The 57221-nt window shown below is 66.7% G+C and carries 49 protein-coding genes and 2 tRNA genes (2 of these 51 running past the window's edge); 28 read left to right on the top strand and 23 right to left on the bottom strand.

Annotated features, from left to right (window positions below):
* A protein-coding gene (locus BM115_RS02635) for a hypothetical protein (protein WP_092290299.1) crosses the window boundary here: on the bottom strand, nt 1-73 show its start. It extends 200 nt beyond the left edge of the window; 73 of the gene's 273 nt are visible here — the first part of the coding sequence; its start codon is at nt 71-73; its stop codon lies beyond the left edge, outside the window.
* A 30-nt stretch (nt 74-103) separates the two neighbouring features.
* Nucleotides 104-382 (bottom strand): hypothetical protein, encoded by a 279-nt coding sequence (locus BM115_RS02630; protein WP_092290298.1) that lies wholly within the window; start codon nt 380-382, stop codon nt 104-106.
* A 370-nt stretch (nt 383-752) separates the two neighbouring features.
* On the opposite strand from BM115_RS02630, the gene BM115_RS02625 reads away from it, so the two are divergent.
* Complete coding sequence (locus BM115_RS02625; RefSeq protein WP_092290297.1) at nt 753-2918, top strand: serine/threonine protein kinase; 2166 nt, start codon at nt 753-755, stop codon at nt 2916-2918.
* 42 nt (nt 2919-2960) lie between these two features.
* Here BM115_RS02625 and BM115_RS02620 read toward each other — a convergent pair whose 3' ends face one another.
* Nucleotides 2961-4121, bottom strand: a complete 1161-nt coding sequence (locus BM115_RS02620) for a formylglycine-generating enzyme family protein (RefSeq protein WP_255370668.1) — start codon at nt 4119-4121, stop codon at nt 2961-2963.
* 376 nt (nt 4122-4497) lie between these two features.
* Here BM115_RS02620 and BM115_RS02615 point away from each other — a divergent pair, with 376 nt between their 5' ends.
* From BM115_RS02615 to BM115_RS02575, 9 genes are all read left to right on the top strand, one after another.
* The gene (locus BM115_RS02615) at nt 4498-4938 is read left to right on the top strand and encodes a DUF4399 domain-containing protein (protein ID WP_092290294.1); all 441 of its coding nucleotides are present in this window, start codon (nt 4498-4500) and stop codon (nt 4936-4938) included.
* 40 nt (nt 4939-4978) lie between these two features.
* Complete coding sequence (locus BM115_RS02610; RefSeq protein ID WP_255370667.1) at nt 4979-5497, top strand: DUF4399 domain-containing protein; 519 nt, start codon at nt 4979-4981, stop codon at nt 5495-5497.
* Nucleotides 5498-5800: 303 nt separating this feature from the next.
* Entirely contained in the window at nt 5801-6070 is a 270-nt protein-coding gene (locus BM115_RS02605) for a hypothetical protein (protein ID WP_092290290.1), read from the top strand.
* A 196-nt stretch (nt 6071-6266) separates the two neighbouring features.
* Entirely contained in the window at nt 6267-7739 is a 1473-nt protein-coding gene (locus BM115_RS02600; RefSeq protein WP_092290288.1) for an efflux transporter outer membrane subunit, read from the top strand.
* Nucleotides 7740-7937: 198 nt separating this feature from the next.
* Nucleotides 7938-10508 carry an FHA domain-containing protein gene (locus tag BM115_RS02595; RefSeq protein WP_092290286.1) on the top strand — a complete coding sequence of 857 codons (2571 nt, stop codon included), beginning with the start codon at nt 7938-7940 and terminating at the stop codon, nt 10506-10508.
* Nucleotides 10505-11887, top strand: coding sequence for a putative HlyD family type I secretion protein (locus BM115_RS02590; RefSeq protein WP_092290284.1), 1383 nt, complete (start codon nt 10505-10507; stop codon nt 11885-11887). The genes BM115_RS02595 and BM115_RS02590 overlap by 4 nt, the downstream gene beginning before the upstream one ends.
* Before the next feature lie 30 nt (nt 11888-11917).
* Nucleotides 11918-12670, top strand: coding sequence for a peptidylprolyl isomerase (locus BM115_RS02585; RefSeq protein WP_092290282.1), 753 nt, complete (start codon nt 11918-11920; stop codon nt 12668-12670).
* Entirely contained in the window at nt 12651-15776 is a 3126-nt protein-coding gene (locus BM115_RS02580; RefSeq protein ID WP_255370666.1) for a peptidase domain-containing ABC transporter, read from the top strand. Before BM115_RS02585 ends, BM115_RS02580 begins: the two co-directional genes overlap by 20 nt.
* A complete protein-coding gene (locus BM115_RS02575; RefSeq protein ID WP_092290278.1) occupies nt 15773-17089 on the top strand; it encodes a sigma-54 interaction domain-containing protein in 1317 nt (438 codons plus the stop codon). The genes BM115_RS02580 and BM115_RS02575 overlap by 4 nt, the downstream gene beginning before the upstream one ends.
* Before the next feature lie 15 nt (nt 17090-17104).
* Here the strand turns inward: BM115_RS02575 and BM115_RS02570 are convergent, their stop codons facing one another.
* The gene (locus BM115_RS02570) at nt 17105-17884 is read right to left on the bottom strand and encodes a PP2C family protein-serine/threonine phosphatase (RefSeq protein ID WP_092290276.1); all 780 of its coding nucleotides are present in this window, start codon (nt 17882-17884) and stop codon (nt 17105-17107) included.
* Between the two features lie 103 nt (nt 17885-17987).
* Nucleotides 17988-18278, bottom strand: a complete 291-nt coding sequence (locus tag BM115_RS02565) for a hypothetical protein (RefSeq protein WP_092290275.1) — start codon at nt 18276-18278, stop codon at nt 17988-17990.
* A gap of 409 nt (nt 18279-18687) precedes the next feature.
* Here BM115_RS02565 and BM115_RS02560 point away from each other — a divergent pair, with 409 nt between their 5' ends.
* The 4 genes from BM115_RS02560 to BM115_RS02545 all read left to right on the top strand — a co-directional run bounded on the left by BM115_RS02560 (nt 18688) and on the right by BM115_RS02545 (nt 20191).
* Nucleotides 18688-19155: a lecithin retinol acyltransferase family protein gene (locus BM115_RS02560; protein ID WP_092290273.1), complete on the top strand. Its 468-nt coding sequence runs from the start codon at nt 18688-18690 to the stop codon at nt 19153-19155.
* A 256-nt stretch (nt 19156-19411) separates the two neighbouring features.
* Nucleotides 19412-19486, top strand: a tRNA-Arg gene (locus BM115_RS02555).
* A gap of 118 nt (nt 19487-19604) precedes the next feature.
* Nucleotides 19605-19680, top strand: a tRNA-Met gene (locus tag BM115_RS02550).
* 190 nt (nt 19681-19870) lie between these two features.
* On the top strand, nt 19871-20191 hold the full coding sequence (locus BM115_RS02545; RefSeq protein ID WP_092290271.1) for a hypothetical protein: 321 nt from the start codon (nt 19871-19873) through the stop codon (nt 20189-20191).
* A 12-nt stretch (nt 20192-20203) separates the two neighbouring features.
* On the opposite strand, the gene BM115_RS02540 is transcribed toward BM115_RS02545, so the two are convergent.
* On the bottom strand, nt 20204-20536 hold the full coding sequence (locus BM115_RS02540; RefSeq protein WP_092290265.1) for a DMT family transporter: 333 nt from the start codon (nt 20534-20536) through the stop codon (nt 20204-20206).
* Between the two features lie 289 nt (nt 20537-20825).
* On the opposite strand from BM115_RS02540, the gene BM115_RS02535 reads away from it, so the two are divergent.
* Nucleotides 20826-21356: a hypothetical protein gene (locus tag BM115_RS02535; protein WP_092290263.1), complete on the top strand. Its 531-nt coding sequence runs from the start codon at nt 20826-20828 to the stop codon at nt 21354-21356.
* A gap of 6 nt (nt 21357-21362) precedes the next feature.
* Here BM115_RS02535 and BM115_RS02530 read toward each other — a convergent pair whose 3' ends face one another.
* Nucleotides 21363-22550, bottom strand: coding sequence for a benzoate/H(+) symporter BenE family transporter (locus tag BM115_RS02530; protein WP_092290861.1), 1188 nt, complete (start codon nt 22548-22550; stop codon nt 21363-21365).
* Nucleotides 22551-22656: 106 nt separating this feature from the next.
* On the bottom strand, nt 22657-23589 hold the full coding sequence (locus BM115_RS02525; protein ID WP_092290261.1) for an amino acid ABC transporter substrate-binding protein: 933 nt from the start codon (nt 23587-23589) through the stop codon (nt 22657-22659).
* A gap of 434 nt (nt 23590-24023) precedes the next feature.
* Here BM115_RS02525 and BM115_RS02520 point away from each other — a divergent pair, with 434 nt between their 5' ends.
* On the top strand, nt 24024-25952 hold the full coding sequence (locus tag BM115_RS02520; protein ID WP_092290259.1) for an ATP-binding cassette domain-containing protein: 1929 nt from the start codon (nt 24024-24026) through the stop codon (nt 25950-25952).
* Between the two features lie 9 nt (nt 25953-25961).
* Here the strand turns inward: BM115_RS02520 and BM115_RS27245 are convergent, their stop codons facing one another.
* Together BM115_RS27245 and BM115_RS02515 are read right to left on the bottom strand one after the other, a co-directional pair.
* On the bottom strand, nt 25962-26120 hold the full coding sequence (locus BM115_RS27245; RefSeq protein ID WP_177219834.1) for a hypothetical protein: 159 nt from the start codon (nt 26118-26120) through the stop codon (nt 25962-25964).
* Nucleotides 26121-26123: 3 nt separating this feature from the next.
* Complete coding sequence (locus BM115_RS02515; protein ID WP_092290257.1) at nt 26124-27335, bottom strand: MFS transporter; 1212 nt, start codon at nt 27333-27335, stop codon at nt 26124-26126.
* A gap of 213 nt (nt 27336-27548) precedes the next feature.
* On the opposite strand from BM115_RS02515, the gene BM115_RS02510 reads away from it, so the two are divergent.
* The 5 genes from BM115_RS02510 (at nt 27549) to BM115_RS02490 (ending at nt 34166) form a co-directional block, all read left to right on the top strand.
* A complete protein-coding gene (locus BM115_RS02510) occupies nt 27549-29540 on the top strand; it encodes a DNA topoisomerase IV subunit B (RefSeq protein ID WP_092290255.1) in 1992 nt (663 codons plus the stop codon).
* A gap of 43 nt (nt 29541-29583) precedes the next feature.
* The gene (locus tag BM115_RS02505; protein WP_092290253.1) at nt 29584-30393 is read left to right on the top strand and encodes a lytic transglycosylase domain-containing protein; all 810 of its coding nucleotides are present in this window, start codon (nt 29584-29586) and stop codon (nt 30391-30393) included.
* 145 nt (nt 30394-30538) lie between these two features.
* Nucleotides 30539-32875, top strand: coding sequence for a DNA topoisomerase IV subunit A (gene parC, locus BM115_RS02500; RefSeq protein WP_092290228.1), 2337 nt, complete (start codon nt 30539-30541; stop codon nt 32873-32875).
* Nucleotides 32876-33048: 173 nt separating this feature from the next.
* Nucleotides 33049-33639 (top strand): chromate transporter, encoded by a 591-nt coding sequence (locus BM115_RS02495; protein ID WP_092290221.1) that lies wholly within the window; start codon nt 33049-33051, stop codon nt 33637-33639.
* The gene (locus BM115_RS02490; RefSeq protein WP_092290219.1) at nt 33636-34166 is read left to right on the top strand and encodes a chromate transporter; all 531 of its coding nucleotides are present in this window, start codon (nt 33636-33638) and stop codon (nt 34164-34166) included. Before BM115_RS02495 ends, BM115_RS02490 begins: the two co-directional genes overlap by 4 nt.
* Nucleotides 34167-34187: 21 nt before the next feature.
* Here the strand turns inward: BM115_RS02490 and BM115_RS02485 are convergent, their stop codons facing one another.
* The gene (locus tag BM115_RS02485) at nt 34188-36020 is read right to left on the bottom strand and encodes an ABC transporter ATP-binding protein (RefSeq protein ID WP_092290217.1); all 1833 of its coding nucleotides are present in this window, start codon (nt 36018-36020) and stop codon (nt 34188-34190) included.
* Between the two features lie 147 nt (nt 36021-36167).
* On the opposite strand from BM115_RS02485, the gene BM115_RS02480 reads away from it, so the two are divergent.
* Together BM115_RS02480 and BM115_RS27020 are read left to right on the top strand one after the other, a co-directional pair.
* Nucleotides 36168-38846, top strand: coding sequence for a hypothetical protein (locus BM115_RS02480; protein ID WP_143093843.1), 2679 nt, complete (start codon nt 36168-36170; stop codon nt 38844-38846).
* Nucleotides 38847-38858: 12 nt separating this feature from the next.
* On the top strand, nt 38859-39599 hold the full coding sequence (locus BM115_RS27020) for a hypothetical protein (protein ID WP_143093842.1): 741 nt from the start codon (nt 38859-38861) through the stop codon (nt 39597-39599).
* Between the two features lie 168 nt (nt 39600-39767).
* Here the strand turns inward: BM115_RS27020 and BM115_RS02475 are convergent, their stop codons facing one another.
* The 8 genes from BM115_RS02475 to BM115_RS02440 form a co-directional block, all read right to left on the bottom strand.
* Nucleotides 39768-41444 (bottom strand): L-lactate permease, encoded by a 1677-nt coding sequence (locus BM115_RS02475; RefSeq protein ID WP_092290213.1) that lies wholly within the window; start codon nt 41442-41444, stop codon nt 39768-39770.
* Between the two features lie 353 nt (nt 41445-41797).
* Nucleotides 41798-42442, bottom strand: coding sequence for a glutathione S-transferase family protein (locus tag BM115_RS02470; RefSeq protein ID WP_092290859.1), 645 nt, complete (start codon nt 42440-42442; stop codon nt 41798-41800).
* Nucleotides 42443-42502: 60 nt separating this feature from the next.
* On the bottom strand, nt 42503-43690 hold the full coding sequence (locus BM115_RS02465; RefSeq protein WP_092290211.1) for an aminotransferase-like domain-containing protein: 1188 nt from the start codon (nt 43688-43690) through the stop codon (nt 42503-42505).
* 52 nt (nt 43691-43742) lie between these two features.
* Nucleotides 43743-44198, bottom strand: coding sequence for a RidA family protein (locus tag BM115_RS02460; RefSeq protein ID WP_092290209.1), 456 nt, complete (start codon nt 44196-44198; stop codon nt 43743-43745).
* A 12-nt stretch (nt 44199-44210) separates the two neighbouring features.
* Nucleotides 44211-45206: a DMT family transporter gene (locus BM115_RS02455; RefSeq protein ID WP_255370664.1), complete on the bottom strand. Its 996-nt coding sequence runs from the start codon at nt 45204-45206 to the stop codon at nt 44211-44213.
* 20 nt (nt 45207-45226) lie between these two features.
* A complete protein-coding gene (locus BM115_RS02450; RefSeq protein WP_092290199.1) occupies nt 45227-45859 on the bottom strand; it encodes a LysE family translocator in 633 nt (210 codons plus the stop codon).
* 10 nt (nt 45860-45869) lie between these two features.
* Entirely contained in the window at nt 45870-46595 is a 726-nt protein-coding gene (locus BM115_RS02445) for an alanyl-tRNA editing protein (protein WP_092290197.1), read from the bottom strand.
* A 32-nt stretch (nt 46596-46627) separates the two neighbouring features.
* A complete protein-coding gene (locus BM115_RS02440; protein ID WP_092290196.1) occupies nt 46628-47305 on the bottom strand; it encodes a VOC family protein in 678 nt (225 codons plus the stop codon).
* Nucleotides 47306-47494: 189 nt separating this feature from the next.
* Here BM115_RS02440 and BM115_RS02435 point away from each other — a divergent pair, with 189 nt between their 5' ends.
* The 3 genes from BM115_RS02435 (at nt 47495) to BM115_RS02425 (ending at nt 51556) form a co-directional block, all read left to right on the top strand.
* Nucleotides 47495-48979 carry an aminotransferase-like domain-containing protein gene (locus tag BM115_RS02435; protein WP_255370663.1) on the top strand — a complete coding sequence of 495 codons (1485 nt, stop codon included), beginning with the start codon at nt 47495-47497 and terminating at the stop codon, nt 48977-48979.
* A 109-nt stretch (nt 48980-49088) separates the two neighbouring features.
* Nucleotides 49089-50990, top strand: a complete 1902-nt coding sequence (htpG, locus tag BM115_RS02430) for a molecular chaperone HtpG (RefSeq protein WP_092290194.1) — start codon at nt 49089-49091, stop codon at nt 50988-50990.
* 62 nt (nt 50991-51052) lie between these two features.
* Entirely contained in the window at nt 51053-51556 is a 504-nt protein-coding gene (locus tag BM115_RS02425) for a DNA-deoxyinosine glycosylase (protein WP_092290193.1), read from the top strand.
* A gap of 54 nt (nt 51557-51610) precedes the next feature.
* On the opposite strand, the gene BM115_RS02420 is transcribed toward BM115_RS02425, so the two are convergent.
* Nucleotides 51611-52114, bottom strand: a complete 504-nt coding sequence (locus BM115_RS02420) for a hypothetical protein (RefSeq protein ID WP_092290192.1) — start codon at nt 52112-52114, stop codon at nt 51611-51613.
* A 159-nt stretch (nt 52115-52273) separates the two neighbouring features.
* On the opposite strand from BM115_RS02420, the gene BM115_RS02415 reads away from it, so the two are divergent.
* A complete protein-coding gene (locus BM115_RS02415; RefSeq protein ID WP_092290191.1) occupies nt 52274-53044 on the top strand; it encodes a tetratricopeptide repeat protein in 771 nt (256 codons plus the stop codon).
* A 42-nt stretch (nt 53045-53086) separates the two neighbouring features.
* A complete protein-coding gene (locus tag BM115_RS02410; protein WP_092290857.1) occupies nt 53087-53989 on the top strand; it encodes a class I SAM-dependent methyltransferase in 903 nt (300 codons plus the stop codon).
* Nucleotides 53990-54010: 21 nt separating this feature from the next.
* On the opposite strand, the gene BM115_RS02405 is transcribed toward BM115_RS02410, so the two are convergent.
* The 3 genes from BM115_RS02405 to BM115_RS27240 all read right to left on the bottom strand — a co-directional run.
* A complete protein-coding gene (locus tag BM115_RS02405) occupies nt 54011-55543 on the bottom strand; it encodes an ABC transporter substrate-binding protein (protein ID WP_255370685.1) in 1533 nt (510 codons plus the stop codon).
* 274 nt (nt 55544-55817) lie between these two features.
* A complete protein-coding gene (locus BM115_RS02400) occupies nt 55818-57020 on the bottom strand; it encodes a DUF2863 family protein (RefSeq protein WP_092290187.1) in 1203 nt (400 codons plus the stop codon).
* 79 nt (nt 57021-57099) lie between these two features.
* Nucleotides 57100-57221, bottom strand: partial view of a hypothetical protein gene (locus BM115_RS27240; protein WP_177219833.1) — the 3' portion only. Its footprint extends 37 nt past the window's final position; 122 of the gene's 159 nt are visible here — the last part of the coding sequence; its start codon lies off the right edge, out of view; the stop codon is at nt 57100-57102.

Genomic DNA, 57221 nt, shown 5'->3' with positions numbered 1-57221 from the left:
CACGGATGGCGCACAGGGACTTGCGGTCGAGTTCCTTGCTGGCGGCAAGGTCGCGCACGATGATCGAAGACATGATGGACTCCTTGATCCGGGACCGTTGGGCTCAGACCGGGCCGTACACGTTGTTGCTGGCCGTCTGCGAGGTCGTCACGGTGTTCTTCATGTGGTCCTGGAAGGCCGAGCCGTTGCCGAACGCGCTCGTCACGCTTTGCATTTGCTGGTTTTGCTGGTTGATCTCGGTGTGCTTGTCGATGGACAGCTTGAACGGGCTGTAGACCGAGGTGTAGGGGGCGAAGAGGCCGAGGCCGCCGGATACGGCGCTCATCTTCTTGGCGTCGAGGGTTGCGGTCGAGGACAGGTCTTGGATGGTCAGCGTGGTCATTTCAGTTCTCCTAGAGAGGAAGGGTGAAGCTTGGTGGTTGGTTGAGCATCGGGTTGGTGTCGCGCTCGGTTGTCATATCGCAGCAAGCGTGCCAGCGCAGGCCCGGCACATCGAAAAAAGTTGGAAAACCGCGTGGGATAAGGCGTTGCGGGGAGGTCGGGGCTGGCACGGTGCCGGCGCGCGGTGCCGCTGGCAGGGGAGAGTGGTGGATTGCCGCCAACAGATCGGCCGTGCCTGTCGGGGCGGGGCCAACGACCCGGGCAGTACCGGGTTTGCGGTTGGACAGAGTGCGCACTAGTATCCATCGTGGGCGATGGTTCGTGACGTAGCGGCATCGCCGGTCCGCAACCACTCGTCGGGATCGCATTTGATGTCTAGCCTGACCGACCTGATACGCAACTTCCAGCGCGGTGGCCTCTCGCGTGACGAGTTCCTTGCGTCAGTCGACCTGGCCCTCCAGGACGACCAGACACAGCCGACCCAGCTCGCCCGCGTGCTCAGTGAAGAACACACGCGCGCGCCGCTGCCGCCTGGCGTCTATGCCGAGGTGATGCGCCGCATCGAGTCGCGCGTGGCCACGCAGTTCGACCCGATCGGGGACGCCATGCGTGAGCCGCTGGGCGAGGAAACCCGCATGGCGCCCGATCCGCTGGACCGCAGCGCGCCGCCATCGCCATCGCCATCGCCATCGTCCTCGTCTTCGCCCACGTCGCCTTCCGCCTCCTCCCATCCCTCCGCGGGCCACAACGGCAACACCGGCAGCACGGGCAACACCGGTGGCTATGTCACCGCCGGGGCCAGCAAGGGCGTTGGCGATACCCTCAACGGCCGCTTCGTGCTCGAGGAATGCCTGGGCATCGGCGGCATGGGCACGGTCTACAAGGCGCTCGACCTGCGCAAGCTCGAGGCGTCCGACCGCAAGCCCTATATCGCCATCAAGGTGCTGAACCTCCAGTTCAGCGGGCACCCCAAGTCCCTGATGGCCTTGCAGCGGGAGGCGCGCAAGGCGCAGACGCTGGCGCACCGGAATATCGTCACCGTCTACGACTTCGACCGCGACGGCCCGACAGTCTTCCTGACCATGGAATATCTGTCCGGGAAGTCCCTCAACCGCGTGCTGCGCGCGCCGGATTTCGCCGGCCTGCCGTACGCCAAGGCGCTGCCGATCATCGTCGGCATGGGCCGGGCGCTGGCCTATGCACACGAGCGCGGCTTCGTGCATTGCGATTTCAAGCCGGCCAATGTGTTCCTGACCGATCGTGGCGAGGTCAAGGTGATCGACTTCGGCATCGCGCGCGGCTTCCAGCAGCCGACCGATGACGCGGACCAGACCGTGTTCGATCCCGGCTCGCTGGGCGGCATGACGCCGGCCTACGCCAGCCCGGAGATGTTCGAGCACCGCGAGCCCGATCCGCGTGACGATATCTACGCGCTGGGTTGCGTGACCTATGAGCTGCTGACCGGCAAGCATCCGTACGAGCGGATGTCGGCCAACCAGGCGCGCGCCTCGCACATGAAGCCGACGCCGCCGAAGGTGCTCAGCCGCAACCAGTGGAAGACGCTGCGCCAGGCGCTCTCGCTGGACCGGGCCACGCGCACGCCCACCGTGAAGCGCTTCCTGGAAGGGCTGGGCGCCGAGCCGGCGCGGCCGACGTCGAGCGTGCCGATGGCGATAGGCGGCGTGCTGGCGGGCGCCGCGTTCGTGGCGGGACTGGGCTACTACGTGTGGCGCATGGGGGCCCAGCCGAAGGAACCGACGGAAGCCACCCAGGCCAGCACGACCGAGCCGGCCGCTGTCGAGCCGCCGAAAACCGAGCCGCCGAAAACCGCTGCACCCCCGAAAGCTGCGGAGCAACCGCCAAAAGCCCCCGAACCCAAGCTCACGCTGCAGGCCGTCACCCCCGTGCTGGCAGCCGCGCCTTGCTCGCTGCTCACGGCTGCCGTCGATGGCGGCACGCTGCGTGTGGAGGGCTACGTCGCGGATACGGCCACGCGCAAGCTGCGCGACCAGTTGAACGCCATCCCCGGTGTGAAATCCCTGAAATTCGATGCCCAGCCGCTTGCCGCCGACAAGTGCGATGTGGTGCGCCTGGTGGCGCCGTACTGGTCCGGGCACAAGCCCGGCGGTGCTGTGGTGCGCACCCGGGGCAGCGACAAGCTGACCGAGGGCACGCCGCTGATCATGGACCTGAACACGCCGGGGCAGGAGACCTATGTCTACGTCGATTACTTCGTCGTCGATGGCAAGGTGGCTCACCTTGTGCCCAGCAAGCGTATTCCGGGGCACCAGGCGCCGGCCAGTTATAGCGCCACGATCGGGGAGGCGGGGGAGTGGGTGGTCTCGCGGCCATTCGGCACGGAACTGGTGGTGCTGCTGACCACCCCGGCGCCGCTGTTCGACTCGCGCCGGCCCGAGTTCGAGACCCGGCAGGAATACCTGCGGGCGCTCGACAAGCCGCTCGCGCAGATGGCCGGCAAGTACGGCCGGGACCGCATCAGCGCGGACCTCGTGCAGATTTCAACCAGCGCCCGCTAGCCCGCTAGCCCGCTAGCCCGCTAGCCCGCTACTTCAAGTCTGCTACTTCATGTCCCGCGCCACGCGGAAGCCGTTCTGCGACTGGCGCACGCTGGTGCTGTACTTGAAGCGCGTGGAAGACACCATATAGGTCGCCCCCTCCCGCCAGGAGCCACCGCGGATCACGCGCGCGGTGCAGGCCGCCTCGTCCCAGGCGCGGCCATCGACCGGTGCGTTCTTGTACGAACTGTGCCAGCAGTCGCCCACCCATTCCCAGACGCTGCCGTTCATGTCATGCAGGCCGTACGGATTGGCCGCGAACGAGCCGACGTTGGCCGGCGCGGCATCGCTCCACGGCTCGCCGCAGTCCTTGCAGTTGGCGTTGCCCTTGCGCATCTGGTCGCCCCACCAGTAGGCGGAGCTGGTGCCGCCGCGCGCTGCGTACTCCCATTCGGCTTCGGTGGGCAGGCGATAGGTCTTGCCGGTGGTCTTCGTGAGCCAGGCGAGGTACTGCTGGGTGTCATCCCAGCTGACGTCGCGCACCGGGGCGGCCTTCGCCTCGGCAGGATTGGTGGCGATGCGCGGGCAGCCGTTGGCATCGGCACAGGCATTCCATTGCTCGACGGTCACCTCGAACTTGCCGATGGCGAACGGCTGGCTGATGGTCACGCGGTGCGGCGGACGCTCGGCGGGGTCGCTGGTGCTGCTGCCCATCGTGAAGCCGCCCGGGCTGACGCTGACGAGTACCGGGCAGGCCGGGCAGTCACGGATCTCGCCGCCCTTGGCTTCGGCCGGCTTGGCCGGCGCGGTGGCGGGGGCGCCTTCCTTGCCTTCGTTCGCATAGGTCACGGTGCCCTGCGCGATGGGCCCGCCGCTGCGCGAGCGCGGCTGGTTGGCGGTGGGTGGCGTGGCGGGCGGTGTGGCGGGTGTGGCCGGGGCGCGTGCGGCAGGCGGCGGGGCGGGTGTCGGCGCCGGGGTGGGCGTCGGGGCCGGCTTGGCTTCCACCTTCGGCTCGGGCTTGGCGGGCTGGGCGGGAGACGTGGCCTTGATGCGCTCGATGCGAGACTTGGCGAGCGCCGCGAATCGCCCGTTCGGGTATTGCTTCAGATACGCCTCGTAGTCGCTCGCGTAGTTACTGTTCTTGATGGAGTCCCAGAACGACAGTTCGTACTGCTCGTCACTGTTCTTCGGCAAGATGCCGGCGCTGGCCGACGTGGCAAACATCGTACCCGCCACACCGAGGGCGCCACAGAACGCGCCGCCCCCGAGCAAAGCACTGCCAATCCATGACACGACAAGAGTTTTCCGCCACATATTCAGGCCCCGTGGGTGCTGCGCAGCGCGCGGTGTGGAGTTGCCGTGACGCAATCCGGCTCGTTTCAAGATAGCACAGCAGGTGTGGCGTGAAAGGTCGCCGCGCCGTGCCAGACCGCCCGGTTAGCTTCCGTTCGCTTTTTCCGATCTTCCGACCTACGCTTGAGGACACATCGCCGAGCGCACTGCCGCCACAACACTAATCAAGATCCGCTGCCCGCTCGCCTCGCCGGTGTCCCCGCGCGGGCACCGTGTGAAGCGGACAGATCTCCGGGAGGAGCCGCGTATGTCCAGACGATCCCCGCTCCGCGTGCTCGCGGCCGCCGTGCTTGCCACGGGACTGGCTGCCTACGCCACCCTTGCCACGCCGCTGACCCCCGCCCCGAAGAACGCCGAGACGTACATCATCTGGCCCGGCGACGGCGCCGTCATCGACGGCGGCAAGCTCTGGGTCCGCATGGGCCTGAAGGGTATGGGCGTCTGTCCGAAGGGTGTCGAGCGCCCCAACTGCGGTCACCATCACCTGCTGATCGACGCCGAATTGCCGCCGATGGACAAGGAAATTCCCAACGACCGCAACCACCTGCATTTCGGCGCGGGCGAGACCGACGCGCGCATCGAACTGCCGCCAGGCAAGCACACGCTGCAGCTATTGCTGGGCGACAGCAAGCACGTGCCGTTCGATCCGCCGATTTATTCGAAGAAGATCACGATCACCGTGCGGTGAGCGCACATTCGCGATGATCGCCGCGCAGGGGAGGGAAGCCATGACGAAGCCAGTCGCCGCAGTGATCGTTCTTGCCGCCGGCTGTCTGTGGGCAGGCAGTGCCATGGCCGCCGATGCCTCGGCGCCCGCCGGCTCGGCCGGCCATGCCGCGCATGGCGGCACGGCGGCATCGGCCGCGGGCGCCACCCCGGCCAGCGGCCCCACGCCGGCGCCGAAGAACGCCTATCTCTATATCGGCTATCCGAACAACAACCAGACCCTGCCAGCCGGAAAGCCGGTCAAGGTCTGGTTCGGGCTGCGCAACATGGGCGTGGCGCCCAAGGACGTCAAGTTCCCGAACACCGGCCACCACCATCTATTGATCGATGTGGACCTGCCGCCGATGGACAAGGAGATTCCGAACGACCGCAACCACCTGCACTTCGGCGCGGGCGAGACCGAGACCACGGTGGAGCTGGCGCCGGGCAAGCACACGCTGCAACTGCTGATGGGCGACGAGAAGCACATCCCGACCAGTCCGCCGGTGTACTCGAAGAAGATCACGATCTATGTGAAGTAGGCGGGCGGAACGCCTGCTCCACGGGGCGCGCAGCGATGCGCGCCTTTTTTTCGTCCGCGATGTTGGCGCCAGCCAGACAGTTGGCCCGCATCCGTTGTGCCGCCACCAACAGGCCGGGGCCCCGCCACCCCCCATGCCGTGTGACGCGCTCATCCGCAAAGCCTTGACCCGCCGGCGCTGGCGGGTTTTTTTCGGTCTTCTGGCACGGGCTGGCACGCTTGCTGCGATATGACAACCGAGCGCGACACCAACCCGATGCTCAACCCAACCAAGCCTTACCTCTTCCTCTCTAGGAGAATTGAAATGACCACGCTGACCATCCAAGACCTGTCCTCGACCGAAACCCTTGACGCCAAGAAGATGAGCGCCGTATCTGGCGGCCTCGGCCTCTTCGCCCCCTACACCTCGATCTATCACCCGGTGAAGATCGACTTCGACAAGACCACGACGATCAACCAGAGCAACCAGCAAATGCAGGAAGTCAACAACCTGTTCGGCAACGGCTCGGCCTTCCAGGAGCACCTGAAGAACACGGTGACGACCTCGCAGACCGCCTCGAACAACGTGTTCTGATTTATCGCCGGTTCAGATCGGCAGGGCACCGCGAACGACGGTGCCCCAAGCCGCACGGGGAGCATTGCGCCGGGGACCCCTCCGTCCCGGCGCCTTTTTTTTCGCCCCGCACACATGTCGAGGTTGGAGCTGGCTCCGCTTCGCACCACAATACAGTCGAGCGCCACGGCAGGCAGCACGAGTCCGACGGCGTTCCATGCAGGAAGTCATCGTGTTCGCTTTCGCCCCGGCCCCCGCACTGGCCAAACCTGTTGCCGCCGCGCTCTGCGCGCTGCTGATGGCGGGTTGCGCCGATTTTCGCCCCCCCGAGTACAAGCGCCCGGAAACGCCGGCCAAGGCGGACTGGTCGCGCACGGAGTCGATCACGGTATCGCCGGCCGAGACCATCGTGCCGAACTGGTGGCAAGGCTTCGGCGACCCCTATCTCGATGAACTGGTGGCCAAGGCGCTGGCCGGCAACTACGACATCCGCGTGCTGGCCGCACGTATCCGCGTGGCGAGCGCGCAGATTGGCGAAGCCCGTGCCGGCGCGCTGCCCGTGTTCGATATCGGCGCCGGCGCGAGTTTCGACAAGACCACCGGCCAGGCCATGACGCGCACCTTCAACCTGGGCGCCACGGTCAACTGGGACATCGATATCTGGGGCAAGGTGGAAAAGGGCGTGCAGGCCCAGACCGCCGAGTACCGCGCCTCCGAGGCGGACTGGCGCGCAGGCTACCTGGCGCTGGTGTCCGATGTGTCGATCACGTACTTCACGCTGCTCCAGCTCGACGAGCAGATCGCCCAGCAGCGGCTCACCGTGTCGCGCAACAACGACATCCTGACCACCTACAAGGCGATGCTCGCCAACGGGCTGCTGCCGCAGATCCGCGTGATGCAGCAGCAGGCGGAAATCAACCGTCTCAACAAGGATTTGATCGAGCTGCGCCGCTCGCGCGACGTGGCCGAGAACGCACTGGGCACGCTGGTCGGCGTGCCCGCCGGCGACTTCAAGGTGCCGGCCGGCCGATTGCAGGATCGGGTCAAGCTGCCCGTCGTGCCGGCCGGGCTGCCGTCGCAGTTGCTGGCACGCCGCCCGGACATCGTCGCCGCCGAGTACCGCGTGCTGTCCGCGTACAACGTCGTCGGCCAGGCCCGGCTCGCCCAGCTGCCCAGCATCAGCCTCACGGCGCGCGGCGGCACGGCCAGTTTCGCGCTGTCCGACCTGCTCAAGTCCTTCACTTTCGGCTTCATGCCGAGCATCAACCTGCCGATGCTCGACCCCAACGTGCGCGCCCGCGTGAAGACCACTGAAGCCAATATCGGCGTGGTGGAGAACGAGTACGGCCGCACGGTCATGACGGCGTTCGAGGAAGTGGAGAGTGCGCTGGTCAATGTGGATGCCCACAAGCGGCAGCGCATCGAACTCCAGCAGCAGGTGGATCAGCTGCGCGTGGTCTCCACCCAGATCGAGGCACAGGCCAAGGAAGGGATTGCGTCACAGCTGGAGGTCTTCGAGACCGAGCGTTCGCTGCTCCAGGCGCAACTGGCGTTGTTGGGGGCGCACCAACAAATCCTGGCCGATACCGTCACGCTGTACAAGGCACTCGGTGGCGGCTGGCCGAGCACCACCGTCAGCAATGCCGCGCCATCCAACGGTGCGAATACGACAGCGAACGTAGCGCCTTAGCCGCACGCGCGCACAAAGCGTTTCAACCTTGAAACCCGCCTGCCGCGTGCGTTCGCGCAACGCTGCACCGCAGCGGATTGACTCCCGAAAAGCGTGGCCTACTATGTTCATACGCGTGACCTCCCGTACCCCCATGGCCGGCCCATCCGGCCATGCGCGGCACAGCGCCACCGGCCCGACTGTTGGTTCCGTTGAAACATGACGCGCGACGATGCCCTGATCATGGAAATGCCGGTGAGAACGGGGCAGGCGTTCGACGTCCTGCTGATGCCCGTGTCCCGGCCCGAACTCGGCGAAATCCGGATCGGGGAGGATTTGTTCGCCATCGGCCGCGGCGAGGCGCCGTTCGTCGCCTATCCGGCGGAGACGGTCTCGGTACTTTCGCGCCGCCATGCGCGCATCTTTGCCGAGGACGGCGCGGTCTACGTGGCGGACCTCGGCAGCAAGAACGGCACGCGCGTGAATGGCGATGCGGTGGTCAAGCAGCCGGCACTGCTGCGCGATGGCGACGAGGTGAGCTTTGGCGCGGCGCTGTCGTACCGCGTGCGCGTCTATCCCCGCCCGCCGACCCCGGAGCCGCCGCGCCTGGCAGTCACGCTCGCGCCGATCCGGCCGGAAATCGGCCTGCAGCCGGTGGTCGTCGCGGGTTTCCCGTTCCTGGTCAGCAAGGCCGATGACACGTTTGCACGCTATCGCGACGACTATCCGCATCAGGTCAACTACCTCTCGCGCCGCCACGCGCACCTGTTCCTGAAGGCGGGGTCGCCGTGGCTGGAGGACCTGGGCAGCACCAACGGCACCTTCGTCAACGGCGTGCGGCTCGAGGACCAGGCTGTGCGGCTGGAGCCCGGCGATGTGATTGCATTCGGCGGCAGCCACTTCGTCTACCGCGTGGACATCGAGCGCGAGGACGATGCCGACGCCACGGCCACGCGCACCGTGGTGTACGAGGCGCCGCCGCCTGCCCTGGAGGCCGCTGCCGCTCCCGCCGCCGTTGACCCGCTGGGCGTCGACCCCGACAAGACCACCTTCGTCGGCGCCGCTGATTCCTTCCTCGACATCTTCTGCGTCGACTACGCCGCCGCGCAGGAGGACGAGGTGAACCCGGAGCCGATGCCAGACGGCGGGCACGCCCCGGCCCACAAGCCGGCGCCGCGCGGCAAGGTGGCCATGCTGCTGGCCGAGGCGGCGCGCACCTTCGGCATCGATGACCGGCGCAAGCAGGCGCGCGTGGCACGCTGGGGCGCGGTGGCGCTGCTGCTGGCGGCCATCGGCGGCGGCTACCTGTACTGGCGCGGCGCGCCGGACCGCTCGCTGACCGCGCTGATGGATAAGGGCGAGTACGCCCGCGCCGCCGCGCTGGCGGACAATTACCTGACGCGGCAACCGGACAACCCCCAGTATCAGGCGACGGGGACCGAGGCGCTGATGCGTGCCTGGGTGCCGCCGTGGACCGCCCGGGTGCGCGCAAAGGACTTCAGCGGCGCCGATGCCGTGCTGGCCGAGATGCGCACCCACAGCCGCCATAACGCCGATGGCCGCGCGCTCATCGACGAACTGGAGTGGGTGACCAGCGTGGCGCGGCTGATGGCGGCACGCGGCGGCCCCGACGCCCCGATCCGCATGTATGCCGACGAAGCGCGCATCCGCGCGCTGGTCGCCCGCTGGGGTACCGACACGGTGGCGCACCAGCGCGCGCTGGGCCGCATCGCCAACCAGGTGCCGGTGTTCCGCGACGCCTATGCGGAGGGCCTGAGCAACCTGCGCAGGCTCCAGAACGAGGACTCGGTGTATCTGACTGCCATCGATCGTCTCAATGCCGCTATCGCCACCGAACTGGCCCGCGAGCAACCCGAGGCACTGCAGGCGATGCTGGCCGACTACAAGGACAAGTACCCGCGCCTGGCCGGGCTGGACAGCGTGGAGAGCGACCTGAAGCAGTACACGGCGCTGATCGAGGCGCTGCGCCAGCGCGCCACGGGGCCGCTCGTCGCCCAGATGCGGCAGGTCAGCTTCGCCACGCCGCCGTTCAAGACGCAGTACGAGACGCTGCGCGCGGAGAAGCTGCCACCGGCCGATGTGCAGCGCCAGTACGCGCTGGCCGACGATGCCTGGCGGCGCGGCGACAGCGCGGCGGCCATCGACGCCCTGCGCCAGATCAACAGCGGACCGTGGGCGGCCGATGTGGCGAAGGACGTGGCGCACAAGCAGCAGGTGGCCGCGCAGTTCGCCAAGGTCAAGGAGGGCCGGGCGGGCAGCAGTGGCTATGAGGACGCCTTGCTGGCCTTCTACGCCGCGCTCGACCCGGATGCCGATGCGTATTACGTGAAGGCCATCGACGCCGACGTCAACACCATCCGCGAGGCCGCGCTGCGCCGCGCCAACCAGCTGCTGAACCGCGCCGCCACGCAGTGGCGCCAGTACCGCAACAACGGGCTGATCGCGGGCGAACAGCGGCTGGAGGCCGGTATCTCGCCGAAGTTCCGCGCGCAGGCCCGCCTGCTGGCCGAGGCGCAGGGCGATGCCCGCCAGGGCTTGCGCATCTACACCCAGCTCAAGGCCGGCGACATGGCCGAGTGGACCAAGGTGCGCGACGAGATCCAGGCCGAGGTGGACCTCCAGCGGCGCTCGCTCAACGACCTGCGCATGGTGCTGGACCCGGCCGTGCTGCGCGCCAAGCTAGAACTGGTGGGCGAGGGCAGCAAGGAGGCCGCGTCGGCCGGTGCCAGCGCCCCCGCCAGCACCACCGCATCCGGAGGCGCGCGATGAGCGAGGATCCCCGCGACAACAAGCTGCGCCCGCTCAACGAGGCGCTCGAGGACCACAGCGCCGAAGGCATCGCCATCCTGAGTTCGGAGCCGTGGCGGCTGTCGATGCTGACCGTGGTCATCACCGGCGCGCTGGTGATTTGCGCGCTGATCTGGTCTTTCTTCGGCCATGCCGATGTCATCGTGACGGCCCACGGCACGCTTGCGCCGGAGTCGGAAGTCCGCCGCTTCTACGCCCCCGTCGATGGCGAGCTGGCCGACCTCTACGTGGCCGAAGGCCAGCCGGTGTCGAAAGATGACGTGCTGGCGCGGCTCAACGCGCGCGGCGCGATCGAGGCGGCGGCCAGTGCGCTGGAGGCGCAGCTCAAGCTGGAGGACTCCGAGCGCGAATGGAAGCAGTTTCCCGAGCGCAAGGTGCTGATGGAGCGCCGCGCGCAGGCGCTCAAGCAGCAGATCGAGCTGGGCACGCGCCAGCACGAGAACCGCATGGCCGAGGGCACGACGCGGCTGGCCGAGCAGCAGCGCGCGCAGTTGCAGGAGGCGCGCAGCAATCTCGAAAACGCCCGCCGGGCGCGCGACTTCGCCCGGCAGGAGCAGGACCGCTACGCGCGCCTGTTCGCGCTGCCGGCTGGCGGCGGCGTGTCGCAGTCGCAGGTGGAAGGCAAGCGCGCCATCACCCAGGATGCCGAGAACAACCTGCGCGTGGCGCAGTCGCGGCTGAGCGAGCTGGACGCGCGGCTGTCGCAGCAATACACGCAGGCCAGCGCGCAGTTGGAGGGCAGCGGGCAGGAGCTGGCGAACCTGCGTATCCAGTACGACGCGGCGATGCGCGAGATCAGCAACACCGAGGACAAGCTGCGCCTGCAGGTGCAGACTGCCCGCCTGGTGGCCGAGGCCGCCGCGCGCATCAAGTTCGAGAACATCGACAAGGACAACTTCCTGCTGATCGTGGCGCCGGTGTCGGGCGTGATTACCGACGTCACCTCCACCCAGCGCGGCGACAAGGTGCAGGCCAACGCGCCGCTCGGGGGCATCGCCCCGAAGGATGCCCGGCCGATGCTGCGCATCGAGATTGCCGAGCGCGACCGCGCCTTCCTGCGCGAGGGGCTGCCGGTCAAGCTCAAGTTCAACGCATTTCCGTATCAGCGCTACGGGCTGATCGCGGGGACGCTGGAGTACATCTCGCCGGCCACCAAGCCGTCGGGGCCGGACAAGCAGCCCGTGTACGAGGGGCGTGTGCGGCTGGCGCAGGACTACTACGCCGTGGCCAGCAGCCGCTACCCGCTGCGCTACGGCATGACCGCCACGGCCGAGATCGTGGTGCGCGAGCGCCGCCTGATCGACCTCGGGCTAGACCCGTTCCGGCAGGTGGCGGGCTGAACAGATTCCAGCAAGAAAAAGGAGAGGGCGATGACAGCCATCGTGCGGATCGACGAGGAAGTGATCGGCGTCGACGAATTCGTGAGGGTACTCAAGCTGACCGGCCAGTTCGAGGGGCTGGTGGAACAGCTCGTGCGTGACAAGCTGACCGCCCACGCGGCGCGGCGGCACGGCATCAAGCTGGCGCCGGAGGAGATCCAGGAGCGCGCCGACCAGTTCCGCCGCGTGCAGGGGCTGCATCGGGCGGCGGACATGAACCACTACCTCGACGCGCTCGGCATCACGCTGGACGAGTTCGAGGCGTTCATCACCGACAGCCTCTACCAGGAGAAGATGCTGGCCGAGGTCTGCAACGACGCGGCCATGGAGACCTACTTCCAGCTCAACTCGCCGAAGTTCGACAGCATCGAGGTCAGCCATATCGTGGTGGATACCGAAGGCAAGGCGCGCGAGCTGGTCTCCTACCTCCAGGACGACCCGGACAGCTTCGGCGAGATGGCGCGCGAGCACTCGATCGCCGACACCCGCGAGCAGGGCGGCGACATCGGCAAGGTGCTGCGCGGCTCGCTCAAGAGCGACATCGAGGCCAAGGTGTTCAATGCCGAGCCGGGCGCCCTGCTGGGGCCGTTCCCGGCGGCGGACCGCTCGTTCTTCGAGGTGTTCCTGGTGCGGGCCAAGCATCCGGCGCGGCTCGATGCCGACGTGGCCGTGGAAGTGCGCCGGCTGCTGCGCGAGGAATGGCTGATGGCCAGGGCTCAGGAACATGTCATCCAAGCCCGCTAGCGATGCCGCCGCCGAGGCGCCCCCGCCAGGGGCCGCCCCTACGTTGGCCGCCCCTACGTTGGGCGCCCCTACGTTGGCCGATTTCCTGGCCACGGTGGAGATCCTCTCGCCGCTCTCGCGCGAGGAACTCGAACGGCTGGCCGCCAGCGCCCGCACGCTGACCTTCGGCTTCGGCGACACGGTCTGCAACGCGGGCGATCCGGCCGACGGCATCTTCATCGTCCGGGCCGGCTCGGTGCGCGTGTTCAACGAGGAGCACGGCAAGGAAATCAGCATGGGCGTGCGCAAGGCCGGCGAGGTCTTCGCCGACATCGCCCTGCTGCGCGACTATCGGCACGAGTCGTCGGTGCGGGCGTCGGGCAAGACCGAGCTGATCACGATTCCGCGCAGCGTGTCGGAGCCGGTGGTGGGCGGCAACCCGGCCGCGCTGGCCTTCATCACCAGCTACGTGGCGATCAGTTCGGCCGGCGGCTTCGTCGCACGGCTGTTCGATCTGCGCGGCAAGCTGGACAAGAGCGAACTGGAGGACGCGGTGCGCAGCGTGGGCGTGAAGCGCGTGGCGGCCGGCAAGCCCATCCTCCAGCAGGACGGCCGCGACGACCGCCGCCTCTACGTGGTGCGGCAGGGCACGGTGCGGATCGTGCGCGAGGAGGACGGCGATACCTTCCCGCTCGCCACGCTCGGCCAGGGCGAGATCTTCGGCGAACGGGCCTGCGTGATGCGGCAGGAGCAGATCGCCTCGGCCATCGCCGAAACCGACACGCGGCTGCTGGTGATTCCCGAGAAGACGGTCCAGCTGATCCTGGAGCGCAACGTGCGGCTGCGCGAGGTGCTGGAGGAACGCATCCGCGCCGTGGACCGCGAACTGCATCGCCAGAAGAAGCTGGCCGAGCGGCGCAAGCGGCCGGTGCTGCTCGATCTCCACTCCAAGCCGGAGTTCGGCGAGCGGGTCATCCGCCGTTTCGCGATGGTGGAGCAGGCCGAGGAGATGGATTGCGGCGCGGCGTGCCTGGCGATGATCTGCCGGCACCACGGCATTCCGATGACGCTGGGCAAGCTGCGCGAGCTGGCCAACGTAACCACGTCCGGCGCCACGCTGGACAGCCTGGCGCGCGCCGGCGAGTCGCTGGGCTTTACCACGCGCGGCGTGCAATGCACGCGCGACGCGCTGCTCGGCTTCGAACTGCCGTTCATCGTGCACTGGGAGGGCTACCACTACGTGGTGGTGTACGGCATCTCGGCGCGCCATGTCTGGGTGGCCGATCCGGCCATCGGCTTCCGCAAGATGAGCACGGAGGAGTTCGAGCGCGGCTGGAGCGGTACCTGCCTGCTGTTCACGGCCGGCGAGACCATGACCGAGCTGGCCGTGGCGCGCTCGCCGTGGCTGCGCTTCATCGGCTACCTGTCGCCCTACAAGCGCATCCTCGCGCACCTGTTCCTGGCGACCTTCGTGATCCAGATGCTCGGGGTGGTGCCGCCGCTGATCATCCAGAACATCCTCGACGGCGTGGTGGTGCACCAGAACGTCGGCCTGCTCCACCTGCTGATCCTGGGGCTGGTGATCTCCAACATCTTCACCCAGTTGATGGCAACCGTCCGCGCGTACCTGGCCAATTTCATGGTGCGCAACATGGACTTCGCGATGATGTCGCACTTCTTCAAGCACACGCTGTCGCTGCCGCTGTCGTTCTTTGCCAAGCGCAAGACCGGCGACATCTTCGCGCGCTTCCAGGAGAACCAGACGATCCGGGCCTTCCTGACCGAGTCCACGGTGACCACGGCGCTGAACCTGCTGATGGTGTTCATCTACTTCACCATCATGTTCTTCTACAACGTCAAGCTGACGCTGCTGCTGATCGCCTTCATCATCCCGATTGCCGCCCTGACCGTCATCGTCACGCCGAAGGTGAAGACCTACGCGCGCGACGTGTTTTCGGCCTCGACTGACGCCAAGTCCTACCTGATGGAGACGCTGGGCGGCGCGGAGACGGTGAAGGGCATGGGCATCGAGCGGCCCGTGCGGCTGCGCTGGGAGCGCAAGTACGCCAAGGCGCTGGAGAAGCAGTACCAGGCCCAGTCCTTCCACATCCTGGTCGGGCTGGTCAGCCAGGTCCTGAACGCGGCCACGACCATCGCGGTGCTGTGGGTGGGCGCCACGCTGGTGCTGGAGCGCGAGCTGACCATCGGCCAGCTGATCGCCTTCAACGCCTTCATGGGCAGCGTGCTGGCCCCGGTGATGGGGCTGGTGGCGCTGTGGAGCCAGTTGAACGACGCCGGTGTGGCGATGGAGCGCCTCGGCGACGTGCTCGACCTCGAACCCGAGCAGAAGCCTCAGGACGTCCTCTCGCGCGTGATGCTGCCGGACCTCCAGGGCGAGATCCGCTTCGAGGGCGTGTATTTCCGCTATGGCGGCGAGGACACCCCCTACGTGCTCGAAAACATCAGCTTCCACATGCGGCCGGGCGAGATGGTGGCCATCGTGGGCCGCAGCGGCTCCGGCAAGACCACGCTGGCCAAGATGCTGGTGGGCTTCTACAAGCCGAGCGAGGGGTCGATGTCGGTGGATGGCTACGACCTCAATGTGATCGACGCCGGCTTCTACCGCGCCCAGGTGGGCTATGTGATGCAGACCAACCTGCTGTTCTCGGGCACGATTGCCGAGAACATTGCCTGCGGCGACGACAGCCCGGACCGCCGCCGCATCGAGGAAGTCGCCAAGATGGCGGACGCGCACGCCTTCATCTCCAAGCTGCCGCTCGGCTACGAGCAGGTGGTGGGCGAGCGCGGCATCGGCCTGTCGGGCGGGCAGATCCAGCGGCTGTGCATCGCCCGGGCGCTGTACCACGACCCGCGCCTGCTGGTGTTCGACGAAGCCACCTCGGCGCTGGACACGCAATCCGAGAGCAACATCCTCGCCAACATGCAGGAGATCCTGCGCGGGCGCACGGCCGTCATCATCGCGCACCGGCTCAGCACAATCATGCAGGCAGACAAGATCCTCGTGCTGTACGAAGGCGGCATCGTGGAGCAGGGGCGGCACGAGGAACTGCTCGCGCGCCGCGGCATGTACTACCAGTTGGTCCAGAAACAGTTGAGCGCGGCATGAAGCTATTCAACCAGGGCACGCCTGTTACCTCCGCGGTGTCGTTTGCCGGGCTGATCGAGAAGATCGAGATCCTGCGCTCGACGCTGCGCTGGTCGTCGCGGCTGGAGCGGCCCGAGATCGAGAAGCTGCTCAAGCAGGCCACCACGCTGCGCGACGAGGTGATGGGGCTGTCACACAAGGAGCGCTTCGTGGCGGCCGCCTCGGCCGAGCCCGAGGCGGTGACCGAGGTGGAGCCGGTGGACCTGTCCTCGCGCGAGCGGCGCCAGGCGCTGATGGAGCGCAGCTTCATCTTCGAGGGCACCTTCGGCGACAACCCCAAGCTGCTGGAGGCACTGGAGATTGCGGAGAAAGCCTCCCCGACCGACCTCCCGGTGCTGATCGACGGCGAAAGCGGCACCGGCAAGGAGCTGATGGCGAAGGTGATCCACGCCAACGGCTCGCGCACGGACAAACCGTTCATCTCGGTCAACTGCGGGGCGATTCCGGACAGCCTGCTCGAATCGGAACTGTTCGGCCACAAGAAGGGCGCGTTCACGGGCGCCGCCAACGACCGGCGCGGCAAGTTCGAGAGCGCCCACACCGGCACGATCTTTCTCGACGAAATCGGCGAACTGCCTCTGGTCGGGCAGGTCAAGCTGCTGCGCGTGCTGGAGGCGCACGAGATCCAGCGCGTGGGTTCGGACGAGGTGATCTCGGTGGACGCCCGCATCGTGGCGGCCACCAACAAGGATCTACGGCGGATGAGCCAGGAAGGCACCTTCCGCGAAGACCTGTTCTACCGGCTCAGCGTGATTCATGTGACGTTGCCGGCACTGCGTGAGCGGCGCGACGAGATCGCGCTGCTGGTGGCCTATTTTGGCGATGAGTCCGCTGGGCAGCTCAAGCGCCGTCCGGTCAAGCTGACGCCCCGCCTGCGCGACTTCCTGATGCACTACGACTACCCCGGCAATATCCGCGAACTGCGCAACATCATGTACCGGATCTCCTGCCTGGCCGGCGATACGGCCGATCTGGCGCACCTGCCGCAGGACATCCGCCCCCGGCCGGCGGGGCTGTCCGTGGTGGCGGGGGCAGGGAAGGCCGGCGTGGCGGACGTGACCACGGCGACCTCGCTCGCCGAGGCCAAGCGCGCCGCCAGCGACGAGGCCGAGCGGGCCTTCCTCGAACGGGGCCTGCAGGAAGTGGGCGGCACGGTGGCGGAGCTGGCGCGGCGCTTCGAGATGAATCGCTCGCACGTGCAGATGCTGCTCAAGAAGCACGGCATCCATTCGAAGGATTTCCGGGGCAACCGGGCGGCGGAGGGCGGGAAGTAGGGCCCCTCGCTTCGCTCAGACTTCCGGATTGAGCAGCGTCATGTCGGAGCCGCCGCCGATGTCCTCGGCGCGCAGTACGACAACCGACACGTTGTCGTGCCCGCCATTCACCAGCGCGCGCTGCACCAACTCGTTGGCCGCCGCCGCGCAGTCCCCCGCGCTGGCTGCCAGCACCGCCGCGATGCCGGCATCCTCCACCTCGTTGCTCAGGCCGTCGCTGCAGAGCAGGAACATATCGCCATCGCCCACCTCTAGCGTCAGCACGTCGAGGTCGAGCCGGGTGGCGGCGCCCACGGCGCGCGTGATGGTGTTGTGGGCGGGATGGTGCTTGGCTTCCTCGGCCGTGATCAGCCCCCGGGCGCGCAGCCGCTCCACCTGGCTGTGGTCGCGCGTGAGCTGTTTCAGATGGCCGGCCCGGAAAAGATAGAGCCGGCTGTCGCCGGCCCAGAGGCACCCGCATCGCCGCTCGCAGGCCAGCATCGCCACGACGGTGCTGCCGATCACCCGGACCTTCATCCGCACGGCTTCGTCGATCAGCGCCTGGTTCACGGTCAGCAGCGTCGTGCGGGCGTCGTCCAGCGCGCCATCGAGGCTGCCGGGCGGCCCCAGGCCGGAGAGGGCCTGGACGATGGCCCGGCTGGCGAAGTCCCCCACGGCATGGCCGCCCATGCCGTCGGCCACCGCCCAGATGCCGCGTTCGGTCAGGTCCAGGCAGGCGTCCTCGTTGCGTTCCCGCACCCGGCCGACGTCCGTGGCGGCGGCCGAGCTCCAGCGGAATTCCGTTGCGCAGGTCACGGTGTGCTCCGGCGCGGAAGAAAGCGGCTCCGCGCAAGCGCCGCCCCCCGGGGCAGCATCAAAGGGTGGCCGGTGGGAGTGCCCCCCGGCTACCGGGCAGGACTCAGATCAACCGACCCTTGTTCCGGGCGTCCAGCGCGGCGTCCACGGTGATGGTCGAATTGGGCGCGTTGTTCTGGACGTCGATGTTCTGGAACTGGTTGTTCATCTGATCAGCATAGAAGCTGTAGTTGATCTCGTAAAAGTTCACGACTGGAGACGCGCTCGGGCGGGAGGCCACGTAGGGCTGGATCCAGCCGAACACCCACGGCGCGCCGCCGCCGCGAATGCAGGACATGGCGCGGAAATCCAACACGTGGTGGGTGTCGAGGTCCTTGACGATGAGGGTGGCCATGATGGTCTCCAGAGTCGGGGGGCGGCGCGTGGCGCCATGCCTGTATAGAGCAATCGGTGTGCCACAGGGGCTTTGTGATGCCGGGGGCGCATGGCGGGCGCGACGTGGCGTCGGGACGGCCCGCGGCGTTGGCACCGGCCCAACACCGGGCACGAGGGGTGTCGGCTGGCACCCGCCACAGCTATCCGGCTCTGGATGGGCAAGGTGGAAGCTCGGTTGATGGCCGCCAGCCAACACATCGCTCACAAAACTGTTGGATGGCCGCGCACGGTTTCTGGCCGGGAAGGGGTGCCGATCGCCCGCAACCCCTTGTCCTGCCGTGGTTCGATGGCATTGGCACGCTTGATGCGGTTGGTTGGCATCGACACAGCACTGGCTGCCTCCCACCGACACCGAACCGAGAACCGCCATGAACACCCAAAACCAACAACAAGACGACTACCTGCCCGGCGCCCATCTGGTTACGGAACGCAACGGCTACGTCCATCATGGCATCTACGCCGGCAACGGCCGCGTCATCCACTACGCAGGCTTCTGCCACGCCCTGCACGCCGCCCCGGTCGAGGAAACCTCGCTCGCCCAGTTCGCCCACGGTCACACAGTGGCGGTGAAGGTTGAACCCTGCGCCCGCTACCTCGGCATGGAAGCCGTCGCCCGTGCCCGCACCCGCCTCGGCGAAGACCACTACCACCTGCTGACCAACAACTGCGAACACTTCTGCACCTGGTGCCTGCTCGGCCAGGCCCGCAGCGAACAGGTGGACGCCTGCCTGCGCCAGCCCCGCGCCGCCGTCCACACCGTCCTGTCGATGGTGCGCGCCCTGCTGGCATCGATCGGCACCGGTACCGGCACCGGCACCGGCCTGACCGCCGCCTGAGCGGACCATCGAACCAACAGGGAGCAAGCCATGAGCGGACTGATCGATTGGGTAGGCTGCGAAAGCCGCCAGGCAAGGGCCTGCCACCGGCGCGCCGCCCGAGCCACCGCCAGCGGACGGCGTGACCAGCAAGGCGCGCGCCGTCGCACCAGCACCCGCCGCCGGCCATGGGCCGAACTTGCCGAGTTTGCTATACTCCGCCCCGTCTTCCGGCTCGGCCGGCCCATGGCGGCTGGCGCACCGTGCAGACGGTCCGCTCGCCGTAGTTCAATGGATAGAACGAGCGCCTCCTAAGCGCTAGATACAGGTTCGATTCCTGTCGGCGGGACCATCATCAAGTCGGCAGTCGTTCTCAGAAGTTCACCTCAGCACTACGTCCAGAGCCCGCGCAAGCGGGCTTTTTGCATTCTTCTGTATCAATGCGCCGCCAATCCGCGTATAGTCCGGCCCGCGGGGTGGAGCAGTTGGCAGCTCGTCGGGCTCATAACCCGAAGGTCGCAGGTTCAAGTCCTGCTCCCGCAACCAGATTAGAAAGCCCGCCGGCTTGCCGCGCGGGCTTTTTGTTTTGGTCGGCGCATTCCCGCCCACCCAGACCCTTCCGAGGGTCAGCGCACCGTTCGATGTCATGGCGGCGCGGCAACCGGCTATGATGTCGCCTGCGCGCCTCTCGCGCGTCGTAGAAATCCTAAAAGAACTGGTTCGCCTTCTTTCGCAAATGCCCCCTGTCAGGTCGTATCACCGCTGGCTGCCGGCGCTGGCCATGTTCGGCGCCATTCACGCCCTGGCTGCCACGCCGGACCCGGCGCTGGCCGATACGTCTGGTTGCACCGCGCTGATCGACATCGTCCAGGAAAGCCTGCGGGGGGAGATCGACGTGGCCTGTCCGGCGTCCGACAAAGTGGTGTGCGAGGCCAAGAATGGCCAGATCCGGGCGTTGCTGGAGATCATCGACCAGCGCCGCAAGCGCAATGCCGACGAATGCGAGACGCTGGCGCAGGTCAACCGCCTGCTCCGCGCGCTGCCGCCGAAGTCCTGACCCCGGCGCGATTCAGTGACTCATCTTCGAGAACAGCTGGATCACCGCCACCCCTGCAATGATCAAGCCGATGCCGACCCAGGCCGCCAGGTCCGGCACCTGCCGGTACAGCACTGACGCGATCAGTGTCACCAGCACGATCCCCGCCCCGCACCAGATGGCATAGGCCACGCCCACCGGCACGGTCTTCATGACCTGCATCAGCAGCCAGAACGCGGCCACGTAGCCGGTGACCACCAGCACGCTGGGCCAGAGGCGCGTGAAGTTCTCGGCCGCCTTGAGGCTGCTGGTGGCGATGACCTCGGCCACGATGGCCAGCGCGAGCAATAGATATCCGTTCGACATGGCAGATGATTGACGTCAAGGGCAGGCCAAGGGCCGGCGGGAAAGCGGCGCCGGAGGCGCTATAGCGCGGTATTATGCGCCGCGCCGCCAGGCAGAATGTGCTGTGCCCTCCCTCGCGGTGGTTGTGCAAATGCACATTGCACGCTTGAATGGACGTATGCGTATGACGCAAGGGTCGCCCGGGCAGTGCAAAAGAGGCGGTCCAGACAGTCGCGGTGTTAATCCGACCATGCCGGCAACCATAACAAGGCCGGTGGCGGGTGTTGGCTGACGGGTAAAGGGGAGCAGTATGAAGCAGGATATTGACACCGCAACGGCATGGCCGAAGCCGCATTTCGCCGACATCGAAGGCGCGCCGGACGCCTTGCCACCGCATGACGCCACCGAAGGCGTCTGGCAGAACACCATCGCTGCCGCGGACCATGCGCTGGAAGAAGCGAACCGCATCCAGCGGGGCGTCCAGCAACATCTCAAGCTGATGCAGGAAGTGCGTGCACTCCGCGACGAACTCCACAAGGCCCATGCCGAGGTGGATCGCTACCGTGGCATGCACGCGCGCGTGGTGGTGGGCATGCGCCAGCTGGAAGACGACAACAACGCGGAGATCGCCCGGCTGCGTGCCGACAACGAGATCCTGCAAGTCCGCCACCGGGTCTACAAGCTGCTGGCCGAGCACTACGCGACGGCTGCGCTGCGCCTTGAGCCCCCCCGGTTTGCCGAACACCGCGACCGCGTGCTGGAACACGTGCTGTTCCAGCGCCGCAAGGGCGTGCCGGTGACGCAGATGGCTGCCGCGGACGTCGCCTTCCTGCTGATGTAAGCTGGCTCAGGCAGCCCGCTGGCGCGGGCGCAGCACGGCCAGCGCCAGCATGCCGCCCACCACGCCCCAGAAGGCCGAACCCACGCCGGCCAGCGTCATGCCCGACGCCGTGATCATGAACGTCAGCAGCGCTGACTCGCGCTCCGCCGGCGCCTGCATGGCCACGGTCAGCCCATTGGCGATGGAACCCAGCAGCGCGAAGGCCGCGACGGCCACCACCAGCGCCTTCGGGAAGGCCGCGAACAGCGCCGCGATGCTGGCCGCCATGATCCCCGCCACCAGATAGCCGATGCCGCAGACTACGGCGGCCATGTAGCGGCGGCGCGGGTCGGCGTCGGCCTCGGGGCCGGTGCAGATGGCCGCCGTGATCGCCGCCAGGTTGATCCCATGCGAGCCGAACGGCGCCAGGATGGCCGATGCCACCCCCGTCACCGTGATCAGCGGGCTGGCCGCCACGTGGTAGCCATCCGCACGCAACACGGCCAGCCCCGGAATGTTCTGCGAGGCCAGCGCCACGATGAACAGCGGCACGCCGATGCTGATAAAGGCCGACAACGAGAACGCCGGCGTGGTCCACACCGGCAGCGTCACCGCAAATCGGATTTGTTCGAAATGGAGCTGCCCGAGCACCCCCGCCAGCGCCACGCCCACCAGCAGCACGCCCGGCACCGCGTAGCGCGGCCACAGGCGGCGTCCCACTAGATAAGTACCGAACATGGTCAGCAGCAACACCGTCTGGTGTTCCGCCTGCACGAAGACATCCACGCTGATCCGGAACAGGATGCCCGCCAGCAGGGCCGAGGCGATGCTCGCCGGCAGCGCGCGCATCAGCTTGTCGAACCAGCCGGTCAGCCCGGCGGCCGTCATCAGCAGCGCGGCGAGCAGGAAGGCGCCGATGGCCTCGGGGTAGGGCACGCCGGGCAGGCTGGCAATCAGCAGCGCCGCGCCGGGCGTGGACCAGGCCACCACGATCGGCACCCGGGTCATCAGCGACAGTCCCAGCGTAGTCACCCCCATGCCGATGGACAGCGCCCAGATCCACGAGGCGATCTGGGCATCGCTCAGATGCGCCGCCTGCCCGGCCTGGATCATCAGCACCAGCGAGCTGGTGTAGCCGGTGAGCATGGCGATCAGCCCGGCCACCGTCGTGGAAAGGGAGAGGTCGGACAGCTTGAGGGGGGCGGCGGCAGTCATGGTCGATGCGAAGGGGCGGACGGCCGACATCTTCGCATGGATGGGGGCGGCGGGGGCGCCAACGCGGCCCCCACGCGGCTCCCCGCCCGGGCTGGCAGGGAGGCCCTTAGTCGGCCACCTTGTCGCTCGGGAACTTGAACGAATCGCGCAGCAGGTAGCTCATCGGAATGTCCAGCGTGATGCCGTTGGGCGGGATCGGGCTAAGGAACCACTTCCGATACAGCTTCTGGGTGTCCTGGTCGTAGATCGACGTCACCATGGCCTTGTCCACCAGCTTCTTGAACTCGGCATCGTGCTTGGACAGCATGATCGCGTACGGCTCGATGGTCAGCAGGTCGCCCGTTACCGCCAGCGCGGTCGGGTTCTTGGCGTTGGCGCGCAGGCCGAACAGCAGCACGTCGTCCATCACGAAGGCGTCGGCGCGGCCCGCCTCGACCATGCCGAAGGCTTCGGCGTGATCCTTGGCCTCCACCACCTTCCAGCCCATGGCGCCCGCCTCATCCATCTTGCGGAGCATGGCCAGCGGCGTGGTGCCGGTGGTGGACACCACGGTCTTGCCGCGCAGGTCGCCCCACTTGCGGATGCCCGAATCGGCCTTCACCAGCATGCGGCTGCCGGCGATGTAGTGCGGGATGGTGAAGGCGACGAGGTCGCGGCGCTCGCGGTTGTTGGTGGTGGATCCGCATTCGAGGTCAGCCTTGCCGTCCACGATGGCCGGGATGCGCGAGGCCGGCGTCACCGGCACCCATTCCACGCGCAGCTGCGGCAGCTTGAGCTGGGTGCGCAGCGCCTCCGCCACCTTCAGGCAGAGATCCACGGCGTAGCCCATGGGTTTGCCGTCCGCCACGAACGAGAAGGGCACCGAGCTTTCGCGGTGGGCGATGCGGATGGCCCCGGTCTGCTGGATGCGCAACACCACCGAGTTGGGTGACGCCGCCCACGCCGGCAGGGCCGGCAAGGCAAGCAGCGTGGCGAGGAAACATACAACAAGCGCCGTGCTCCTGAAGGAGGCACGGCGCGGCAGGCCCGTATTGGTCATGAATGACACCCGTCCGAAAATTGTCTGGAAAGAAAACCCGGAAAACCCCGTTGGCCGGATGGGTCCGGCTCTGTACTGCCTTGTTGTTACCGCCTTGTTGTGCTTCTTTTCGGATTAATCCGATTGCGCTGAGTGTGTCGGATTGTTCCACGGCAGGCGCCCGACGCACAACCGCCGCGCTAGTAGTCGTGCTCGGGCTGCAACGCTTGGCCTCGCGCGCGGTTGACGGGGGCTTTCCCTTAAGGAGTTGTCCGACTTATTGCCCGGCCCCCGAATCGATATTCTTCAAACGTGCCTTGCGAGCAGGGCACCGAGGAGAGACTCTTGGGCCCGTTTGCTAACGGGCCCTTCTTTTTGGGGCGCTTCTTTTTGGGCCGTGCGGCCCCGGCCCCTGGGGTCGACTACAATTCGGGCCTGTTTCCAGTCTCCCCACCATGGCCCTGTTCTCCATTTCCGATGCCCAACTTGCCTTCGGGCACGTGGCACTGCTCGACCACACCGATTTCTCGCTGGAAGCCGGCGAACGCGTTGGCCTGATCGGCCGCAATGGCACGGGCAAGTCGTCGCTGCTGCGGATCGTGGCCGGCATGTCCGCCCCGGACGACGGCCTGATTGCCCGCCAGAGCGGCGTCACCACTGCATATGTTGCGCAGGAGCCACAATTCGCGCCCGGGCTGACCGTGTTCGATGCAGTGAGCCTGGGCATGGGCGCCGCCCACGACCTGCTGGCCCGCTACGAGGCGGCGCTGGCCAAGCTCGACACCCATCACGACGAGGCCACGCTGGCCGAGTTGCATCGCGTGCAGGCCGAACTGGACGCCGCCGACGCCTGGACGCTGCGCACCCGCGTGGAAACTACGCTGGCCCGTCTCGACCTGGACCCGCACGTGCGCGTGGATTCGCTGTCCGGCGGCCTGCAGAAGCGCGTGGCGCTGGCGCAGGGGCTGGTGGCCGAGCCGGACATCCTGCTGCTCGACGAACCGACCAACCACCTCGACGTCACCGCCATCCGCTGGCTCGAAGACCTGTTGATTGGCTTCCGGGGCAGCGTGCTGCTGATTACCCACGATCGCGCCTTCCTGGACCGCGTGGCCACCCGCATCGTCGAACTGGACCGGGGCCGGCTGGTGTCCTTCCCGGGCAACTTCGCGGCCTATCAGGCCCGCAAGGCCGAACTGCTGGCCGCCGAGGCGGTGGAGCAGGCCAAGTTCGACAAGCTGCTGGCGCAGGAGGAAGTGTGGATCCGCAAAGGCGTGGAAGCGCGCCGCACGCGCAGCGTGGCGCGTATCCAGCGGCTGGTGACCATGCGTACCGAGCGCGCGGCGCGGCGCGAGGTGCAGGGCAATGTGAGGCTGGAAGTGTCGCAGGCGGACCGCTCCGGCAAGATCGTGGCCGAACTGACCAATGTGTCGAAGTCCTACGGCGACAAGCCGGTGGTCCGTGACTTCACCGGCACCATCATGCGTGGCGACAAGGTCGGCGTGATCGGCCCGAACGGCGTGGGCAAGACCACGCTGCTGCGCCTGATCCTGGGCGAACTGGCGCCGGACAGCGGCACGGTGCGCAACGGCAGCAACCTTCAGGTGGCGTATTTCGACCAGATGCGCACGGCGCTGGACCTGGAGAAGTCGCTGGCGGACACCATCAGTCCGGGCAGCGACTGGGTGGAGGTCAACGGCCAGCGCAAGCACGTGATGAGCTACCTGGGCGATTTCCTGTTCGCGCCGGAGCGCGCGCGGTCGCCGGTCAAGTCGCTCTCGGGCGGCGAGCGCAACCGGCTGCTGCTGGCGCGCCTGTTCGCCCGGCCGGCCAATGTGCTGGTGCTGGACGAGCCGACCAACGACCTCGACATCGACACGCTCGAACTGCTGGAGGAACTGCTCCAGGACTACAGCGGCACGGTGTTCCTGGTCTCCCACGACCGGGCCTTCCTGGACAACGTGGTCACCTCGACCATCGCCGCCGAGGGCGAGGGGCAGTGGCGCGAGTCGGTCGGCGGGTATTCGGACTGGGAAGCGCAGTCGGCCCGGGCCGGGGCCATCCAGGCCGCCAAGCCGGCCGAGGCGAAGCCCGCCGAGGCGCTGAAGACGCAGAACACGCGCGAGGCGCGCGGCGCCAATCGCACGGTCAAGCTCTCCTATAAGGAACAGCGCGAGCTGGATGGCCTGCCCGAGCGCATCAACGCGCTGGAAGCGGAGCAGAAGACGCTGGCCGGCCAGCTGGCGGACGGCGCGCTCTACGCGAACGACCCCGCCCGCGCGGCCCAGTTGGCCAGCCGGCACGACGAGATCGAGATGGAACTGCTGGAGGCGCTCGAGCGCTGGGAAGTGCTCGAGGCAAAGACCAAGGGCGAGGCGCAGTAAGCTAGCCGCTTACCCGCACCACGCCAGCACCATATTGGTGAGGTCGACCATGAACGCCGGCCGCAGGTAGGCCAGGAAGCCAAGCGTCAGCACTCCGGCCAGCGCCAGCAGGCCCACCGTCTTAAACAGCTTGGCCTTGAGCCAGGGATGGTGGCGTGCGGCGTCCATGGCTCAGACCGCTATCGGCTGCGGGCGCGTCAGCGCCTGCTCGCGGATCGGCAGGTTGACCAGCGCCGCCACCACCCCCAGCCCGATGGCGATGAACCACACGAGGTCGTAGCTGCCGGTCCGGTCGAACAGGAACCCGCCCAGCCACGCGCCCAGGAAGCTGCCGATCTGGTGCGAGAAGAACACCACCCCGCTCAGCATCGACAGGTACTTCACCCCGAACACCTGGGCGATGATGCCGTTGGTCAACGGCACGGTGGACAGCCACAGCAGCCCCATCAGCGCCGCGAACACCCACGTGCTGGCCGCCGTCAGCGGCAGCAGCAGATAGCCGGCAATCACGAACGAGCGCGCCAGGTAGATGAACGAGAGCAGGTAGCGCTTGGGCATGCGCTGGCCCATCGCCCCGGCGGTGTAGGTGCCGAACACGTTGAACAGGCCGATCAGCGCCAGTGCCACTGTGGCGATCTTGGGATCGGTGAAGCCACGATCCTTCAGGTACGGCGTCAGATGCACGCCGATGAACACCACCTGGAAGCCGCACACGAAATAGCCGAGCGTCAGCAACTGGAAGTTGCGATTGCCGAAGGCCTCGCGCGTGGCCTCGCCAATGGTCTGGTGATGCCCGCCCGTGGTCGCCGCCACCTTCGGCTCGCGCAGCGCGAACACCAGCGGGAGCATGAAGCAGGCCATCACGGCCATGGTAAACAGCGCGTTTTGCCAGCCGACGAAGGAAATCAGCGACTGTTCGATCGGAATCATCAGGAACTGGCCGAACGAGCCGGCCGCCGCCGCGATGCCCATCGCCCAGATGCGCTTCTCGGCGCTGGCCACCCGGCCGATCACGCCGTAGACCACGCTGTAGGTGGTGCCCGCCTGGGCAATGCCGATCATCACCCCCGCCCCGGAGGCGAACGCCGTGCCGCTGGTGGCCATCGCCATCACGACCAGGCCGGCCACGTAGAGCGCCACGCCGACCAGCATGATGCGGATGGGGCCGAATTTGTCGGCCAGCGCGCCGGCAATCGGCTGGGTGACGCCCCACATCAGGTTCTGCAGGGCCAGGGCGAAGGCGAAGGTCTCGCGGTTCCAGCCGTGGGCCTGGGTAATCGGCAGGTTGAACAGGCCGAAGCCGTGCCGGATACCCATCGATAGCGTGACGAGCAAGCCACCGCACACGAGCACGGTGGTCAGGGAGAGTTTGCGGTCGGTCATGTCGGGCTCGGGACTTTGGCAGTCCTTTTCTCTGGTTATCGGGGGGCGCCGGGGGATTCCCTCTGCAGCCGGGCGAGTTTACCCCGGGTGGCGTATTTATGCCGAAGCCGCCGGTTCCGCGCGCCAGCGTACCGAGCCCGCCCCGGTCATCCATTACAATGCTGCGCAATCCGGCCGCGACGGCCGGGAGATCCACTTCTCCGTAGCGACTCCATGGCGAGCAAAACCAGTCAGTACAGCGAATCTTCCATCCGGGTCCTGAAGGGCCTGGAGCCGGTCAAGCAACGGCCCGGCATGTACACCCGTACCGACAATCCCCTGCATATCGTGCAGGAGGTGATCGACAACGCGTCGGACGAGGCGCTGGGCGGCCACGGCTCCGAGATCCTGGTCACGCTGCACCGTGACGGCAGCGTTAGCGTGGAAGACGACGGCCGCGGCATTCCGGTGGGTATTCACCCGGAAGAGCAGGTGCCGGTGGTGGAGATCGTGTTCACCCGCCTGCACGCGGGCGGCAAGTTCGACAAGGGCAAGGGTGGCGCCTACGCCTTCTCGGGCGGCCTGCACGGCGTGGGCGTGTCCGTGACCAATGCGCTGTCCACCCGTCTTGATGTGACGGTCTGGCGCGACGGCACGCTCTCCACGCTGACCTTCTCGGGCGGCGACGTCACCACGCCGCTCGCCGGCCGCAAGCTCGAACGCGGCGAGAAGAAGAACGGCACGCGCGTGCAGGTCTGGCCGGATGCCAGCTATTTCGACTCCGCCACCATTCCGCAGGCCGAACTCCAGCGGCTGCTGCGCAGCAAGGCGGTGCTGCTGCCGGGCGTGAAGGTCACGCTCGAAATCGAGAAGACCGGCGAAAAGCAGGTCTGGCAGTACGACCAGGGCCTGAAGGGCTACCTCGTCGAGGCGCTGGCGCAGGGCAGCGGGTCCGAACTCGTGATCCCGATGTTCGAGGGCGAGCACTTTGCCGACCCGGACGGCAATCCGGGCGAGGAAGGCTTTGCCGAGGGCGAGGGCGCCTCCTGGGTGGTGGCCTGGACCGAGGACGGCGCGCCGGTGCGCGAGTCCTACGTCAACCTGATCCCGACGCCGGCCGGCGGCACGCATGAGTCCGGCCTGCGCGAGGGCTTGTTCCTGGCGGTCAAGAGCTTTATCGAGATGCACTCACTCCAGCCCAAGGGCGTGAAGCTGATGAGCGAGGACGTGTTCGCGCGCGCCTCGTTCGTGCTCTCGGCCAAGGTGCTCGATCCGCAGTTCCAGGGCCAGATCAAGGAACGCCTGAACAGCCGCGACGCCGTGCGCCTGGTCTCCACCTTCAGCCGCCCCGCGCTGGAGCTGTGGCTGAACCATCATGTGGACTACGGCAAGAAGCTGGCCGAACTGGTGATCCGCCAGGCCCAGGCGCGCACCCGCGCCGCGCAGAAGGTGGAAAAGAAGAAGGGCTCCGGCGTGGCCGTGCTGCCCGGCAAGCTGACCGATTGCGAATCGACCGATGTGTCGCGCAACGAGATTTTCCTGGTCGAGGGCGACTCGGCCGGCGGTTCGGCCAAGATGGGCCGCGACAAGGAGTTCCAGGCCATCCTGCCGCTGCGCGGCAAGGTGCTGAACACCTGGGAGACCGAGCGCGACCGCCTGTTCGCCAATAATGAAGTGCACGACATCGCCGTGGCGATTGGTGTGGATCCGCACGGTCCGGACGACGAGCCGGACCTGTCCAACCTGCGCTATGGCAAGATCTGTATCCTGTCCGATGCCGACGTGGACGGCGCGCACATCCAGGTGCTGCTGCTCACGCTGTTCTTCCGTCACTTCCCGAAGCTGATCGACAACGGCAACGTCTGCGTGGCCCGCCCGCCGCTGTTCCGAGTGGATGCTCCGGCACGCGGCAAGAAGCCGGCCCAGAAGCTCTACGCGCTGGACGAAGGCGAGCTGGAAGCCATCCAGGACAAGCTGATGAAGGATGGCGTCAAGGAAGGCGCCTGGCAGATCTCGCGCTTCAAGGGCTTGGGCGAGATGAGCGCAGAGCAGCTGTGGGAAACCACGATGAACCCGGACACGCGCCGGCTGCTGCCGGTGGCGCTTGGCGAATTCGACCTGCCCCAGACCGTGAGCATGATGAACATGCTGATGGGCAAGGGCGAGGCGTCGCAGCGGCGCACGTGGCTCGAGGAAAAGGGCAACGAGGTGGAGGCGGATATCTGACCGCTCCGGCAACGGGCGCAGCGGTCGGCAACGGAGAAGCACCATGCGGACCATCGGCAATCGCCGCGCCCTGGCGCGGCTGGCAAGGCGGGTCACGGCGCTCGGGCTGGCGCTGGCGGGCCTGTGCGCGACCGGTGCCGCCCACGCCGAGCTGTATGGCTATATCGACGAAGACGGCGTGGCCCACTTCGCCGATGAAAAGATCGACGATCGCTACAAGCTGTTCCTCAAGGACGGCGGCAAGCTGGACACGCTGGCCATGCCGCGCGTGGCCGGGGTGCGCATGGTGGGGCGGCCCGGCAAGGGCGATGCCGACGCCGGCAAGCTGTTCCGCTATGTGCTGAACCACCCCAACATCGCGCTGGTCGATCCGATCATCCGCCAGATTGCCACGGCCCAGAACGTGGACCCGGCGCTGGTCAAGGCGGTGATGGCGGTCGAGAGCGGCTTCAACCCGAGCGCGGTGTCGCCCAAGGGCGCCATCGGCCTGATGCAGGTGATTCCGGACACCGGCGTGCGTTTCGGCATCGCCGCCGACAAGCGCCGCTCGGTGGAGCAGAAGCTCACCGACCCGCGCCTGAACATCTCGGCCGGCGTGCGCTACCTGAGCTGGCTGCAGGGCCAGTTTCCCAACAATCTCGAACTGGTACTGGCCGCCTACAACGCCGGCGAGGGCGCCGTGGCGCGCTACAACAACCAGATCCCGCCTTTCCCCGAAACCCGCCAGTACGTGAGCACGGTCATGGAGTTCTACCGGATCTACCAGCCGTCCGGGGTGGCCGTGGTGCGCACCGGCAGCCACGCCGGACGCGTGAAAATGGTGATCGGCGGCCGGCGCAACATGCCGGAATGACCCCCTTGTGACACCCGCTGTCACATCGATCGGGCCTCACTTTCCTGCGGGGCGCCCGAGTTTCGTTAGAATCCCACGCTGACAAGCCGACCCACAGGGTTTGCGAGGCGCCGCCCGGCGCCCGCGTGCCGCATTCTTGCCGACCATGGATCAACCAGACATTTCGTTTCAACCCGAAGAGCCCGCCGATTCGCTGACCCTGGCGCGCTACGCGGAGCGGGCCTACCTCGACTACGCGGTGAGCGTGGTCAAGGGCCGTGCGCTGCCCGAGGTGGCCGATGGCCAGAAGCCCGTGCAGCGCCGCATCCTCTATGCGATGGCGGCCATGGGCCTGCGTGCCGACGCCAAGCCGGTCAAGTCCGCGCGCGTGGTGGGCGAGGTGCTCGGTAAATTCCACCCCCACGGCGACCAGTCGGCCTATGACGCGCTCGTGCGTCTGGCGCAGGACTTCTCGCTGCGCTACCCCCTGATCGACGGCCAGGGCAACTTCGGCTCCCGCGACGGCGACGGCGCGGCGGCCATGCGCTACACCGAAGCGCGCCTGACGCCGATCTCGCGGCTGCTGCTGGATGAGATCGACCTCGGCACGGTGGATTTCCTGCCCAACTACGACGGCTCGGAGGAAGAGCCGAGGCTGCTGCCGGCGCGCCTGCCGTTCGTGCTGCTGAACGGCGCCTCGGGCATCGCGGTGGGCATGGCGACGGAAATCCCGCCGCACAACCTGCGCGAAGTGGCCGGGGCGACGGTGGCGATGATCCGCAACCCGGCCATCTCGCTGGCCGAGCTGCTGGCGCTGATGCCCGGCCCGGACTATCCGGGCGGCGGGCAGATCATCTCGCCGGCGGCCGATATCGCCCAGATCTACGAGGGCGGCCGGGGCAGCCTGAAGGTGCGCGCGCGCTGGAAGATCGAGGAAATGGCGCGCGGCCAGTGGCAGATGGTGGTGCACGAGCTGCCGCCAGCCACCTCGGCGCAGAAGGTGCTCGAGGAAATCGAGGAAATCACCAACCCGAAGATCCGCACCGGCAAGAAGGCGCTGACGCCGGAGCAGGTGCAGCTGAAGACCTCGCTGCTGGCCGTGCTGGACGCGGTGCGCGACGAATCCGGCAAGGATGCGCCGGTGCGGCTGGTGTTCGAGCCCAAGAGCAAGAACGTGGACCAGCAGGAGTTCATCCAGACCCTGCTGGCGCATACCAGCCTGGAGTCCGGCGCGCCGATCAACCTGGTGATGATCGGCACCGATGGCCGGCCGCGCCAGAAGGGGCTGCAGGAGATCCTGCGGGAGTGGATCGGGTTCCGCTTCGAGACGGTGACGCGGCGCACGCGCTTCCAGCTCAACAAGGTCGAGGACCGCATCCACATCCTGGAAGGGCGGATGCTGGTGCTGCTGAAGATCGACGAGGTCATCCGCATCATCCGCGAGAGCGACGAGCCCAAGCCGGCGCTGATCGAGGCGTTCCAGCTATCGGACCGCCAGGCCGAGGACATCCTCGAAATCCGCCTGCGCCAGCTGGCGCGGCTGGAGGCCATCCGCATCGAGCAGGAACTGGCCAAGCTGCGCGACGAGCAGGCCGAACTGGACGTGCTGCTGAAGTCCGAGACGATGATGCGCCGGCGCATCATCAAGGAAATCGAGCAGGACGCCAAGCAGTACAGCCCCGAGGACAAGGACCCGCGCCGCACGCTGATCCAGGAAGAGCGCCGCGCCGCCGCCGAGGTGCGCGTGGTGGACGAGCCGGTGACGGTCATCGTCTCGGGCAAGGGCTGGGTGCGCACGCGCCAGGGCCACGGCCACGAGACGCAGCAGTTCACCTTCAAGGCGGGCGACAGCCTGTACGACACCTTCGAGTGCCGCACCGTGGACACGCTGCTGGCCTTCGGCAGCAACGGCCGGGTCTATTCGGTGGCGGTGGCCGGGCTGCCCGGCGGCCGGGGCGATGGCGTGCCGGTGACGACGCTGATCGACCTCGCGCCGGGCTCGCAGATCGCCCACACCTTCGCGGGTGGCGCCGAGCAGCGCGTGCTGGTAGCCACGGCCGGCGGTAACGGCTTCGTGACCAAGGTCGGCGACATGATCAGCCGGCAGAAGGGCGGCAAGTCCTTCATCACGCTGGATGAGGGTGACACGCTGCTGCCGCCGACGCCGATTGCCGACGAAGCCACGCACGTGGCCTGCTTCTCGGGCAATGGCCGGCTGCTGCTGGTGGGGCTGGACGAGGTGAAGGTGCTGTCGGCCGGCGGCCGGGGCGTGATCCTGATGGAACTGGAGCCCAAGGAGCCGCTGACGCACGCCGTGACGGTGGGCGCGCCGGGGCTGCTGATCTCCGGCACCGGCGTCCGGGGCGGCAAGATGCCGCCGCAGAAGCTGGCTGGCAAGACGCTGCTGCCGTACGTCGGCAAGCGCGCCCGCAAGGGCAAGGCGGTCGAGCCACGTCTCAAGGAAGTGAAGATCGAGCCGGTGAAGGTGGACGGCGGGAGCTAAGGCAGCCGCCGGGTTGCTCCGCGCTCCCAGGGGGGAGGGGAGCAACCCACATCACCGTCCCTGACCCCCTCTTGCGCATCCGTGATGACCGCGTGCCACGCGGGCCGTCGCGATTGCCGTAGTATGTCGGCAGCCCGCGCCACCCCCTGCGTGGGCATTTATCGCCGCCTATCATGTCTGCCGCCCCGCTGCCCGACGTCTCCGAGCCTGCCCTGGCTCCGCCCCCCAACGCCCGCACCCTGTTCTTCGAATTTGCCCGCATGGGGCTTTCCGGCTTCGGCGGGGTGCTCCCGTTCGTGCGGCGCGCCGTCGTGGAGCGCAACCGCTGGCTCAACGACCGGGATTTTGTCGAGATCCTCAGCCTCGGGCAGGTGTTGCCCGGCCCCAACGTTATCAACCTGGCCCTGATGCTGGGCCTGCGCTTCGCCGGCCTGCGTGGCGCCGTGGCGGCCTTCTGCGGGCTGGTGCTGGTGCCGATGGTGGTGGTGCTGTGCGCCATGGCGCTGTACCTGCGCTACCAGGACGTCACCGCCGTGCGCCAGATGCTGGCCGGCATGACGGCGGTCTCGGCCGGGCTCGTGCTGTCCACCGGGGTCAAGCTGGCGGAAAGCCAGCCGCGCACGGTGCGCGCGGTGGTGGTCGGCGTGGCGGCGTTTGTCGCCATCGGCCTGCTGCGCTGGCCGCTGCTGCCGGTGATGGCGGTGCTGGTGCCGGTGGCGCTGGTGCTCGAACATCGCGCCGAAAAGCGCCGGGGGCAGGCATGAGTTCCCCGGAGATCCTGCGCAGCCTGCTCGGGCATTTCGGCATGCTGTCGCTGCTGGCCGTGGGCGGCGGCGGCACCGTCATCCCGGACATGCACCGCTACCTCGTGGAAGCCAACGGCTGGATGACCGATGGCCAGTTCGCGGCGCTCTACGCCATCTCGCAGGCGTCGCCGGGGCCGAACATCCTGTTCGTGGCGCTGTTCGGCTGGCAGGTAGCGGGGGCGGGCGGCACGTTCGCGGCGATGGTCGGCATGTGCGGGCCGTCGAGCCTGATCGCGCTCGGCTTCGAGTACTTCGCCGGCCGTTCGCCGCACGCGCGCTGGCCGGGGCTGATCAAGCGCGGCCTGTCCGCGCTGACCATCGGCCTGCTGATGTCCACGGGCTGGGTGCTGGCCAGCAGCGTGGACCACAACTGGACCGCCGTGGCGGTGACGCTGCTGACCATCGCCCTCATGCTGAAGACGCGGGTTCATCCGCTGATGCTGGTGGCGCTGGGCGCCGGCGCGGGGCTGCTCGGGTTGGTCTGACCCCGGCCTGACCCGGTCCGATCAGTCCACGCCGACGAAGCCGCCGGTCTGGTGCGCCCATAGCCGGGCATAGAGCCCGCCGCGCGCGAGCAGTTCGGCGTGGGTGCCGGTCTCGACGATATGGCCGCCGTCGAGCACCACCAGCCGGTCCATCCGCGCGATGGTCGAGAGCCGGTGGGCGATGGCGATCACGGTCTTGCCCTCCATCAACGCCTCCAGGCTCTCCTGGATGGCCGCCTCCACTTCGGAGTCGAGCGCCGAGGTGGCCTCGTCGAGAATCAGGATTGGCGCATCCTTCAACAGCACCCGGGCGATGGCGATGCGCTGCCGCTGCCCGCCGGACAGCTTCACGCCACGCTCGCCCACCAGCGCGTCGAGCCCCCGCTGGCCGTTCCCATCGATCAGATCGCCGATGAAGTCGTCCGCCCGGGCACGCCGCAGCGCCTCGCCCAGGTCGGCATCGCTACTGTCCGGCTTGCCGTAGAGCAGGTTCTCGCGGATCGAGCGGTGCAGCAGCGACGTATCCTGCGTGACCATGCCGATCTGCGCGCGCAGGCTCTCCTGCGTCACCCCGGCCACGTCGTGGCCATCGACCAGAATCCGGCCAGTTTCGACGTCGTAGAGCCGCAGCAGCAGGTTGACCAGCGTCGACTTGCCGGCCCCGGACGGCCCCACGAGCCCGATCTTCTCGCCCGGCTGCACGGTCAGGTTGACATGCTCGATCACCCCGGCGCCCTTGCCGTAGTGGAAGCCCACGTCCTCGAACTGCACCTCGCCCCGGGCGATGCGCAGCGGCTGCGCGTCCGGCCGGTCCACCACGTTGCGCGGCACGGCAATCGTCTTCATGCCGTCCTGCACCTGCCCGACGTTCTCGAAGATGCCATTGACCACCCACATGATCCAGCCGGACATATTGTTGATGCGGATGACCAGCCCGGTCGTCAGTGCGATGGCGCCCGTGGAGATCAGCCCCTGGTTCCACAGCCACAGCGCCAGCCCGGTCGTGCCGGCGATCAGCGCGCCGTTCATCGCCGTGATGGTCACGTCCATGGCGCTGACCATCCGCCCTGCCATGCGCATCTTGTCGGTGTGACTGGCCATGGCGTCGCGCGCGTAGCTTTCCTCGTGGCGCGTGTGGGCGAACAGCTTCAGCGTGGTGATGTTGGTGTAGCCGTCCACGATGCGGCCCATCAGCCGCGAGCGCGCCTCCGTGGCCACCACGGAACGCTGCTTCACGCGCGGCGTGAAGTACGCCAGGGCGGCGATGTAGCCGGCAATCCACAGGATCAGCGGGATCATCAGCCGCCAGTCCGCCTCGGCGAACAGGATCAGCGCGCTGATGGCGTAGATGATCACGTGCCAGAGCGCATCGAGCGCATGCACGGCCGAGTCGCGCAGCGAGAACCCGGTCTGCATGATGCGCTGGGCAATCCGCCCCGCGAAGTCGTTCTGGAAGAACGACAGGCTCTGCTGGAGCAGGTAGCGATGGTTCTGCCAGCGGATCAGGTTGGCCAGGTTGGGGTTGATGACCTGATGCAGCAGCACATCGTGCAGGCCGAAGAACAGCGGGCGCAGCAGCAGCGCCACGGCGGCCATCCACAGCAATTCATTCTGATGGCGCGCGAAGAACTGCCCGTCCGGTGTTCCTTTGGCGAGGTCCATGATCCGGCCGAGGAAGCTGAACAGCGACACCTCGATCAGCGCGGCGATCAGGCCCACCACCAGCAGCGCGAACAACACCCCGCGCACCTCGCGCAGGAAGTACGCGTAGAACCGCCAGATGCTGGCCGGCGGCTGCGTATCCGGCATGTTCCGGAATGGATCGATCAATCTTTCCAGGCGGCGAATCGGCATACGGCGGTCCCTCATCTCGTCTGTTGGAGTGAACCGGTGATGATACGCGCTTGGCACTGTTTCGCATTTTCGTAGATCTGCGATTGTGGAGACGGGATAGGGGCTACTACGCTCTCGAATCGTTACTGAGCGATCACATCTCCATCCATGGCTACCGCACCGTCCCGTCCACCGGCTCGCACAACCGTCAAGCGTCTCGAATTCGCGTTTCCATTCCGCAGGGCGTCGTCCGACCCTCGAAAGCCGTCCGTTGCCTTTACCGACCAGCATGAATTCCTGAGCCTGTTGCGCAAGGAATCTCTCGGCGCCTACGCCGTCAGCCGCAAGGGCCTGTGGCATGGGGGTGTCCACGTTTCGGACGCTGGCGCAGGCAAATCCTTTGATTTGAAGCATGGCGTACGTTGCATGGCCGACGGCGAAGTCGTGGCATGGCGAGTCAATCGGAATTATCTGAAAATCGACCTTCCGGCATTCAGTGCGCAATACAGTTCGGGATTTGCGCTGGTGCGTCATGTCATGGAGTTTCCGAAGGATTGCACGCTAACGTTCCATAGCCTCTACATGCACCTGCAGGACCTCGCTGGCTATGAGTCCGACAAGACTCTGCCAAGGCCGGCGTACTGGACAACGTGGTTCAAGGTGACATCGGGCGCAAGGAATAGGCAAACTGCAGGGAGCACTCATCCGGGATTGCAGACCGCACAGGTCGGGCTGCAAGTCCTGGCTACTAAGTCCGGGGGCACGATTCTGGGCATCCTGCCGCATGGTGCCCAGTTCAGCGTCCTGAAGCGGGAAGGCGACTGGGCGCAGATCGACGCCATACATGTGGGATCAATGGTCCCGTCCAAGGTCGGCGGGTATGTCGACCCAACGGCTGCCCATAAGGGATGGGTCTTTCTCGGCAAGGACGGTAGTGCAGCGGTTGTCGAAGCATTCGTTCCTGAGACGGCTGTGGACCGCGTGGTCGTGCCGCGAAAGCCCGTACCGATCAAGGCTGGCGCGCTCATTGGTCATCTCGGGCGAGACGACTCCCTGGCCGAGATGCAGGTCATCCGGGGCGTCCACCTCGAAATGTTCTGCGACAACAGCATCCGGTCGTTTATCGACAAGGGGCGAAGCTGGATTGCAGAGAATGCGGCGAAACCAAAGGCGTGGGAGCAGCTTGGACTATCAGCAGCACCCACGATCCTGCGGATCGATCGGCAAACCAAACTCTATAAGAAACCCCATCGGGAAGGGCGCGACGCGCCCGAGACCGACGTTGTCCGGGCATTTACGCAGGCGGAACTGGAGCGCCGCACGGACAAACCGTTCACGGAAGACGGTAATGGTACCGACGGCAAGAAGCGTCGCTGGTGGAAGGTGGAAAGCGCGGACGTTCGACGTCAGGACATTTCTGGCTGGGTTCGTGAGGAGAACTTTCCCGGAGGCCGCATATCTCGGGAGTTTGCCCAGAAGTGGGTGGATTTCGAGCTATTGGACGCCGCTCACGACCAGACCCACACTATTTTTGCCACCACCGCCGGATATCTCGACTACATCACCGGTGCGAACGTACCGCATCCCGGAGCCCGGGACAAGCTGAGCCCCTTGATGCAAATGGCTTGTCAGCATTTATACAAGCGGGGCGACGGCCTGCAGGCGGCCAACGATCTATGCGTCGCTTCACAGGACCCGTGGACTGCCGTGGGCGCGTCGAGGTTGATCGTCAAGCACGAGAGTGAATGGGCCAATCCTGAAAAGTGGACCCCACTGATCGCGGAGTTCGAAAAGATAAGCCGGAACCGCGAAGCGCTCACCGCCGAACACAGGCGAATTCAGGCGCTAACGTGGTGGACCGAGGTAAAAGCACATTATCCCGCCTTGCCAGATCCAAAGGTTTTTCATATTCATCCGATCGGGATGGTGGGAAATTTTGGTGCTACTGACGACTGCGAATGTGGAGGGTGTTACGTCGATAAATTTATAGTGACTCGCCTCGGTTCTCAATATGGGCCGGTGTACTTTGGGAATAGGCCACTGGAAAGATCAGAGGTGCTTCTGGAGTTGGCGGAGAGCGGCACAATAACCACCAGCGAGCGACGCATAATGGTGGGGATGTCACCCAATGAGGGGAATCTTGATTCTGTCCATTCCTATGACAGCGAAATTGTTACCGCGGGAGCAATGCAAAAAACAATAAACCGGGACGGATTTGGAGAGCTTCCGCGGCAAGTTGCGCATTTTCGAGCTGCGGATGAGGATGCATACCAAGAGCTCTTCGAAAAATGCGGTTGGAGCGTCGAGGGGAGAGGTGAAGAGACGAGGATGTATTACTCGCATCCACTATTGACAAATGGGAAGAAAATAACGGGCAGGGAGTTAAAGGACAAAATCAGGGAAAATTGCTCCGCCAATTCATTTCGGAAGAAAGTTGACAACGTACCGCTAGCAGCAATTGTCCATGCGATGATGGACAAACGATATGAGCGCCTGCAATTGATGGATTTCATGACTAGGTTGCGCATCCAGATTCTACCGGAGGTGCCGTCGAATTGCCGTTTCCCGATCGGCGACTATTTTCAATCTGACCTCGGGCGCGCTACGGCGCTTGATCACCATGTAAATCGGCCTGCCTGGGTGAGGCAAGACATAGGAAGTGCGGTGCGACGCTTCTTTGATCGGCATCCTAACGTATCTCAAAATCCCGCAGAGTGGGGCGCAAATAGAGTTGCATATGAGAGGGAGATTGTGGAGGACTACGGCGTCAATCGCCGAATGGCTGTTATCGGAACGCAGTCAGTTGCACCGGGGCGGTATCGCGCCATGGCAGCGAGATTGAATTGAAGGGGCGCAGAGATGCACGCTAAGAAAAGATATCTGGTTGCTATGTTGGCACTCTGGTCATTCGTGGCGCAAGCGCATGAATACGTTACCTTTGATGGAGGTACACGAATTGAATTCTCAAAACCCCTTCTAGCGAGAGAGCGATCCCTTTTCGGACCCGGATTGAAGAAGGCGACCTTTGTGAGATCTGACGGTTCCAGGTTCGACCTCTTTGCCATGGAACGATTGAACCGTAACGGGGGAATTTTATTCTCTGGGGTGCAGGATGTTTTAGTTTCGCCAAGCGGGAGATTTGCTGTTCTCATAACTCTGCGCGTCGGCGTTCTCAGAGAGTTCAAGAAGCCAAACAGGATCGTAGATCGACAATATTGCCCGGCGATCGACACGCATTCCGGATGCATACTGAGTAATCAAACCGGAGGGATTTGCGGGGGTAGATGGGATGGCGCAGTGGATACGTGGCACGTTGGCGGAGAAAGTGGTGATTTTGACGCTACTGCTGCCATGACGGAGATGCAGGGTCTGGATGTTAATTTGATATGGGAAGATTATCAAAGCGGAAAAATGGAGGGTGGGCATTCCTCTCTATCTGGGCTTATTGAAAGCAAATTGGGTGTTCAAAACATCCTTGCATGCGCTAATTCCCGAGACATAAATATAGCCTTGTATGAGAGGGTTGCTGCACAATTGGAGCGAGAGGGAGACCGGGCATCCGCGCGATATATCCGAAGTCAATTTGGTGCGCGAAAATGAAGAGATTTGAATTGTAGTGATATAGGGAGCGTTTCATCATCTGACGAAATCGACCCTTGGAAATGGCGGAGGCGTGCGGACATGAGAGATACGCCCAACAAAAAGCCCCGCCATGAGGCGGGGCTTGTCTGCATGCCTGGTCGAGCAGGCAATATCAGTGAATCGCCATCAGTGAATCACCATGTGCGTGAACGGCGGCACGTACGCCTGCAGGGTCACGAACAGGCCGACGAGGATGGCCAGCACGACCGAGTGGAAGAACACGTAGCGCAGGATCTCGCCCTCGTGGCCGTACCACTTGGTGGCGGTGGAGGCCACCACGATCGACTGGGCGTCGATCATCTTGCCCATCACACCGCCCGAGCTGTTGGCGGCCGCCATCAGCACCGGCGACAGGCCCAGCTGCTCCGCCGTGGTCTTCTGCAGGCCGCCGAACAGGACGTTGGACGCCGTGTCGGAACCGGTCAGTGCCACGCCCAGCCAGCCCAGCATCGTGCCGAACAGTGGGTAGAACACGCCGGTCTGCGCAAAGGCCAGGCCCAGCGTGGCGTCGAGACCCGAGTAGCGGGTCAGGTAGCCGATGCCGAACATGGCGCAGATGGTCAGCAGCGAGTAGCGCACCAGCTTGATCGTCTCCCAGTACTCCTTGAGCAGGCGCGGCACCGAGTAGCCCATCAGCAGGCCGCCGACCAGCGCCGACACCAGGATGCCGGTGCCGGCCATCGACAGCACGTTGAAGTTGAACACCGCCCCTTCGACGATTTCCTTCGGCACCACCGGCGGACCCTTGATGATGGCCTTGTCGAGGCCCGGGATCGGGAATTTGTACTGCCAGATGCCGTCCACGAGCTTCTTGAACTCGGGAATGCCCCAGACGAACACGAACACGGTCAGGATGACCCATGGCATCCACGCCTTGACCACCGAAATGCCGACCGACGCCGCGTTGGCGCGGGCTTCGGCTTCCAGGGCTTCGGGGTGATCGACCTTCGAGTCGTCGTGGCGGCCCAGGATGCGCGTGGAGGTCCAGATCTCCTTCGGATGCCAGATCTTCAGGAAGGCGGTCAGGGCCCCCATCGAGATCAGCGCGGAGATCACGTCCACCAGCCACGGGCCGTGGTAGTTCGAGACCAGGAACTGCGGCACGGCGAAGCTGACGCCCGCCACCAGGATGGCCGGCCAGATGGCCAGCATGCCGCGGAAGCCCGCGAACGCCCAGATCAGCCAGAACGGCACCAGCACCGAGAAGAACGGCAGTTGGCGGCCAATCATCGCGGAGAGCACGGTCTGTTCGATGCCGGTCACCGACGAGAGGCCGATGATTGGCGCGCCGAGTGCGCCAAACGCCACCGGAGCGGTATTGGCGATCAGCGCCAGGCCAGAAGCGGCTAGCGGCGAGAAGCCCAGGCCGATCAGGATGGCGCCGGTCACGGCCACCGGCGTGCCGAAGCCGGCTGCGCCCTCGAAGAACGCGCCGAAGCTGAAGGCCACCAGCAGAAGTTGGAGGCGGCGATCTTCGGTCACGCCCGAGATCGAGTTCTGCAACACCCTGAATGACCCGTTAAGTGTGGTCAGCCGGTGCAGGAAGATGATGTTGAGGACGATCCACCCGATCGGAAACAGCCCGGAGACGATGCCCAGCCCGGCCGCCTTGCCGGCCATGGCCGCGGGCATGCCGAACACGAACGACGCCACCGCGATGCCGACCGCCAGCGCCAGTCCGGCAGCGATGTGGGCCTGCATGTGAAAGAACGCCAGCGCTGCGAGCAGCACGGCCACAGGGACCCCCGCGGCAATGGTAGACAGCGCCATATTGCCGAGCGGGTCATAGATTTGACTCCACACGATTGAATCCTCCTCTGGGTTTGGAAGGCAGCCGTGCCTCTGTCGGGCCTGGACTGCCGCTACTGCATAGCAACTGGGCGTGCGGCGGCAAGCGCATCGCTGCGCACAGAAAGGCGATTGTAAGGACGCGAGTTCCCCGCAATCGCTTAAATCCGGTCACCGGGTCGATGAATCGGATTCAGGGATCAGGGTTTGTTCGGGGGGAGCAGAGCGCACCTCACAACTCTCGGGCGAGGGTACTCCTAAAACGGACGTTCGAATTTGGCGTGGCCGTCGAGTGCGGCCAGGAAAAGTGACGCCTGCGCCGCTAGTCAGATCGGACAAAAACCGATCGACCAAAGGCGCAGGACGATTCAGCGCAGCGGCAGGACGAGGATGCCGGTGGCTGCCGGCCGGGCGCGCATGTCGTCCAGCCAGCGTTCGAGGTTGGGCCGTGCCGTGTGGGGCACGGGCGTGCCCATCCAGCGGTGTGCCGCGCAGGCCAGCGCGATGTCGGCCATGGTGAAGCGGTCGCCGCCGATGAACTCGCGGCTGGCGAGCGCCTTGTCCAGCATCGCGGCCAGCGGCTCGGTCCGTTCGCACGACTTGGCGATGACCGCCTCGTCGCGCTTCTCGACCGGCACGCGCACCATCTGCAGGAAGGCCGAGACCATGGCCGGGCTGAACGCCGTGGTCTGCCAGTCCATCCAGCGGTCGGCGGAGGCGCGCTCCTTGACGTCGGACGGCCACAGCGTGCCTTCGCCATAGCGCGCGCACAGGTAGCGCACGATGGCGTTCGATTCCCACAGCACGAAGGGCTCGCCGGCCACGTCCGTATCGCGGAAATCCTCGATCACCGGAATCAGGCGATTCGGATTCAGGCGAATGTAGGCCTCGGTGTCCAGCTCGCCCTGGTGATTGCCGATGTCGATGCGCTCGTGGTCCAGGTGCAGCTCGCGCGCGCACCAGACCACTTTCTGCACATTGATCGACGACAGGCGGCCCCAGATGCGCAACAGGCCTTGCGGCTCCTCCACGTCCATGGCGATCGGCTCTCCTTCAGGGTTCCGGGGCTAGCCTCAGGCAGCGCGCGGCTGCGGCGCTGCCTTGGCGATGGCTTCGCGGAACAGTTCGCCGAGGATCGTCACGCCTTGCTCGATCCGCTCCGGCGGCACCGTCACGAAGGCCAGGCGCAGCGTGTTCATGCGCGGATTGCCCGCATAGAACGGCGCGCCCGGCACGTAGGCCACGTTACGGCGCACGGCTTCCTCGAGGATCTTCATGCTGTCCAGGCCCTCGGGCAGTTCCACCCAGATAAACATGCCGCCTTCGGGCTGGTTCCACGTCACGCCGGCGGGCATGTGGCGCTTGAGTGCGTCAAGCATCACTTCGCATTGCTTGCCGTAGAGCGCGCGGATGGTCGGGATATGGCGTTCGAGCAGGCCGTCGCGCACGGACTCGTAGGCCATGCGCTGGGTGAAGCTCGGCGTGTGCAGATCAGATGCCTGCTTGGCCTGGCACAGCTTGAAGTGCAGTTCGGGCGGGGCGATCACGAAGCCCAGGCGCAGGCCGGGGGCCAGCACCTTCGAGAACGAGCCCATGTAGATCACGCCGTCCGGGTTCATCGAGAGCAGTGTCGGCAGGATGTCGCCGGTGTAGCTCAGTTCGCCGTAGGGGTCGTCTTCCACCAGCAGCAGGTTCAGTTCCTGCGCGCGCTTGACCAGCGCCTGGCGGCGCTCCAGGGGCAGGCGGCGGCCGGTGGGGTTCTGGAAATTCGGCAGGGCGTAGAGGAAGCGGGCGCCGGCGGTGAGCTCCGGCGTCAGCGCCTCGGGCACCAGTCCGCGCTCGTCGGTCGGCACCGAGACGAACTCGGGTTCGAACAGCGAGAACGCCTGCAGGGCGCCGAGGTAGCTCGGCGTTTCCACCAGCACCGGGCTGCCCGGGTCGATCATCACCTTGGCGATCAGGTCCAGCGCCTGCTGGCTGCCGGTGGTGATCAGCACGCGCTCCACCTCCACGTTGTAGCGCTTGGCCACGAATTCGCGCAGCGGCAGATAACCCTCGGTGGCGGCATATTGCAGCGCGCCCTGGGGGTTATCGGCGAATACGCGGGCCACCGCCGCTTCCATGGCCGCTACCGGGAACGACGCCGGGGACGGCAGGCCGCCGGCGAAGGAAATGACTTCCGGACGCTCGGTGACCTTCAGGATTTCGCGGATGGCCGAGCTGGTCAGTTGCTGTGCTCGGCGGGAGATGGCCCATTTCATGATCTGTCTCTGGTGGGGTGAATCTTGGACTGCGTGGTGGAAAAAATACGAATTATGCGATTTCGACAATCATTTCGATCTCGACGCAGGCGCCCATCGGCACCTGGGCCACGCCGAACGCGCTGCGCGCATGGCGGCCCTTGTCGCCGAAGACCTCGACCAGGAACTCGGATGCGCCGTTGGTCACCAGGTGCTGCTCGGTGAATTCCAGCGTGGAGTTGACCAGGCTCATCACCTTGACGATGCGCTGGACCCGGTTCAGGTCGCCGATATGGGCGTGGAGCGTGGCCAGCAGGTCGACGGCGATGGCGCGCGCGGCGGCCTTGCCGGTCTCGGTGTCGACGTCCTTGCCGAGCTTGCCGGCCCAGACCTTGCCGTCCTTGCGGGCGATGTGGCCCGAGAGAAAGACGGTGTTGCCGCTGGTCGCGGCCATGACATAGGCGGCGGCGGGGGCGCTGACGGGGGGCAGTTCCACGCCGAGGCGGGCGAGGGTGTCATATACGGACATGCATGGCTCCTGTTAGTGAAGTCGTCCTGGAAATATGGGGGGCGCCCCTTCGGCCGCGGTGGCGGCCGGTGGCGTGGCGGGTGCCGTGTTGCGCACGGCGGCGCGGCGGCCAAGGGCCACCACGGCAATCACCGCCACGGCAAAGGCGAGGGTGGGGGCGTCGAGGGGCTCGGCCAGGATCACGGCGCCGCCCGCCAGCGTGAGGAACGGCTGGAGCAATTGTATCTGGCCTACGCGGGCGACGCCGCCTTTTGCGAGTCCGGCGTACCAGAACAGGAAGCCGATGAACATCGAGAAGACCGATACATAGGCCATGCCGAGCCACGCCCGGGAGGATGCCGCGCCGATCTCGGGCGCGTGCGCCAGGGCCAGCCACGCCACCACGGGCACCAGTACCGGCAGGGACACGACCAGCGCCCAGCTGATGGTTTCCAGCCCGCCCAGCTCCCGTGACAGCTTGCCGCCCTCGGCATAGCCCAGCGCGCCAAGTACCACGGCGGCGAACAAATACCAGTCGGCATGTTGCAGGCCGCCGGCCCCCTGCCACAGGGCGAAGGCGATCACCAGCGCGCTGCCGGCCACGGCCGAGAGCCAGAAGGCCGGGGAAGGGCGCTCGCTGCCGAACCACGCCGCGAACACGGCGGTGGCCAGCGGCAGCAGGCCAATCACGATGGCGCCATGGCCGGCCGGCACCTCGCGCATGGCGAGTGACGAAAACAGCGGAAAGCCGACCACCACGCCCAGCGCCGTCACGGCCAGCCGTGCCCACTGGCGCCCGCGCGGCCGCCGTGCCGGGGCCAGCGCGCCGCGCAGGGCGAGCAGGCCCAGCGCCAGGCAGGCCGCCAGCACCGCGCGGGCCAGCGCCACGAAGATGGGGTCCAGCTCGGCCACGGCCATGCGCGTGAACGGCAGCGTCTGGCTGAAGATCGCCACGCCGATGAAGCCGAGCCACATGCCGCCGGAAGCGGGCGGATGGGAGGGAGAAGCAGAAGCAGAAGGATTTGCCATGATGGGGAGGCCCGGGAAGATCAGTGCGGCTGCGCGGCAAGGGCGATCCAGACCGCCGTCACGCCGAGCGCCAGCCCCATCGTGCCGTTGAACCAGCGCACGCGGTTGCCCTGCGCCAGCCAGTGCCGCAGCGAGGCGCCGAGCAGCCCATAGGCGCCGTTGCTGAAGAAGCCGAAGACCCCAAACACCGTGCTGACCAGCGCGATGCGCTGCGCGGGCGAGGGCGCGCCGGCCATGTACGAGGCCGCCACGGCCAGCGCCAGCATCCACGCCTTGATATTGGCGTACTGGAACGCGGCCGACTGCCAGACGTTCATCGGCTTGAGCACGGTCTTCTCGGCCAGCGAGGCGCTCCGGGCAATCTTCCACGCCAGCCAGAGCAGGTAGGCCACGCCGACGACATGGATGGCGCGCGCCAGCATCGGGCTGGCCTGTATCAGGGCGCCCACGCCGGTGGCGCACAGCGCGACGATGCTCGCGAAGCCGAACGCCACCCCGATGCAATGCGGCAGCGTGGCGCGCAGCCCGAAGTTGGCCCCGGTCACGGCGGCGATGGTGGTGTTGGGGCCGGGCGTGAACGCGCCCACGGCCAGCAGCGTGATCAATGCGAGGAACTGGGCCATCGACAGGCCCGTCAGCCAGTTGGCATCCATGACGGCGACCTCAGGCCAGCGCGGCGAAGTTGACCACCACGCGGCGGTTGGTGCGGCTCTTCTTTTCGATCTTGGTCACGGTGACCGCGCCGATCTCGCCCGTATTGGCCACGTGGGTGCCGCCGCAGGGTTGGCGGTCCACACCGGGGATCTCGATGATGCGGATGGTGGACGTGCCGGCCGGCGGCGCGGCGCCCACGGTGCGCACCAGATCGGGCTGCGCGGCGAGCTGTTCGGGCGTGATGCGGTCGATCCGCACATCGGTCTTCGCGCCGATCAGCGCGTTGAGCTGCTCGGTCAGTTCGGCCTTGTCCAGCGTGGATTCGGGGAGGTCGAAGTCGATGCGCGCGGAATCGGGCGAGATGCTGCAGCCAGTCACCGGCACCGGGATCAGCGATCCCAGCAGGTGCAGGCAGGTGTGCAGCCGCATCAGCTTGTGGCGGCGCGCCCAGTCGACGCGCACTTCGCCCTGGTCACCGGGCTGCACCGCCGGGGCGTCCGGCGCCGGCACGTGGAGGATGCGGGTGCGGTCCTCGGCGTAGATCGTGTCGATCAGCGCCACCACGCGGCCATCGGCCAGCACCAGCGTGCCGGTGTCCCCGGCCTGCCCGCCGCTGCGCGCGTAGCAGACGGTCTGGTCCAGCTCGATGCCGGCCTCGCTCACGGCCACGACCGTGGCGTTGCAGTGGTCGAGATAGGCGTCGTCGTCGAAACGCTTGGTGGTGGTGGCGGACATCGTCGGGGGCTCCTTCGGGGGTATTTATATAGTCAGCACAGGGTCTTGGTGCCTGCTGGGGTGTCGATTTCGGCCACCAGTTGTGGCGGCCCATCGGTCTGTTCGATCTCGATCAGGTCTGCTGCGCCGATCCACGCCAGCCCCTGCCGCAGCAGTTCCGCCTGTGGATGGCTGCCGCGCAGCCGACGCAGCGCCAGGTCCTGGCGCGGGAGGCTGATGGCGGGGTGGTTGGGCACGTCCCACTGGATCAGCGTGGGGAACAGGCCATCGCCCGCATGCGTCGCCTCACCCGGCCAGGCCGGCAGGCTGCCGTCGTCGGGCACGGTCAGGCGCCAGTGCAGCGCGCCGCGCGTCATCGGAATGGCCGGGGCGATGCGGTCCGGGTACTGCGCCTGCCAGCGCGACAGGTCGATCGGCCGTTCCACGCGGGCGGCCCAGTGGGCCAGGAACGGGCCGTCGGCCAGCCGCTCGCGGATGGCTTCGCTGTCCAGCCCGAACCAGCGCGGCCGATCCGGCGCCGGGGCGGCCGGGTCGATCGCGATCACTTCGAGGTACATCCCGCCGAACAGCCCCATGACGCGGTTGTGCGTGCCCATGCGCGGGTGCGCGCCGCCGCCTTGCGGGGCAACGCCGAGCAGGTCGGCAACATGGTTCGCGCCGGATTCCAGATCCGGGGCCGCGATCACGAGGTGGTCTATGGCGAGCGTCATTGTCGGTTGATGGTAGACAAGGTTATCGGTACAGTACCGATACAGTTCAGCAGATCGTATTCAGTACAGTTGCGGGAGCACCACATGGAAGGCAGCGAAGCGGACGAAAGGCGGCACCCCGGGCCAGACCGCAAGGATAGCGGAGGCCGCTCGGGTGCGTCGGGCGGCACACGGCCTTTGAGGCTGGTGATGCCGACGGCCGGCCACGAGCAGTTGCCGGACCCGATTCCTTCGGCCCAGATGACGCTGGTCGAGCAATTGACTGAATGGGCACGGCTGCGCATCGACGAACGGGTGTTCCGGGCCGGTATGCGCATGCCGTCGATCCGGCAACTGGCTACCGAGAAGGGGATTTCGCGCTTCACCGTGGTGGAAGCCTATGAGCGGCTGGTGGCGCTGGGCTACCTGGAGTCGCGGCGCGGCTCGGGGTTCTATGTGCGGGAGCGCGTGGCACATCCGTCCACGGCCGCCACGCCGCCTTCGGACGCCATCCGCAATATCGACGTGACCTGGCTGCTGCGCAGCATGTTCCATTCGGCGGAGAGCCACAAGGCGCCGGGCTGGGGCTTCCTGCCGAACGAGTGGCTGGACGGCGAGCTGATGTCCGGCGCGCTGCGCAGCCTGGGGCGGCAACCGGGCAACCATTTTTTGTCGAGCGGCACGCCGCAGGGCTTCCTGCCGTTGCGGCAGCAGTTGCGCACGCGGCTGGAGGAGCTGGAGATCGGCGTCACGCCGGACCAGATCGTGATGACCTCCGGCATCACGCAGGCGTTCGACCTGATCGCACGGCAATACCTGCACCCCGGCGATACCGTGCTGGTCGGCGATCCGGCCTGGTTCGTGATGTTCGCGCGCTTCGCCGCGCAGGGCGCCCACGTGATCGGCGTGCCGTACACGGCCGATGGCCCGGACCTGGACGCGCTCGAGCGCGTGGTGCAGGCCCATCGGCCCAAGCTGTTCGTGGTCAATTCCGTGCTGCACAACCCCACGGGCACCTCGCTCTCCGCCGCCCGGGCGTTCCGGCTGCTGCAACTGGCCGAGCAGTACAACTTCCTGGTGGTGGAGGACGATATCTATTGCGATCTCTGCCCGCCCGGCCACGCCGCCACCCGGTTGGCCAGCCTCGACCAGCTCCGGCGCGTGATCTATCTCGGCAGCTTCTCCAAGACGCTGGCCGCCAACCTGCGCGTGGGGTTCATCGCCGCCAGCCCGGAGCTGGCCGTGACGCTGACCGACAGCAAGCTGCTGACCGGCATGGCCACGCCCGAGATCAACGAGCGCGTGGTCTACAAGGTGCTGACCGAGGGCCACTACCGCAAGCACGTGGAGCGCGTGCGCGGCCGGCTGGACCGGGCGCGCGACGAGACCCGCCACCAACTCGAACGGCTGGGTTTGCGGATGTTCCCGGGCCAGCACGCCGGCATGTACCTGTGGGCCGATACGGGCGTGGACACCAATGTCATCGCTACGGCCGGGCACGAGGAGGGCTACCTGTTCGCCCCGGGCAGCCTGTTCTCGCCCAGCCAGATGCCATCCACCTGGACGCGCTTCAACGTGGCCAGCAGCGCCGATCCCGGCATGCTGCGTTTCCTGGCCGCGCAGATCGAGCGATTGTCCGGCCAGCCGGCCTCTGGCACCCATACCGCCCATGCCCCCGCCACCCCGGGGGCTTGAAAAACCGTCCGTCCATCCCGATTTGAAGGGCCATCGACCCCGCCGCGCACCGCGCCCGGGGCAACCCCGGATGTGCCCGCTTTGTTTTCAAGCTTTCAAGAGGAGAACCATGACCGCACCGCACGAAACGATGAGCTTCCAGGCGGAAGTGAAGCAGCTGCTGCACCTGATGATCCACTCGCTGTACAGCAACAAGGAGATCTTCCTGCGCGAGCTGGTGTCGAATGCTTCGGACGCCACTGACAAGCTGCGCTTCGAGGCGATCGCCAACCCGTCGCTGCTCGAGAACGATGCCGACCTGGCCATCCGCATCGAAGCCGACGCCGCCAGCCGCACGCTGAAGATCACCGACAACGGTATCGGCATGAGCCGCGACGAGGCGATCCGCAACCTCGGCACGATCGCGCGCTCGGGCACCAAGGAATTCTTCCAGCAACTGTCCGGCGACCAGCAGAAGGACGCCGCGCTGATCGGCCAGTTCGGCGTGGGCTTCTACTCGGCCTTCATCGTCGCGGACAAGGTCACGGTGGAGACGCGCCGCGCCGGCGCGACCGCCGACGAGGCCGTGCGCTGGGAAAGCACCGGCGACGGCGAGTTCACGGTGGACGCCATCTCGCGCGCCGAGCGCGGCACCACCATCACGCTGCACCTGCGCGAGGGCGAGGACGACTTCCTGTCGTCGTACCGGCTGCGCCACATCATCCAGAAGTATTCGGACCATATCTCGCTGCCGATCCGCATGCCCAAGGAAGAGTGGGATGCCGAAGCCAGCGCCCACAAGACCACCGGCGAGTGGGAGAGCGTGAACCAGGCCAGCGCGCTGTGGACGCGCGCCAAGTCCGACATCACCGACGAGCAGTACCAGGCGTTCTACCAGCACATCGCCCATGACCAGGAAGCCCCGCTGACCTGGACCCACAACCGCGTGGAAGGCCGCAGCGAGTACACGCAGCTGCTGTTCATCCCGGCGCGCGCCCCGTTCGACCTGTGGGACCGCAATCACAAGGCCGGCCTGAAGCTGTACGTGAAGCGCGTGTTCATCATGGACGACGCGGACCAACTGCTGCCGGCGTACTTGCGCTGGGTCAAGGGCGTGGTGGATTCGGCCGACCTGCCGCTGAACGTCTCGCGCGAGCTGCTGCAGGAGAGCCGCGATGTGCGCGCGATCCGCGAGGGCAGCACCAAGCGTGTGCTGTCGATGCTCGAATCGCTGGCGGACAGCGAGGACGAAGCCGATCGCGCCAAGTACAAGACCTTCTGGGAGCAGTTCGGCCAGGTGCTCAAGGAAGGCATGGGCGAGGACCAGGCCAACGCCGAGCGCATCGCCAAGCTGCTGCGCTTCGCGTCCACCCACAGCGACACGGCCGAGCAGTCGGTCTCGCTGGGCGACTACGTGAGCCGCATGAAGGAAGGGCAGGACAAGGTCTTCTACGTCACCGCCGACACCTGGGTGGCCGCCAAGTCGAGCCCGCATCTGGAAGTCTTCCGCAAGAAGGGCATCGAAGTGCTGCTGCTGACCGAGCGCGTGGACGAGTGGATGCTGTCCTACCTGCACGAGTTCGACGGCAAGGAACTGGTGTCCGTGGCGCGTGGCGACCTGGACCTCGGCGCGCTGGCCGACGAGACCGAGAAGGCCGAGCAGGAAAAGGCCGAAACCGACTGGAAGGACGTGGTCGACCGTGCCAAGGGCGTGCTGGAAGGCAAAGCCAAGGACGTGCGCGTGACGCTGCGCCTGACTGAATCGGCTTCGTGCCTGGTGTCGGACGATGGCGACATGAGCGGCTACCTGCAGCGCCTGCTCAAGCAGGCCGGCCAGAAGGCGCCCGACGCCCAGCCGATCCTGGAGCTGAACCCCGAGCACGCGCTGGTGAAGAAGCTGCGCGACGTGGCCGGCGACGAAGCCTTCGCCGACCGCGTCAGCGTGCTGTTCGACCAGGCCCTTCTGGCCGAGGGCGGCATGCTGGAAGATCCGGCCACCTACGTGCAACGCGTGAACCGCCTGCTGGCCTGAGGCCGGTTTGCGGCCCCGCTCCCGCCTGCGGGGGAGGGGCCGCCAGCGAAGACCCTCCCAAGATGACCACCAAACGCTGTTTCCCGCCGGTCGTCGATGCCCACACCCGCGTCCTCGTGCTCGGCAGCCTGCCGGGCGAGGTCTCGCTCGCCCAGAACCAGTACTACGCGCACAAGCAGAACCGCTTCTGGCACCTGATGGGCGATGTCCTCGGGGTCGATCTCGTCGGCCAGGACTACCCGGCCCGCCTGCAAGCGCTGCTTGGGTACGGCGTGGGGCTGTGGGACGTGGTGGCCGAGGCGCGGCGCGATGGCAGCCTCGACAGCAATATCCGCGACCATGCCGGGAACGACCTGCTCGGGCTGATCGGCACGCTGCCGAGCCTGCGGGCGATTGCCTTCAACGGCGGTACGGCGGCGAAGATCGGGGAAAAGGCGCTGGGGGCGCTGGGGGCGCATGGCGACCGCCATGCCATCCTGCGGCTGCCGTCGAGCAGCCCGGCCTATACGCTGGCCTATGCGGAAAAGCGGGTCGCGTGGCAGGCCTTGCGCGCCTGGCTGGACTGAATCGCCCAGCCAGGCGTGGGGCGTCTTCTTTCGATGACGAAGGGGCGACGCCGTTCAGGCCGTCGTGTTGACGATGTTCCCGGTGCTGGAGGCGCCGGCCTGCTGAATGGCTTCGGCCAGCTTGGCGACGGCCTGCTGGAGCGACGCCGAGGTCGACGTGACACCGGCCTGCAGCGCGGCCACGGTGCTGGCCTTGGTGCTGTCGTCCGCGCCACTGTTCTGCGCGGCCTGGAGCTGCTGCATCTGGGCTGCCAGCTGCTTCTGCAGCGCCTCGATCTGCTGCTTCAGCGCCTTGATGACCGCCGAGTCGCTGTCTTCGCTGCTGGCCGCGCTGGCGTCTGCGGCACCTGCGCCGCCCAGGCGTCCGGCGCCGCCCGGGCCCTTGATGTCGCCGCTGGCGCTGGCCGAGGAAGCCGAGGAGGCCGACGCGCTGCCGTCCGTGCTGGCGGCGGCGGCTTGCGCCGCGTCGTCAGCCGGCGCGGTGAAGCGGCGGGTGTTGGTTACGTTGGCGTCACTGGCGGTGACGATCTGAGGGGTAACGCTGCTGATTGTTGTCATATGCGTGGTTCCGATCGGGAGAGAGCCCACCCCTTCTTCGGCGCAAATCCGCAAAACTTTAGGCGTACCGAACAAGTCTCACCGTCAGTCACTTCTGTCACAATCGCGGCCATGGCTCGCCCCGCGCGGCGGGCCGGCCTCCCATTTCGATAAATTCCTATGTCCAGTCTCGGCCTTGGCGGTATTGGTGGCATCGGCCTGCATGTCATCGTCGCCATCTTCTTCGCGGTGCATGCGGTGCGCACGCACCAGAATATGTACTGGCTCCTGCTGCTGTTCCTGTTCCCGGGGCTCGGCAGCGTGGTCTATTTCTTCGCGGTCTACCTGCCCAGCCTGCGCCAGACGCGCGGGGCGCGGGCGGCGGGACGGGCGATCCGGCAGATCGTGGATCCGAACCGTGCCGTGCGGGAGGCCCGCGACGCCTTCGACCGGGCACCCACCGTGGACCACCGCATGCGCCTGGGCGCCGCGCTGCTCGATGCCGGCCAGCCGGCCGAGGCGCTGACGCACTACCAGACGGCCGCCAACGGCCCGTTCGCCTCCGACCCGGCCTTGCTGGAAGGGCTGGCGCGCGCCCAGGTGGCCACCGGCCAGCCCGGGCCGGCGCAGGCCACGCTGGAGACGCTGTTCTCGCACCACCCGCAGGCGCGCGAGCAGGCCACGCCCTCGCTGCTGTACGCGCAGACGCTGGCCGCTACCGGCGCGCCGGGCACGCGGGCTGCGTTCGAGCAGGCCCTGACCAGCGCCAGCGATGCCGCGCCGCGCTGCCTGTTTGCCGACTGGCTGACGGCCCAGCCCGATGCCGCCGACCGCGAGCGCGCGAAAGCGCTCTATGCCGATATCGTCCATGACGCGCGCCACTGGCCGCGCCATGCCCGCGAACACAATCGCGAATGGCTCCAGCGCGCCCAGACCGCGCTGGGCCAATGATTCGCCCCCATGATCCGCGCCCTTGGCGCCTTTTTCTCCGCTATGACGCTTCTGAAACGCAAATCGATCGAGGCCGTGGCCTCGCGCCGTCCCGCCCGCGGACACCGTGACGCATCGCGCGGCAACCTGAACGCCCGGCAGGATTCCCGGCAGGACCCCCGTCACGAAGCCCGCATGAAGCCGCGCTTCGCGCCGGTGACGTTCTCCGAGATGGACGGCGTGCGCTACCTGCATTTCGGCACGGAATGGGTCCAGGGCGCGATGCGCCTGCGCAAGCCGGACGCCATCGAGCTCGAATACGCGCAGCAGATGATGGCCTGGCTGCTGTTCCAGTCGCCCTCGGTCGATGACTTCCACGTGGTGCAGTTGGGCCTCGGGGCTGCCGCGTTGACCAAGTTCTGCCATCGGCAGTTCGCCCGCGCCAAGGTGACGGCGGTGGAGCTGAATCCGGCCGTGATCGTGGCCGGCCGCAGCATGTTCGGCCTGCGCGAAGATGACGCGCGCCTGACCGTGCGCGAGCAGGACGCCTGGGACTTCGTGATGGACAGCGCCAGCACGGCGGCCATCGATACGCTCCAGGTGGACCTCTACGACGCCACCGCGCGCGGCCCGGTGCTGGACACCACGGCGTTCTACCGCGCCTGCCGCCGCGTGCTGAAGACCCCCGGCGTGATGACGATCAACCTGTTCGGCGACCACGAGAGCTTTCCGAAGAACATCGTGCGGATTTGCGATGCCTTCGACAACCGCGTGCTGGTGTTCCCGGAAGTGCATGACGGCAACATCATCGCCATGGCGTTCAACGGGCCGGCCATCGACGTCTCCTGGGAGACGCTGGAAGCGCGCGCGGACGTGGTGGAAGCCGCGACCCAGCTGCCCGCCCGGGACTGGGTCAAGAAGCTGCGCGCGGCCAATGCCAATCAGGAAGACCGGCTGGTGATCTGATCGCTTTCTGAGGGAAAACGGTCATTCCTTGTGGAAGAACTGCGCCAGCGACCATTCGTCGGTGCGGGCCTCGTAGCGCAGGCCCTTGCGCATCGCCCACATCGCCAGCTGGCTGTGCGAGGGGATGATGGCGTGATCCGCCAGCGCGACCTTCGCCGCGGCGCGCGCGGCTTCCTCGCGCGCCTTGTCGCTGCTGACCGTGGTCAGTGACGTTTCGATCAGCTTGTCGAGCTGCGGATTGCTGTACTTGCCCCAGTTCCACGTGCCATAGCCGGTCTTCGGGTTGGGCGTGCCGGTGATCGAGCGCAGCGCCACATCGGCCGCCGCCGAGCCCCATCCCAGCATCTGGAACGAGAACTCGCCCTGGCGCGCGCGCGTGAAGTAGGCTGCCACGGGCAGGGTCTCCACCTTGGTCTGGATGCCGATGCGCGTCAGCATGCCGGCCGTGGCCTGCGCCACCTGGCCGTCGTTGAGGTAGCGGTTGTTGGTGGCGTGCAGCGTCAGCGCGAAGCCATCGGGGTAGCCTGCCTGGGCCAGCAGCTTCTTGGCGCCCTCGACATCGTAGGCGTCCGGCTTGGTGCCCGGATGGCCGAAGATCTGCGGCGAGACGATCGACGAGGCCGGCACCGCCAGCCCCTCCATGATGCGGCTGACGATGGCGTCCCGGTTCAGCGCCTTGCTGACCGCTTCCCGCACGCGGGCGTCCTTGAACGGGTTCTTGGCCAGCGGCTTGCCGGCCTTGTCGGTCACGAACGGCGAGTTGTCGCGCGACTGGTCCATCTGCCAGAAGATGGTGCGCCACGACACCGTCTGCTCGATCTTGAACTTCGGATTTTGCTTGAGCTTCGCCACGTCGGCCGAGGGCACGCTCTCGATCACGTCCACGTCGCCGGCCAGCAGCGCCGCGCTGCGTGCGCCGTTGTCGGTGAGGATGCGGAACACCGCGCGGTCCCAGTCCACCTTCGGCCCCCAGTAGTCGGGGTTCTTCGCCATCACGATTTCCTGCCCGCGCGCGAAGCGCACGAACTTGAACGGCCCGGTGCCGATCATCGCCTTGCCCGAGTCGAAATCGGCCTGGGTCAGCGTGGCCGCGACCCTCTTCGGCATGATCGGCACGCTGTTCAGGTCGTTGGCGAGGTTGGCGTAATTCGGCACGTTCATGGTCAGGCGCACGGTGAGCGCGTCGGGCGTGTCGATGCGGGCGATCGGCTTGGTATAGCTGGTGAACGAGCCGGGGCTGTTGGTCAGCTTCTCGGGCCGCTCCAGGGACGCCTTGACGTCCTCGCTCGTGAACGGCGTGCCGTCATGCCACTTCACGTTCGGGCGCAGCTTGATTTCCCACGTGATGGCGTTCACCGGCTTCCAGGACAGCGCCAGCCCGGGGATATAGCGCGCGTTCTTGTCCATGAACACCAGCGACTCAAAGATATGCAGCGCGATGGCGTTGTTCGGGCCCGCGTTGTTCCAGTGCGGGTCCATCGAGGTGACATCGGCAGCCAGGCCGATGCGCAGGTCCTCGGCGTGCGCGGCGCCCACGGTCACCCCGGCGGACATCGCAACGGAGAGCAGGGTGCCCAGCAAGGCATGGCGGATCTTGGCGGAACGATGGCTCGCTTTCATCGACAGGCTCCTCGGGTGGTGCGGGATGTGGGATGGGATGCCATGCATTGTGCCGTCAAACGTACACGCCTGCGTGGGTTGGGGGACTTCCTGGGCGATGGCACGGGTATGGGGTGTTTTCGGCACTTCCGGTTGGCGGCACCTTCCACCGCTTCGCGCCGATAAAAAAACCCGCTTGCGCGGGTTCTTTTATGAGTCGGCGGCCAGCTTAGTGGAACAGCGGCTGCTGGGTCGGCGCGTCCTCGGGCAGTTCGGCGTGGACGATCTCGCCCGAACGGTCCGCATAGAGCGGCGTACCGCAGTCTTCGCAGTACTCGGGGTCGAACAGCGCGGCGTGGCGGAAGATCTCCTCCACGCCGGCGTTGCGCAGTTCCTCGCAGATCTGCTCGAGCGGGTTGCCCTTTTCCTCGGCATCGACTTCGCCGGCCTCGCGGCCATAGACGGGCCAGACGATGCCGTAGATCACGTCCTTCTCGCCGCGCATGGTGAAGCCGACGCGGTATTCCTCGACCACTTCCTCGCCGAACGAGGCCACCACGGCCGCCAGTTGGCCGGCGGGCACGTCCAGCGTGCCGCACAGGTAGTTCACGGCGGCGCGCACGGTCAGCGGGCGGATGCTCTTGTCAGATTCGCGGCACGACAGGAAGAACGCATCGGGCAGCAGCAGTTCGAATTCGCAGCCCGGCAGCAGCACGGCCACGGACGGCTGCACCTGCTGGCGCCATTGCTCCAGGCAGGTGGAACGCTCGGCGTGGTGCTCCTTGGCATCTTCCTGCCAGCGGAACAGGGCGCCTTCGTGCGGCGCCACCACCACGGCCAGCAGGTAGCGCGGATCGGCCAGGATCGGGGCGGTTTCGGGCAGGTCGCGCAGATCCACCTTGGGCACCGTGCCGGCCAGCGCCGCCGAGGCGAGCTTGTGGGTCAGGGCGAAGGTGTCGCTATGAGTGCGCGGGAGCTGGTCGATGCTATATAGATACGGCGACAGCGCCACCTGGGTCTGCGTGGCCAGCACGTGGGCCTGCAGGTGCACGGCCAGCGTCTGGGCCAGCTCGGGCTTGAGCGCGCCGGACGGAATCGCGTAGCGGGTATGGGCGAGGATCGGCGCGGCGATCAGCAGGGCGTCATGCTGCACGCCGTCGATCTCGACCGTGGCGGACTCGGCCAGCGTCTCGGCCTGCTCGGCCAGCACGTCGGAGGCATCCGCGTTGTGCTTGAACAGGTGTTCGAGCGCGGCGTCGAGGGCGGTCTGGCTGCCGTTCTTCAGGAGGCGGCCCAGGCGCTGCGACAGCCGCCGCTCCCAATACCCGTCCTCCATGCGGCTGCCCGAGGCGTCGAGCGCAAGCGCGTCGGCCACCAGTCGCTCGGCATCGGGCGAGAGTCGGGGGGAAGACTTGGGGCGAAAACCTGCCATATGTGAAGACCGTCCGTTTTACGTAAAACGGTATTCTACTCGCTGCGTTGACAAACACCGCGCCTGGCGGCGTTCCGTCTTATTTCTGTGCGGGCGCTGCCGGGGCCTCGGCGGGGGCCGGGGCGTGGGTCTCGGCGCCGTGCTGTTCGCCGCCCATGGAGACGTCGCCGCCACCCTTCGTCAGCAGATACAGGGCGGCGC

Origin of the sequence: Cupriavidus sp. OV096 (assembly GCF_900115455.1) — a bacterium.
In the GTDB taxonomy this organism is placed as follows: domain Bacteria; phylum Pseudomonadota; class Gammaproteobacteria; order Burkholderiales; family Burkholderiaceae; genus Cupriavidus.
The sequence above is the reverse complement of the archived record's forward strand: the minus strand, read 5'-3'. Positions and strand labels throughout refer to the sequence as shown.

Coding starts and splice junctions, on each gene's coding strand:
- BM115_RS02630 (WP_092290298.1), bottom strand. CDS start 382: ATGACCACGCTGACCATCCAAGACCTGTCCTCGACCGCAACCCTCGAC.
- BM115_RS02625 (WP_092290297.1), top strand. CDS start 753: ATGTCTAGCCTGACCGACCTGATACGCAACTTCCAGCGCGGTGGCCTC.
- BM115_RS02620 (WP_255370668.1), bottom strand. CDS start 4,121: ATGTTTGCCACGTCGGCCAGCGCCGGCATCTTGCCGAAGAACAGTGAC.
- BM115_RS02615 (WP_092290294.1), top strand. CDS start 4,498: ATGTCCAGACGATCCCCGCTCCGCGTGCTCGCGGCCGCCGTGCTTGCC.
- BM115_RS02610 (WP_255370667.1), top strand. CDS start 4,979: ATGACGAAGCCAGTCGCCGCAGTGATCGTTCTTGCCGCCGGCTGTCTG.
- BM115_RS02605 (WP_092290290.1), top strand. CDS start 5,801: ATGACCACGCTGACCATCCAAGACCTGTCCTCGACCGAAACCCTTGAC.
- BM115_RS02600 (WP_092290288.1), top strand. CDS start 6,267: ATGCAGGAAGTCATCGTGTTCGCTTTCGCCCCGGCCCCCGCACTGGCC.
- BM115_RS02595 (WP_092290286.1), top strand. CDS start 7,938: ATGACGCGCGACGATGCCCTGATCATGGAAATGCCGGTGAGAACGGGG.
- BM115_RS02590 (WP_092290284.1), top strand. CDS start 10,505: ATGAGCGAGGATCCCCGCGACAACAAGCTGCGCCCGCTCAACGAGGCG.
- BM115_RS02585 (WP_092290282.1), top strand. CDS start 11,918: ATGACAGCCATCGTGCGGATCGACGAGGAAGTGATCGGCGTCGACGAA.
- BM115_RS02580 (WP_255370666.1), top strand. CDS start 12,651: ATGTCATCCAAGCCCGCTAGCGATGCCGCCGCCGAGGCGCCCCCGCCA.
- BM115_RS02575 (WP_092290278.1), top strand. CDS start 15,773: ATGAAGCTATTCAACCAGGGCACGCCTGTTACCTCCGCGGTGTCGTTT.
- BM115_RS02565 (WP_092290275.1), bottom strand. CDS start 18,278: ATGGCCACCCTCATCGTCAAGGACCTCGACACCCACCACGTGTTGGAT.
- BM115_RS02560 (WP_092290273.1), top strand. CDS start 18,688: ATGAACACCCAAAACCAACAACAAGACGACTACCTGCCCGGCGCCCAT.
- BM115_RS02545 (WP_092290271.1), top strand. CDS start 19,871: ATGCCCCCTGTCAGGTCGTATCACCGCTGGCTGCCGGCGCTGGCCATG.
- BM115_RS02540 (WP_092290265.1), bottom strand. CDS start 20,536: ATGTCGAACGGATATCTATTGCTCGCGCTGGCCATCGTGGCCGAGGTC.
- BM115_RS02535 (WP_092290263.1), top strand. CDS start 20,826: ATGAAGCAGGATATTGACACCGCAACGGCATGGCCGAAGCCGCATTTC.
- BM115_RS02530 (WP_092290861.1), bottom strand. CDS start 22,550: ATGACTGCCGCCGCCCCCCTCAAGCTGTCCGACCTCTCCCTTTCCACG.
- BM115_RS02525 (WP_092290261.1), bottom strand. CDS start 23,589: ATGACCAATACGGGCCTGCCGCGCCGTGCCTCCTTCAGGAGCACGGCG.
- BM115_RS02520 (WP_092290259.1), top strand. CDS start 24,024: ATGGCCCTGTTCTCCATTTCCGATGCCCAACTTGCCTTCGGGCACGTG.
- BM115_RS27245 (WP_177219834.1), bottom strand. CDS start 26,120: ATGGACGCCGCACGCCACCATCCCTGGCTCAAGGCCAAGCTGTTTAAG.
- BM115_RS02515 (WP_092290257.1), bottom strand. CDS start 27,335: ATGACCGACCGCAAACTCTCCCTGACCACCGTGCTCGTGTGCGGTGGC.
- BM115_RS02510 (WP_092290255.1), top strand. CDS start 27,549: ATGGCGAGCAAAACCAGTCAGTACAGCGAATCTTCCATCCGGGTCCTG.
- BM115_RS02505 (WP_092290253.1), top strand. CDS start 29,584: ATGCGGACCATCGGCAATCGCCGCGCCCTGGCGCGGCTGGCAAGGCGG.
- parC (WP_092290228.1), top strand. CDS start 30,539: ATGGATCAACCAGACATTTCGTTTCAACCCGAAGAGCCCGCCGATTCG.
- BM115_RS02495 (WP_092290221.1), top strand. CDS start 33,049: ATGTCTGCCGCCCCGCTGCCCGACGTCTCCGAGCCTGCCCTGGCTCCG.
- BM115_RS02490 (WP_092290219.1), top strand. CDS start 33,636: ATGAGTTCCCCGGAGATCCTGCGCAGCCTGCTCGGGCATTTCGGCATG.
- BM115_RS02485 (WP_092290217.1), bottom strand. CDS start 36,020: ATGCCGATTCGCCGCCTGGAAAGATTGATCGATCCATTCCGGAACATG.
- BM115_RS02480 (WP_143093843.1), top strand. CDS start 36,168: ATGGCTACCGCACCGTCCCGTCCACCGGCTCGCACAACCGTCAAGCGT.
- BM115_RS27020 (WP_143093842.1), top strand. CDS start 38,859: ATGCACGCTAAGAAAAGATATCTGGTTGCTATGTTGGCACTCTGGTCA.
- BM115_RS02465 (WP_092290211.1), bottom strand. CDS start 43,690: ATGAAATGGGCCATCTCCCGCCGAGCACAGCAACTGACCAGCTCGGCC.
- BM115_RS02460 (WP_092290209.1), bottom strand. CDS start 44,198: ATGTCCGTATATGACACCCTCGCCCGCCTCGGCGTGGAACTGCCCCCC.
- BM115_RS02455 (WP_255370664.1), bottom strand. CDS start 45,206: ATGGCAAATCCTTCTGCTTCTGCTTCTCCCTCCCATCCGCCCGCTTCC.
- BM115_RS02450 (WP_092290199.1), bottom strand. CDS start 45,859: ATGGATGCCAACTGGCTGACGGGCCTGTCGATGGCCCAGTTCCTCGCA.
- BM115_RS02445 (WP_092290197.1), bottom strand. CDS start 46,595: ATGTCCGCCACCACCACCAAGCGTTTCGACGACGACGCCTATCTCGAC.
- BM115_RS02440 (WP_092290196.1), bottom strand. CDS start 47,305: ATGACGCTCGCCATAGACCACCTCGTGATCGCGGCCCCGGATCTGGAA.
- BM115_RS02435 (WP_255370663.1), top strand. CDS start 47,495: ATGCCGACGGCCGGCCACGAGCAGTTGCCGGACCCGATTCCTTCGGCC.
- htpG (WP_092290194.1), top strand. CDS start 49,089: ATGACCGCACCGCACGAAACGATGAGCTTCCAGGCGGAAGTGAAGCAG.
- BM115_RS02425 (WP_092290193.1), top strand. CDS start 51,053: ATGACCACCAAACGCTGTTTCCCGCCGGTCGTCGATGCCCACACCCGC.
- BM115_RS02420 (WP_092290192.1), bottom strand. CDS start 52,114: ATGACAACAATCAGCAGCGTTACCCCTCAGATCGTCACCGCCAGTGAC.
- BM115_RS02415 (WP_092290191.1), top strand. CDS start 52,274: ATGTCCAGTCTCGGCCTTGGCGGTATTGGTGGCATCGGCCTGCATGTC.
- BM115_RS02410 (WP_092290857.1), top strand. CDS start 53,087: ATGACGCTTCTGAAACGCAAATCGATCGAGGCCGTGGCCTCGCGCCGT.
- BM115_RS02405 (WP_255370685.1), bottom strand. CDS start 55,543: ATGTCCGCCGGGGTGACCGTGGGCGCCGCGCACGCCGAGGACCTGCGC.
- BM115_RS02400 (WP_092290187.1), bottom strand. CDS start 57,020: ATGGCAGGTTTTCGCCCCAAGTCTTCCCCCCGACTCTCGCCCGATGCC.